Raw genomic sequence first — 57,671 nt, 5'->3', positions numbered from 1 at the left:
TTGCTGAATTATTTGTCTATACCGCCAAAGATATTGCCCGCGATTACCACGTTCCGCTTCTATACTCCTTTGAGTTTAGCGGAACAGACGAAGACGTGGAGACCTTTAAGAAAGTAGTGGAAGAAATTGAGTCTAAAAGAAATTAAAGATGTCAGCTATTTCAAACTGAATAACGAGATTAACCGTCCTGTTGATGGTCAAATCCCTTTAAATAAAGATAAAGAAGCACTCGCAGCCTTCTTTAAAGAAAATGTAGAACCGAATACACGTAAATTCAGCTCTGCTGAAGAAAAAATCAACTTTTTAATGAAAGAAGATTTTATTGAAACTGAATTCATCAAAAAATATTCAATGGACTTTATTGAAAAATTATATGCTTTCTTAGATGAACAACATTTCCAATTCAAGTCTTTCATGGCGGCTTATAAATTTTATTCTCAATACGCTTTAAAGAACAACGCCGGAACAGAGTATTTAGAAACATATGAAGATCGGGTTGCCTTTAATGCCTTGTATTTTGCGGATGGCGATGAAGAGTTGGCTTTAACATTGGCGGATGAAATGATCCATCAACGGTATCAACCAGCCACACCTTCTTTCTTAAACGCTGGGCGTAAACGTCGAGGTGAATTGGTTTCTTGTTTCTTAGTTCAAGTAACAGATGATATGAACAGCATTGGGCGTTCAATTAATTCTGCCCTTCAATTATCACGAATCGGCGGCGGCGTAGGAATTACTCTTTCCAACTTACGTGAAGCGGGCGCACCAATCAAAGGTTATGATGGCGCAGCAAGTGGTGTTGTCCCTGTTATGAAATTATTTGAAGATAGCTTTAGCTACTCTAACCAATTAGGTCAACGTCAAGGTGCTGGTGTGGTTTATCTAAACGTCTTCCATCCAGATATTGAAATGTTCTTATCTGCTAAAAAAGAAAACGCTGATGAAAAAATCCGTGTAAAAACGTTGTCTCTTGGTGTTATTGTTCCAGATAAATTTTACGAATTAACACGTAACAACGAAGATATGTATTTATTTAGTCCTTATAGTGTGGAACGTGAATATGGTGTGCCTTATTCCTATGTAGATATTACCAAAGAATATGATAACCTAGTGGCCAATCCAAACATACGTAAACGTAAAATTAAAGCCCGTGACTTAGAAAATGAAATTTCTAAATTACAACAAGAATCTGGCTATCCTTATATCATCAATATTGATACAGCTAACAAAAACAATCCGATTGATGGCAAGATTATCATGAGTAACTTATGTTCTGAAATTCTTCAAGTTCAAACGCCTTCTGTTATTAATGGGAAACAAGAATATGAAGTTTTAGGAACAGATATTAGTTGTAACTTAGGTTCAACTAACATTGTTAATTTAATGGAAAGTCCTGACTTTGGAAAATCTGTCCGCGCTATGACGCGTGCGTTAACTTTTGTAACAGATGCTTCTGAAATTGATGTCGTGCCAACTATCCAAAATGGAAATCGTTTAAGCCATACAATCGGACTAGGCGCAATGGGCTTACACACCTTCTTCGCTAAAAATCATATGGAATACGGCTCTGAAGAATCATTAGACTTTACAGACATTTATTTCATGTTATTAAATTACTGGACTTTAATGGAAAGTAACCAAATTGCGAAAGAACGTAACCAAGTCTTCCATAATTTTGAAAAATCAGATTATGCTTCTGGTGCTTACTTCGATAAATATATTGAAGGCAACTTTACACCAAAATTTGATAAAGTGAAAGAAATTTTTAAAGACATTCAGATTCCAACGGCTGAAGATTGGGCTGCGTTACGCGATGCTGTGAAAAAAGATGGTCTTTATCATCAAAATCGTTTAGCCGTAGCGCCAAATGGTTCAATTTCATATATTAATGATACTAGTGCCAGCATTCATCCAATTACTCGCATGATTGAAGAACGTCAAGAGAAGAAAATTGGTAAGATTTACTATCCAGCGCCTTATTTAGCTAATGATACAATCCCTTACTATACTTCTGCTTACGACATGGATATGCGCAAAGTGATTGATGTCTACGCAACAGCGCAACAACACGTTGATCAAGGAATGAGTTTAACCTTGTTTATGCGTTCAGAAATCCCTGAAGGCTTGTATGAATGGAAAGAAACACCAAAACAAACAACCCGTGACTTAAACATTTTACGTCATTATGCGTTCAACAAAGGGATTAAATCAATTTACTATATTCGTACATTTACAGATGATGCTGAAGAAATTGGCAGCAATCAATGTGAGTCTTGCGTGATTTAATGAAAAGCACTTAAATAAGGCGTTCTGCTTGAGCGTCTTATTTTTTAGGAATGTTCTCTTTTTAAACAGGACATTTTCAGATATACTGGACAAAGAAGAACGGCTGCATGCTCCTATTTGGACTCTGTAGAACGTTTTAAGCGAAGAAACGAGACAACTAGTCAAACAGACTGCTGTCCCAGCATACAGGAGGAATAACCATGGCAACGTATTATGAAGCAATTAACTGGAACGCCATTGAAGACGTCATTGATAAATCCACTTGGGAAAAATTAACCGAACAATTTTGGTTAGATACACGGATTCCGTTATCCAATGACTTAGATGATTGGCGGACTCTTTCCGATTTAGAAAAAACTACTGTCGGCTACGTTTTCGGCGGTTTAACTTTATTAGATACTGTTCAATCAGAAAGCGGCATGGATCAACTGAGAAATGATGTGCGGACGCCCCATGAAGAAGCCGTCTTAAATAACATCCAATTCATGGAATCTGTCCATGCCAAAAGTTATTCTTCTATCTTCAGTACATTAAATACAAAAAAAGAGATTGATGATATTTTTGAGTGGACAAATACCAACAAACATCTGCAATATAAAGCAGAACGGATTAACGAAATTTATAAAAACGGTACTCCGTTAGAGAAAAAAATTGCTAGTGTATTTTTAGAAACGTTTTTATTCTATTCTGGGTTTTACACTCCTCTTTACTATTTAGGCAACAATAAACTAGCGAACGTCGCTGAAATTATTAAATTGATTATCCGTGATGAATCAGTGCACGGCACGTATATTGGCTATAAATTCCAATTAGGATTTAATGAATTACCAGAAGATGAGCAAGATAAACTAAAAGACTGGATGTATAATTTACTTTACGAATTGTACGAAAACGAAGAACGTTATACAGAAGAATTATATGATGACTTAGGTTGGACCGAAGAAGTAAAAACCTTTTTACGTTACAACGCCAACAAAGCTTTAATGAACTTAGGTATGGATCCCTTATTTGCGGATACAGCCAATGATGTGAACCCGATTGTAATGAATGGTATTTCGACAGGAACTAGCAACCATGACTTCTTCTCCCAAGTAGGAAATGGCTATTTACTAGGAACAGTTGAAGCCATGAAAGATGATGACTATCTTTACGGTTTAGATAAATAGCAAAAAGCTAGAAACGATCAACGTTTCTAGCTTTTTATTTTACCAACTTCCTGAGGCACCGCCACCGCCGAATGAGCCGCCACCGAATGAACCACCACTGCCGCTACCAGAACTACTATGATTAGACGGATTGTATTGCGAGTTTAAATAAGCATACGTCAAAACACTACCATCATAACTATATAAAGTATCTCCTACTAATAAACGCCCAAAAGATTGTTTTTTTGCATTTGGATATATACTTAGTAAAGAACCACGCTTAGTGGCACGTCTTATTTTCCCTTTTGTGGCAAATAACGTTGCTCCATTAAGATATAAACAATAAAAAGAAGTCTTTTTCATCTTATTTAATACTTTCTTTGTCTGTTCTGAGTTATTTAGGACAACCTTTGTTGGTAAACAATTCAAATAATCTTGATACATTTTTTTAACAAGTTTTCTTGTTCTTAAAATTTGTAAAATATAAATAGCACAAATGAGCATCCCAGCAATACTTGCCATTAAAAGAACATTTCTTTTCGTTGTGTTAGTGTTTAACTCTGTTTGTATATTTGTTAATTCATTATCCACTTGTGCGGTTTTTGAATTGATTGCAGCCGATACTTGATCAATAATTTTATTGAGACCTGTATTATAATCCTCGTTTCTAAAAGCCTCTTTTACTTCTTCATTATTAATAATATCATCCGCATAGCTATCCGTTAAAATACTCTCTAAGCCATATCCAACTTCCAAGCGAGACTCGCGATCCTCAATTGCCATTAGAAAAACCACACCATTATTTTTTTCACGATCCCCTACACCTAATTGATTAGCAATCTTATTGCTGTAAGATTCAACAGATTCCCCACTAGGTAACGCAGGAACGGTAATAAGCATAAATTGTGCGCCATTCGCATTTTCCAACAATTGTTGATTCAATTGAAACATTTTCTGTTTAAGTTGATTTGAGACAATACCTGCATTATCTGAAACATAGATATTAGCATCATTAATGTTCAACTGCCCATTCGTTCCAGTAATTGTCACTAATTCATTTTCACCAGTTATTTCTTGTTTAGAAAAGTTATTTATTGTTGTCTGGGTTGACGCTTCAGTCATTTTCCCTGCTAAGATATCGTCTCTCTTTTTTTGTAAGGCATGTTGCTTCTCTCTCAGTGCAGTTTGTTTTGCTTCATAAGAGATTCCCTTTCCTTCATACCAAGCAGCCATTCCTAATATTAAAATCATACTTAAACTAATTACCACAACAATCGTTGTATTCCGCTGATGCTTTTTATAAAACAAACGAACTTTTTCTTGAATTTTTTCGACTTTTTTATCCAACCTTCCTCACTTCTTTCTTTTTAACCCAAATTTTCTATAAATTTTTATTTAAATTTTACTTGCGGCACTTCTTTTCCCTGCTCTGTCGCAACATAGTTAGTTTTCTTCTCAAATCCTAAAAGTTTTGCAATTATTTTATCAGGGAATTTTGAAATCTGTTGGTTATATGTTTCAACGGCTTGTATATAGTTACGGCGTTCAACAGAAATTCGATTTTCAGATCCTTCTAATTGAGTCATTAAGGTTTTGACATTTTCAGAAGAAGCTAACTTTGGGTAATCTTCATTCAATACTGTAACAAAATTACCTAATCCTTTTTCAATTTGCTCATTTGCTTGCCCTTTTTCAGAAGAAGATTTTGCTCCTGCGTATGCTTTACGTGCTTCCGTTATTTCTTTTAAAACTTCTTTTTCTTGAGTCATACTGCCTTGAACACTACTGACAAGATTAGGAATTAAATCAGCACGTCTTTGCATTACATTCTCTACTTGTGACCATTCTGCTTCGACTTTATTATCTAAAGTAATCAATTGATTATAAGCTTTCATCACAAATGCACCAATAATCACAATGACAACAACAATAATACTAAGAAATTTATTTTTTTTATTCATCTTACTTATCACCTTTCTTTCTAACTCGTAATACAATCATAACTCTTTTGTAATCTTTTTGAAATATTAAACTTAAAAAATCAGTCCTAGGTCCTAGAAGAAAACCGCCATAAGCATTTTAACTTATAGCGGTTGTCATTAATTATAAATAGATGTTTCTACACATTAATCAATCGTAATTTTGTTACATTATTTGAAACAGATAGATCTTCGATAACATCGGCATACGTTAGGCCTTTAGGCAAATCAATAGTATAGATATTCGTATAGATTTTTGTATCATCCACCCAAGAAACATTGAAATTCACATCATAAATTTCAATATGTTTTTCTTCAAAATACTGATTAATAAATTCTTTGGTTTCTTGTTTATGTTGATAGCGAATTTCTAATTTTTTGATTGTTGGTACGTGAATAATTCGTTTGACAATGGTTAAGGCAAATAATACACCGATAAAACTTGTTAAGGCAATCGTATAGTAGCCCATGCCCACCGCGATCCCTAAACCAGCAACGGTCCATAGTGACGCTGCTGTCGTCAATCCGGTGACACTTTGTTTCGTTACAATGATGGTTCCAGCACCTAAAAAGCCGATTCCACTTACAACTTGTGCAATCAACCTTGCTTGATCTGAACGAATGACCCCCGTCAAAGCCGGATTAGCTAACGCATCTTTCAATGCATTGATTGCAATTTGCGACTGAATTAACGCAATAATAGCCGCGCCCATACAAACTAAAATGTGAGTGCGCATCCCTGCTGGGCGATTCTTATATTGTCTTTCAAAACCAATTGCGCCACCCATCACCATCGCTAGGACTAACCGTAAAATAATTTCTGGAATTGTTAGCTGTAACATCCTTTTCACCTCTTCTTCTATTACTTCCAGTATAACAAAAAAAGAACTTGAAACATAAGGAAATCCTTATGTTTCAAGTTCTTTTTCATCAACGATTATAATTTACTTGCAGCTGCATCATCAATGATTACAACAACATCTTGATGGTTTTGTAATGCACTTGCGGGCATGTCTGTTGTTACTGGTCCGTCAATCATTCCTTTAATGGCTTCTGCTTTTGCTTCGCCATAAGCCATTAAAATCATTTTTTTACCTTTCATGATTGAGCCAATCCCCATAGAAACAGCACGTGTTGGGACATCTTCTACTTTGTCAAAATAACGTTTGTTTGCGTTGATTGTTGATTCAGTCAACTCAACGACATGTGTTAAGCTATCTAGAGGTGTGCCTGGTTCGTTGAAACCAATGTGTCCATTTTGACCAATACCTAAGATTTGGATATCTACTGGATGTGCATCGATAATTTTTTCATATTCTGCGGAAGCAGCATCTAAATCTTCTGCTTTACCATTTGGTACAAATGTTTCTTTAAATGGTTTTTTGTCGAATAAGTGTTTGTTCATGAAATAACGGTAACTTTGCTCATCTTCGCCACCTAAACCAACATATTCATCTAAGTTTACAGAAGTCATTTCTGTAAAGTCGACATCACTTGCAGTCATTTCTTTATATAATGTTTCTGGTGTACTACCTGTTGCTAAGCCTAAAACTTTCGCACCATTGTTCATACCTTCTTTAATTAATTCAAACGCTTTTTTGCCGCCTTCTTCTGCATTTGCTACACGGATAATTTGCATTTTGACACGCTCCTTACGGTTTATTTTGGTATAGTCCAATTATAACACCTTCTGAAAAAAATTTCTAGAATAAAAGAAAAAAACTTCTATTTCCCATCAGAAATAGAAGTTTTCGAGCTTGTTTAACAGATTAATATTGTGGTGCGTTGGGATCCACATACGTATTTGGATCAGCATAAGCGTTTGGATCTGTGTACGCATTTGGGTCAACGTACGTATTCGGATCGTAGGTTCCTTCTGCTGCTTGTTGCGTATTGCCGTTGTATTCTGTTTGTCCGGCTGTGGTGTCCGCTGTGCTACTCGAACTAGTAGAGCTATTGGCACTTGAATCACCAGATTCACCAATCAGTGCAGTATCTGTAACAGCATAGCTAAACTGATTATAAAAGGCTAAATCTTTTTCACGTTCAGAAGCATGTTCTTTTAAACCAAGTTGTTTTCTGAGTGTTGTTTGTGTTTTGTATAAGCTATTTGGATCTAGGACTTGATAATAAATATCATCAATGGTTGCACTGTATCCTTGTAATTGTTCAGAGTCAATTGTTTTAAAGGCAGACAAATATTTTGATTGGATGTCCATCATGTCATCCCAAGTTAAGTCTGTTTTTACATTGGCTTCAACAGCATCAAGAATTTTTCGATATTTTGAAACACCATCAAAACTCATGACTTTGCGCACGATTTTCTCAACAACTTCTCGTTGGCGGCGTTGACGACCCACATCTCCTTCAGGATCTTCGTGACGCATCCGCGCATAAGCCAAACCTGTCGTGCCATCTAACTTGATTTTACCTGCTGGAACAGTAATACCGTCCAACGTAAATTCACCAATCGTATTATCTACTTCAATACCGCCTACCGCATCAATCAGGTCTTTTAACCCTTTCATATTGATGGATACATAGTGATGGATGGGAATATCCAGTAATTCTTGGACTGTATTAATCGCCATTTCGGCGCCACCAAATGCATAGGCATGGTTCAATTTGTCTTGTGTGTCATTTCCAACAATATCTGTTAGAATATCTCTATCCAAACTGATCATTGTGGACTTGTTTTCTTTCGGGTTGATGGTTACAACCATTGTAGTATCTGAACGACCTTGTTCTGTTCGGCCTAAATCGCCTGTGTCAATCCCCATTAAAAGAACAGAGAATGGTTCTTGCGCATCAATATTGGCCGTGGCTCCTTTATTGGACTTACGGTTAACTGATTGATAGATCCCATTAATTGTTGAATTGGCATCTGAATACATCTTAATTCCGTAAGCACATACCCCAGCTACTACCACTAGCAAGACGCTCAAGAAGCCCAGTACTACTTTTTTCCATAGTTTCATAAGACACTTCCTCGTTTATCTAAGAATAATTCTTAATTCATGCCCTTTATTTTCTCATAGTTTGCTTATTCAAGCAATATTTTTTATTTTTTGGAACAAGAACTTAACACAATTGTAAAATAAAAGAGCGCTTTATCAAGGAACAATTGTTATTTTTGAGAAAGTGTTTGCAGAAATTCTTGATAATGTTTTTGTTCATTCGTTTCAGTGATAGTTATTTTCTCAAATGCACCATTTAGTAAATCAGTCAGTGATCCTTCAATCAAATGCGTAATCGTGGCATTCCCAATTAATTCCATCCAATAACTGCCATCAGACGTTTCGTGGACGACTGTTTTCACCATACCTCCAGCATTTTTGACGGTTATTTCTTCATAAAAAACACCATCTTTCAATAACGTATAAAGTAAACTACTTGCGCACATAGCTGTCCCACAAGCACTTGTAAAACCTACACCACGTTCATACGTTCGAACAAATAGTTGATTTTTGCCAAGAATTTCAACAAAACTCACATTTATCCCTTCTGGAAAATATGGATTTTCATTATTTACATAGGTAGCGATTCGTTCAAATTCTGGACCATTTAAGGTTTCGTGATCCACAAATGCTACAAGGTGCGGATTAGGCACTGCTACCGCTGTAAAGCGAATGGTTTTAGATAAGGCTGGTACGATTTCATCAATTAATGTTTGGACCCCTAAATGCATTGGGATAGTGACTGCTTCAAAACTTACTGGTGAAATTTCCACTTGGTAAGTCGCTACTTCTTCAGCTAAATTGGGGGCTTGACGTACTTTCAAATCTGCAAACATTGTTTCAACTGTAAATGATTTTTCTTGGTTTTTTTCAGCTAAATAACGGGCAACCGTACGCAAGCCGTTCCCGCACATGCTTGCTTCACTACCATCGCTGTTAATCACTCGCATTCTAGCATTGGACGTGCCGTGAGTCCCTTCTCCTACCAAAAGTAACCCATCAGCTCCCGCCAATAATCCTGTTTCCCGCGAACATAACTGGATGCGCAATTGCTCAATTTCCTCAGCGGTTAAAGAACGCTCAAACTGTGTTTCATCCAATAAAAAGAAATCATTTTCTGACCCGTGTACTTTTTGCATCATAACATTCATTTTTTTAGCTCCTTCTTTATGTATCCGTTATCTTTCCCTACTTACTTTAGTATGCCATAAACGAACAACTATTTCGACCCTGGATTTGTAAAAGGAAAGAGTCAAATGACAGCCGTCATTTGACTCTTTCCTTCACAATTGGCAAACTTATTTTGCTGCTGCAAAAAGTTCGTTTACTTTATCCCAGTTAACAACGTTCCAGAATGCTTCAATGTAATCTGGACGAACGTTTTTATATTTTAAGTAATACGCATGTTCCCAAACGTCAAGACCTAAAACAGGTGTTTGGCCATCCATTAATGGTGAATCTTGGTTTGGTGTTGAAGTGATTTCTAATTTACCGTTATTCACAACTAACCAAGCCCAACCTGAACCAAAGCGGCCAGTTGCAGCTGTTTTGAAAGCAGCTTTCATTTCATCAAAGCTACCAAATGTTTCATCGATTGCTTCTTTAATAGCGCCAGTTGGTTGTCCACCAGCATTTGGTGCCATAATTTCCCAGAAGAATGTATGGTTTGCGTGACCGCCACCATTGTTACGAACGGCAGTACGGATATCTTCAGGAATAGCATTCATATCTGAAATTAGGTCTTCTACAGATTTTTCGCCTAATTCTGGATGTTTTTCAATCGCTGCGTTTAAGTTAGTCACATAAGTGTTGTGGTGTTTATCATGGTGTAAGTGCATTGTTTCCACGTCAATGTAAGGTTCTAATGCATCATAAGCATATGGTAATTCTGGTAATGTGTAAGTCATTTTTTAAATCCCCCTATTTTTTAGTATGTAACATACGTCTTTCATACAACTATTATGATAACAGAGTGAACCGCTTTCTACAAAATAGTTTGCTTGCCAAAAGAAAAGTTTTACAAAAGAGGGAGATTACCTTGTGTTTCCCTCATAAATTCGCTAGAATGACCTGTAGAAGAATGATGTGAGGAGTAAATAAATGAATACATTGCAATTATTTAAGCAGGCCTTTTTTTCAGTTTCAGAATTACGGCATGCGAAAAAAATGGCGTTTTGGAAAGTAATTCTCTATGCTGTTTTTTTAAGTGCTATTTTAGCACTACCTATTACCAAACAAGTCTTTTCTGTGCTACAAGAGGTGCAACAAGATGGCCAAAAAATTGCAGAAAAGTTGCCTGACTTTTCTATTGAAAATGGCACGTTGCAAACAAAGGCTAAAGAATCTGGCTTTATTTATCAAACCGACTCGATTATTTTTACGTTTGATCCAGATGGAAAGCGTACAGCCGCTGATGTCCAAAAAGATTTAATTGGTAATGCGTTTGGTTTGGCTTTTTTACAAGATGAATTTGTAGTCGCCTTACCAAATTCAGGCGCAACTGAATCAATTCTAGGCACCGACCAATTTATCTTCCCCTATAGTAAAGGAACCTTAGATGGCGTTAACGCTCAGAGTATCAAGACTGCGCTAAGTGAAGCAGCGATCCCCTGGTGGACAAAACTTATTGTCTTTTTAGTGGCTATCTACCCTGTTCTAATCGGTTTAGTTTTAGACTTACTGATTGCCGCTATCGGTGCATCTCTCTATTCAAAATTACGTTTTTATTCTTTACGTTTGATTGATTGTTTAAAAATTATTACGTATTGTGCTACCGTGCCAGTCATCTTAAGTGCTATTTTAAACTTCGTAAATCCGATGTTTAACGATGGCATCCTAGTTATTTTACTAAGTCTGTTCTTTTTCTTTGTCACAACCAAAAACGAACCACGGAATATCCCTGGTTCTTAAAAAAAGAGCCTGGGACAAAAATCACTTTGGATTTTTGTTCCAGGCTCAAAACCTGATAAACGGCGGGAACAGAACCAACTCCTTCGGAAATAAGCCGAAATTCTCCAAAAATTAAAAAGCAATTTTCGGAAATTCCTTCTTATTTCTCGGAGCTAAACGGTTCCGTCCCGACCTCTTTCTATTCTTCAAATTCTTCTTCATCTGTTAATTCAGGTAAGTCAATCGTGGTCACCGCAGATTGGCCAATTTGCGTTAAATATGCAGCTAATTCATCCACATTTTCCACAGGTGAGACGGCTGCTTCAATTGCCATTGCTAAATTAAGTCCAGCGACTACTCGCAATTGCGGATAAGTGCCCATGGCCATCATAGCCACATTACAAGGTGTTCCTCCTTTTAAATCAGCTAATACAAGCGTCGGGACATTGCCAGCTTCTTTTAAGATTGCTGCCAGTTTTGCTTGCGTGCCGCTCAAGCCATCTTCTGCGGTCATTGACACAATCGCAGCATCTGCTAATTCCCCGACAATCATTTGAGTAGAAGCTAAGGTTTCTTCTGCCATCCGTCCATGGCTCATTAAAATTAATTTTGGTTTCATCATATCCTCCTAAAAATACTGCTGATAAATTTTTGTTCGTGCTTTCAGAAAACCACGTTCTTCACGAGTGGGATGAATCCGATTCGTCAGCAAAATTAGGGCTTCTTTGGTCTCTTTTTTCATACCAATCGCCGTTCCAGTAAAGCCAGTATGATACAAATAGTCTACCCCAGCTTGCGTCTTTTTCACTTCCCAACCAAATGTACGTCCCCCTTGATTCATAGACCAGAGAGCAGTGAACATTTTTTCAGAAAATAATGGTTTGCCAGACGGGTAGCGATTATTCATAAAACACTGAACAAAAGTGAGTAAATCTGGTAAAGTTGCAAATAAACCTGCACTGCCAATTGGCGCTTTTAGTTGATAGGCTTTCGAATCGTGGACCACTCCCTGAATAACGCCGCGTTGTTTTGTAATCTCTGTGGGCACTGCCTGGGCAAAATCGCTGACCGTAAAACTTGTATGCTGTAGGTTCATTGGTTGAAATACGTATGTTTGAAAGCTCTCTTCTAATGAGCAGCGATCCAATACTTGAATAATTTCTCCCAATAAGTAATACCCTAAATCAGAATAAGTGGTTTTCCCTCGTTCAGATAACGAATGCGTTAAAATGATTTCTTGCAAGCTTTTTTTTGTGACATTTTTCTTATCGACAACATCAGCTGGCAGTCCGCTCTGATGCAGTAGAAGCTCCCCAATCGAACAAGATAGTCCTTGATAATCAGGTAGGATTTCCCCCACAGTGGTTGAAAAAGTAAGCTGATTTGTATCGATTAATTGTAACATTCGATTTGTTGTCCCAATAACTTTCGTTAAGGACGCTAAATCATACAGGCTAGCTGATGAAATCTTTTGTCTTGCAAATGGACCAGTATTACCTAAAAAGCCCGTATACTGTTCTGATAAGCTATCTTCTGTGATCGTCCCCCAAGCGACACCCGGAACGACTTGCTGATTAATCAGTCTCTGAATTGTTTCTTGAATTGCGATTTGATTCATTGTTCACCACTTCTATGCTAAAACTTCTGAAATCCGTCCGTCATGTTCTGCTAATAGTTGTTTGGCTTTTTGAAAATCAACGTGGGCTTTCGCCATTACAATGGCTGGTGCCACTTCTAGCTGTGCTGCCTCCAAGTATTCTTTGGCTTGCGATTCCTCGATTTCTGCTGCTTCTTTAATGATATTCGTGGCACGTTGAATTAATTTTTCGTTCGTTGGTTGTACATTGACCATCAAATTTTGATAGATATTCCCTACTTTAACCATAATTCCTGTTGAAAACATATTTAACACCATTTTCTGTGCTGAACCCGCTTTCATTCTAGTTGACCCTGTAATGACTTCCGGTCCTACAATTGGCGCAATCCCAATTTCCGCCAATTGATTCATCGGACTTTGATTATTACAGGTAACTGAAATGGTTAGAGCACCCACTTTTTTTCCGTATTCAATTGCGGAAACAGCATATGGTGTCCGACCACTAGCAGCAATCGCAATTACGACATCTCGGGCGGTCAATTGATGTTGCGTTAAATCTTCGATAGCTAATTCTTTCGAGTCTTCAGCGCCTTCAATTGCTTGATACATTGCTTTTTCACCACCAGCTAAAATACCAAATGCGCGTTCTGGCGACACACTATATGTGGGCGTTAATTCAATCGCATCCAAAGCACCTAAACGTCCAGACGTTCCTGCACCACAATAGATTAAACGGCCCCCTTTTTTAAATCGTTCTGCCGCTGCATCAATTGCTGCAGCGATCTGCGGAAGCACCTTTTCAATTGCTTGTGCTACCTTTTGGTCTTCTTGATTTATTAAAGTTACCATTTCTAATGTTGACACTTGGTCAATCTTTTTAGTCGCTTCATTTCTGGCTTCTGTCGTTAATCCTTCTAAGTTCATTTGCTTGCACACCCCTACTTCTCTTTTAGACGGCTGACAAGTTGACTCGTTTCAATCATATTGCGTTCAATTTCTGTGTCTAAATCATCTTGAATTGAACCTAAATACAGAACATCGCCAATTGCCATTGACGAAGCAATCGATGAAATAGCCCCAACTCGAATGAGGTGCTCATTATTGGGGACTAAAAGAACTTCATCGCTCAATGATCGCACGTTTTCTCCATCGTTACTGGTAATAAAAATAACCGTTGCACCTCTATTTTTGGCAATTTCACAGGCGATTAAGGCTTCTTTTGTCAAACCACTATAGGAGACCGTGATCAAAATGTCTTGTGCCGTTGCATAATTTAAAAACTCCAACATCATGTGACTATCATAATTAAAAATTGCTTGGCGACCAGCGCGGTTAAACTTGTGATAAAGATTATAAGTCGTTAAAGAAGAGGCACCAATTCCAACCAAATGAATTTTTTCCGCTTTTTTAACATGCGCGATTGCTCGTTCCAAGGCTTGTTTATCCACTGTATAAAATAAATCCTCAATCGTAGCATTTAATAAAGATTCCACTTTCATACAAATGGTATCCACCGAATCATCTGCCGCTACAATTGGATCAATATCTTTTTTACCGTTACTGGCAGCTTGTACCGCTGCAATGGATAGTTTTAACTCTTCCCAGCTGTCAAACCCTAATTGTTTAGAAAAACGGGTAACTGACGCCGGAGAAGTTTCGCTATTGCTAGCAATTTCGTTTGCTGTTAATGAGAGAAGACGGGTCGGATCCTTCAGTATATAGTCTGCGATTCTCTTATTTACTTTGGAAAAGTCCTTATATTTTTGTCTGATTGAACGGATTGGCTCCATCTTCTCATCTCCATTTCTATTTTATGAAAGTTAAAATTGCTTCGTTTGGTTCAGAAGGGATCATCTGTGCGGTAATAGTCACCCCATTATCTGTTAAACGACGAACGGTTTGAATATCTTCATCGGTTAATGCAACAGATTTTTTAATTGCTCGACTGCCTTCTTTTTGAGAAATATTGCCGACATTGAAGCTCTGTAATGGGACACCGCCATCAATTAAAGCCGCCATGTCTGCAATGTCTTTCGTAATTAAAAAGACTTTTTCTTCATCATAATTGCCTGCTAAAATTTTTTCAATCGCTTTACGTTTTGATAAAATGGATAATTTAACTCCTGCAGGCTTAGCCATTTTTAAGGCACCAATTTGTAATTGATCTTTGACAGCGGCATCATTTACTACCATGATTCTTTGTGCTCCAACCGTATTCGTCCAAACGGTTGCAACTTGTCCGTGAATTAAACGCTCATCTACTCTTGCATGTACAATTGTCATAATAAATCTCTCCTATTATATACTATTTTTTTAAAATAAACCGCCAACCCAAGCCAACATTGGTTGTAAATTGCCTAAAACCATGCCAATTAAAATTAAAACAAAGATTAGCCGTGTTGAATTCATTTTCTTTTTCCCTAGTAACCAATAGGATAAAAGAACAATCCCTAAAGGAATTAATGCGGGTAAAATTTTATCCAACATTTCTTGAACAGATAATGTTACATCTCCCATTTTATAAGTTAAATCTAATTTGTAAGTAATTACCGAAGGAATCAAACCGCCGACCACCGTTAACCCTAAAATAGCCGCACCTTGCGTAAACAATTTCATTTTATCCGCAAATTCTGTCGCAATTTTTTTCCCTTGATGGTAACCAATCCAAGTAAATTTATAGCGAACCCATAGGACCACTGCTCCGGCAATTAACGGGATCATTAACCCAACAACCTGGCCCCCTTGCGCCATGTAAGCTGCAATCGAAAAAACAATCGCACGATAAATCGCGATAAAAATGGTATCACCAACACCAGCAAACGGACCCATTAGACCTGTTTTCAAGCCAGTAATGGCCGTTTCATCTTCAATGCCGACTTCTTCTTCCAAAGCCATATCAGCTCCGACAATTAAATGCGACATGGCTGGCGTTGTATTCATAAAGCCAAGATGTGTCTTCAAGGCTTTCTTCATAGCTACTGGATCTTCACTGTATAGTCGCTTTAATGCAGGCATCATCACCCAAGCGTAACCAAGTCCTTGCATTTTTTCATAGTTCCAGCCCCACTGATAGCCAAAAAGATTACGGACGTAAACTTTATTAATATCCTTTTTTGTTAATTTGTTAGTCATCAATCTCAACCTCCTCATCATCTTCGTAAATAACCGTGCCACTTGTTGTAGCTGCGCCGCCTTTGTTATGATTCATCACATAAATCGCTGCTAAAGCCAAGCCAACCAGTGCGACACCTAAAACTGAGAAGAATTGGGCCCCATAAGCAAGTAACACGAACCCAATAATAAAATAGGGCCAGTATGTTTTAATTGGCAAGTAACGCATTAAAATAGCAATCCCCATCGCTGGTAAAATAGCACCTGCTGCTTTTAACCCATTCATCACCCAAATAGGAATCCAATTATTGATAGCGTTTACAACTTGTTCACCAAAAGCTAGGCCAATAAAAACTGGGATGACACGAGAAATCGTCCAAGGAAAAATTCCTAAAACATTGCAACGCTCGACCCCTTTATAATTTCCTTCTTCCGCATAGCGATCTGCTTTGTGTTGGAAAAACGTATTAGCCATTCTGCCTAAAATATCTAGTTGTGTTAATAATAACCCAATCGGAACCGCAACTCCGATACCATACTCTGCCCCTTTCCCTGAAATGATTGCATAAGCCGTTCCCATAATGGCCCCCGAAAGAAAGTCTGGGACTGTTGCTCCTCCATAAGTCGCTACGCCTAATGTCATCAATTGAAGCGTTGCCCCAATCATCAAACCTGTTTGAACATCTCCTAAGACTAGGCCAGTAAACGTTGCAGCAAACAATGGTGTATATGGACCAATCTGAATAGAAATTTGGTCAAGTACACCAACAACTGTGTAAAGACATAAAATCAAAATAATACCAATCGATACTGTCATGCTTTCTCATCCTCCTTGAATGCGTTTTCTTTTTTGTATTTGTAGAATACCATTAAAGAAATATCATTTCAAGTTCTTTTTAAAAATATTTTTAAATGAAATTACATTTCTTATATAATTTTTGTGCTATACTAAAAGAAAACGGTTTAGGAGTGATTATGTGCGGTTTTTGCTGATTTATTTCATAACTATTTTTCTATCCAATACAGTTGGGGCGCTCTCTGGGATGGGTGGAGGCGTCATTATTAAGCCTGTTTTGGATTTTCTTGGGTTCCATTCGTTAAATAGTATTGCGTTCTATTCAAGTGTCGCTGTTTTTGTCATGTCCATTTCTTCGACTTATAAACAGTATCAAAATGGTGTCCAAATTGAATGGAAAAAAGCCGCGAGTATTTCGTTTGGTTCCTTAGTCGGCGGCATGTTAGGTGATTTACTTCTTAATCAGGCGATTGCACTAGCGCCAAATGAAGAAAAAGTACAACTAATCCAATATATCATCATGTTGCTGACCTTGGTTTTGGTTCTTCTCTACAATCAATTTTCCAACTGGCACTTACACCTCAACGGATTGAGCATTTTTCTGATTGTCGGATTAGGCTTAGGGATTCTATCAACCTTTTTAGGCATCGGTGGCGGTCCCATTAATGTAGCTTGCCTTATTCTCTTTTTTGGAATGGATATCAAATCAGCAACTGTTTATTCCATCATTACTATTTTTTTCTCCCAACTCGCCAAACTTGGCAATATCGGCTTGACCACAGGTTTTGCGGTTTTTGATTTGACAATGCTTTGGGCTATTATTCCTGCCGCTTTATTCGGTGGTTATGTCGGCGGTCTTTTCAGTAAAAAATTATCTCAACAACGGGTCGCCCAAATTTATAGTTTAGTTGTTTTTTTAGTTATTTTGTTAAATATGTATAATTTGTGGACTGTTATCTAAAAAAAAGAAGCGCTTTGTCTATACGACAAAGCGCTTCTTTTTTTAGTTAAATCACTGTTAATTTAACGTCTATATTATTTCTTGTTGCTTTAGAATATGGGCAAATTTCGTGGGCTTTTTTAACAAGTTCTTCTGCTTTAGCTTGATCTACCCCATCAATATGAACTTCTAATTCAGCACCAACGCTAAATCCATCTTCTCCTTGGAATAAGGAAACACGTGCAGTTACTGTACTTTTACCTTCGACTTTTTCTTGATCCATCACTAATTCTAATGCACCGTTAAAGCAAGAACTGTAAGCCGCTGCGAATAATTGTTCTGGATTTGTTGTATTTTCTTTCTTGACACCTGGCGAAGCAACCGCATAAGAAAATGATTTATCCGGTGAGTGAACTTCTCCTGCACGTCCACCTGTATTAATGATAGTTGTTTCATAGATTTTTTTCATGTAAATTCCTCTCCTTTGTAAAGTTTTACACTTCTGAGAACTTGTTACTTACATAATTATTGTAGGAAACTTTGCCAGATACAGCAAACGTTGTGCTTGTGAATAATAAAAAATAACATTTAACGTTGTATTTTTGACGTAGAAAAAGAACCCATTCTATGATAGGATAAAGTGAACTTGTACATTTGTACACAAACTATTTTACAAAGGAGACTTTCCCTTGACACACTTACTTGATTATCAACCATTAAACCTCTACACAAACTATCAAGAAGCCGCAGAAAAAACACCAACTGTTCCAATTATTTTTGATGAATCTTTGCCTGCTTTTCCTGCACTTGGCTTAGAAACAACTTATGGTGAAAGCCATCAAGAAATTTTGAAACGGGCATATCAATTAGCCGCTTTAGGTGTAAAAAAAGGCGACAAAATTATTATTTATAAAAGTCCTAAATTCGACACGTATTTACTAGCTGTTGCAGCCTCATATCTAGCAGCCGTTCCTGTAATGGTTTCATACCATTTACCTTTTGAAACAATTGAAGTATTCGTTGATCGTTTAGAAGATCCTTATATTTTATTTGATGATGTGACTGCTGAAAAAGTTCAAGCTGTTCGTAACAGCTCTGCCAATAAAAAACTTTCGGTTGCTTCTCTTTTAGAAGCTGATGCCACGGAAGTTCCTCAAGACGAACTGACTAAAGACGAAATTGCCTACATGACCCACACCTCTGGAACAACAGGTATTCCTAAACTTATCTGTCATTCCAATCACTCTATGGGTTGGCGTACAAAATGGCAAAAAACCATTTTTACAAAAATTGCTGAAAAGAAATTAGTTGGCTTTCATATTTCGCCAGTTCATTCTCGTTTTAACATTGGCGTGTCTTCTTTAATGGCCATGGGCTTCCCTATGATGCCTTTAGCAAACGCTTCGAGCGAAAAAGTCGCTGAAATGTTCAGCACCTATCAACCAATCGCTGTAGAAACACACCCCAATAACTTCGTTCAATGGGTTCGTTTGGCCAAAGAAAAACCTGAAGCTTTCGCTAGTGTCCATTATTATCATTCTACTTTTGATGCAATTAACAACGCTACAATGGTGGCTTTCTTAAAAGCATCTGCTGCCAATGAACCAATTTTCCTACAAGTTTATGGACAAAGTGAATGCGGGCCAATGATCTTACGAGCGCATACTTTAGAATCTCTAAAAGATTCAGATGCTCGTGACATGGGTGTTGGTTTAGAGGATTTAACACAAGCTCGAATTACTGATGAAAAAGGACAAGTTTTACCTGCGATGACGGACGGCCATATCCAATTCTTATCAAAAGGACGGGCCTTAACATATTACAAAGAAGATGCCCGCTTTGCAGAAAATGTCTACGGCGAATGGTGGGACAGCGGCGATTACGGAATGTTAGATGAACGCGGCCACTTATTCTTGAAAGATCGCCAAGTAGATCTAATTGAAAACATCGACAGTAATTTAGCTATTGAAGATCATTTATTGGATGCATTAGATTTCTTAGAAGAAGTGATTATTGTCCGTGGCAAAGAAAATGAACCTCAGCCAATTTTAGCGGTTGTCCCTGGGGAAGAAATGGATTGGGACGCTTGGTGGACACAAGTAGCCGATTTACCACATTTAAACGAACCTATCATTATGGCTTTTGATGAAATCCCTCACACAGCTACTATGAAAGTGCAACGTTTACAACTAGAAAAATGGTTAAAAGAACAATAAAATAAAATTCTTTGTTAAACAGTGTTGGTCAAAAGAACGTTTAGACCAGCGTTGGAGCAAGTGGAGCAGAAAGCTAAAAAGTTAACTCGTTGTAGGTTATCTTAAGCTTTAAAAAGAGGGGTAGTCGTCGTTTTGACGGCTGCTCCTCTTTCTTTTGCATACCGTTAATTAAATCCTTTTTGTGAAGAGCTTGACATGGGATGGTTCCCACAAATTATACTTAGCTTATTCAAAGAATGGAGTGAGCAAGTATGAAAATTTTAATTAAACAAGATTTCGACACGATGAGCGAATGGGCAAAAATGTTACTTCTAAGCACGATGAGTCAAGATAAACGAGTGAATTTATCAATTACCGCTGGCAAAACGCCAACACTTGTTTACCAAAAATTAGCCTCGATTGTGAAAAATTTATCTGACTTTGATAATGTTCATTATTATAACTTTGATGAAATCCCCGTTCCTCATCAAAAGGAAGGCATTACTCTGACAGATTTGCGGACGCTGTATTTGACACCTGCGGAAATATCCGAGCAAAACATCCATCCATTAACTGTTGAAAACTTTCAACAACAAGATCAACGGATTGCTGACGCAGGCGGCTTAGATTTGATGTTAATTGGCTTAGGAGCAGATGGTCATTTTTGTGGGAACATGCCCACTACCACTCATTTTAAAAATGAAACCTATCAAGTGACCGTCACTGGTTCAGAGCCTTGGTTTGTTCCTGAAATGATGCAGCCAGGCATGACCTTTGTTACGATGGGGCCAGCCAGCATCATGAAAGTTAAGCATCTTGTCCTAATTGTAAATGGTGAACAAAAAGCTCAGATGGTCAAACAAGTACTCCAAGGACCTGTCACAGAAACGTATCCTGCTTCTATTCTTCAACTCCATCCAAATTTAACGGTTCTCTTGGATGAAGCCGCAGCGAGTCAATTAGAAAAATAAAAAATTGCGCCTAGATTATGCTTCTCTGCATAGTCATAGGCGCAATTTTGTTATCATTACATGATTTTTTGATACTGACTGTATTTTAGCAAATTCGTCTGGGAAAGTGTAACACCAATACCAAGTCCCTGAGGCACGGCCATTGTCCCTTGCTCTAAAATAAAAGGTTCCGTGATGATATCTTCATAAAAATAGCGTTCCGTGGCTGAAATATCACCTGGAAAGGAAAAGGTAGGCTGTGACGCAAATTGCAAATTCAATGCGCGACCAACACCAGACTCAAACATACCACCTAACCAAACCAATAAATCATTTTCTTGGCAAAATGTGGTAATCTTCAACGCCTCGTGAATCCCACCTACACGAGGAATCTTCAAATTGATACTACGGCAACTGCCCAATGCTAACGCCACTTGGCAGTCTTTGAGACTACGAATATTTTCATCCAAACAAATTCTTGTCTTCAGTTCTCTTTGTAATTGTGCGTGATCTAAAAAATCATCTGCAGCAAAAGGCTGTTCAATCATCGCTAATTGATAGTGATCTAAACGTTGTAATTGAGGCAAATCAGCCAATGTATACGCTGAATTGGCATCGACCATTAAAGGCAAGTTAGGAAAATGCTGACGAATCAAAGCAACGGGTTCCACATCATAACCGGGACGAATTTTCAGCTTCACTCGTTGATACCCTTTTTCTACAGCTAACTGAACTTGTTTAAGTAATTGAGGTAAGTCTTCTTGAATCCCTAAACTAATCCCTACAGGAATTTTCCTCCGCGTTGGTCCAAAAAATTCAGTTAAACTCTTCTGTTGCCGTTTGGCATATAAATCCCAGATGGCAGTTTCTAACGCAGCTTTTCCCATCCAATGTCCTTTAACTTCTTCAAAAATTGTTGAAACCTCTTGCGGCTGTTCAATCGCTTCTGTTAAAAGTAACGGAATTAAATGCTGTTGGATGATGAAGCGTTCGGTTACCAACGTTTCTTGCACATAATCAGGTTGCTCAAAAGCCGCTAATTCGCCAAACCCTTGATTTCCTTGCTCATCCGTTATTACAAATAGATCAAACGCTTTTTCTTCCAAGCGACCATAGCTCGTGACAAACGGCGTTTTTAAAGGCAAACGAACCTGATAGGTTTCAATTGATTGAATGTTCATTCAGATGGCTCCTTCCAATAACGCTGTCACCTTTTCATAGAAAATCGTTGGTTGTTCTAAATGGATACAATGTCCTGCTTCAGGAAAAATTGTCAGCCTCAACAACGGTTGACGTGCCTGCATTTTTTTCGCAATTCCAATAAATTTTTGATCTTCGCCGCCTACCAATAAATCGGTAGGAATCGGCTGCAATTCTGCTAGACGTTCCCAGTAACTCTCTTGCGCTCCTGTGCCCATATACCACAAACTACTAGCCAATCCAAAGGCCGATTGGCTCAAACGTTCCTGACGAATGGCCATTTGCTGTGCCACAGACAAGGCTTTTTGCGTTTGAAATAACGGTAATTCTTGCCAAAAATCAATAAAATCCACCAGCGGTTCCTCTAAAAGACGTTCCGCCAAACGATGATCTTGACAGATACGAGCCTGACGTTCTGCGGCGGTGGCCAAACCTGGTGATCCACTTTCCAATAAAAGATGCTGTACCTTTTGTGGATAATGTAATGCAAAACCTAAAGCTGTTCGAGCGCCCATTGAATAGCCTAATAAACAAAAGCAAGGCAAATTTAGCGATTCGGTTAGTTCAGCAAGATCATGGCAAACCTGTTTCATGGTATAACGCTCTGGTGCTACCAAACTAGCAGTCGCGCCATGCCCAGGTAAATCAATGCCTAAAACGTTATAAGGTGTTTGACTGGGAAAAACGGCTGCAAACGTGGCTAACGTTCCTGTGAAACCGTGTAAACAGACTACTGTCGTTCGCTTTGCATCAAAAGGTGTTAACCATTGATAATGGTACTGCATCCCCCGAATTAACCGTTCCATGAAATCCCCTGTCTTTCTACTCGTCTACCAATTTCAGCTAAAATTGATTCGTACAAATGAACATTCTCTTGGCGATTTCCTTTGACTTCTATCACTTGAAATTGTGGTTCTTCAGCCGCTGCTTGTAAAATTTGCTTGAGCTCCGCGATTGTTTTGACTTCTTGGTACGAAGCACCGTAAAGTTCAGCAACTAACGAAAAATCTAAATCAAGCGGTGTTCCAAATAAAGGCTCGAAATCGTCCTCACGTAAAGTTCGTTGAGATAGAAAAGAGAAAATCCCGCCACCATTGTTATTTAATAAAACAATTGTTAACGGCAACTGATAACGTTTAGCCAAAAATAAACCATTCATATCATGATATAGCGCTAAATCACCAATCAGTAGAACGTTTTGCTGTGTCGGTGCTACGGCACTCATTCCTAAAGCAGTTGAAACAATCCCATCAATCCCGTTGATGCCGCGATTTCCAAACATCCGATAAGGGCGACTATCCATAAATCGATCTAAGTAGCGGATAGCCATACTATTAGATACAAATAACTGACCGTTCTCTTTCATTGTTTGGTGAACAGCTAAGCTGGCTGTTGTTTCATTTAATTCTGTCGCGTTCAGCGTTTCTAGAAGAACTTCAGAGACCGTTTTTTCCAGCAAGAGCCATTGTGCTAACCAAGTCGCTTCTTTTGGTTTGACAACCGTTAGCAGTTGTTCTACAAACGTGGTTTCCTTTGCCTGAATAACTGTTTGTGATTTTTTCAATTGCTCTTGCCATTGCCCATTTTCGTCCACAAAATAAAAAGCAGTCTCTGTCGTTGCTAAGCGTTTCAACCATAACATGATGTTTTTAGAAATTGGCAGCGAACCAAAACGCACTACCACTTCTGGTTCTTGTGGCAAGGTCGCCACATTTAGAAACAGATCACTGTGTGCAATAACAACTTCACTATTTTGCCCATGTGTCACAATGTTTGCTAAAGGATCCGCTAGTAACGGCCATTGCAAAGCTTCGGCTAATTGAATAAATAACGCCGCTTCTTCCTCTGTATGACTGCCACCGACAACCAAAACGCCGTTTTTCTGGTACCATTGATCCGCTAGCTGTTGCACTTGTTCTGTAGAAAGGATTGATTGACCAGCGAATAAAGCCGTTTGTTGAGAACTCTTTGTTTTTCTCTCTAAGTCAGGTAATAATGGTTCCCGCAAAGGAAAATTCAAATGAACAGGTGCTGCAGGCGTTTGTTGCGCGAATGCTGCTCCTTTAGCGCCTTGCCAATAGGCGTAATTCAACATCTCTTCTGTTGCTTCTGGCAAAGCCATTTCAACAAATAATTTCACATGATTTTGATACATTTGTAATTGGTCCATGGCTTGAGGAGCACCAACTTGACGTAACTCATGCGGCCGATCCGTTGTTAAAACGACTAAAGGCACATGGCTAATATTGGCTTCACAAATTGCTGGATAATAGTTTGCAGCTGCTGTTCCAGAGGTACAAAGTAAGACCACTGGTTTTTGACTCGCTTTACTTAATCCTAAAGCAAAAAAAGCAGCGGAACGTTCATCGACATCGACAAAAGTTTGGATTGCGGTTTCCCGATGAAGTAATAAAGCCAGTGGTGTGGAACGGGACCCTGGACTAATGACTGCTTGTTCAACCCCACTATTTTTTAAGCCTTCAATAAAGGCCGTTAAATAATCGGTCATTGTTTCTTGATGATTCATTAAACCTGCCCTCCAATTCCTCGTAACATCGGTTGAAATTTTATTTTCGTTTCTTCTCTTTCTAGCTCTGCTTGGGAATCCGCAACAATACCACAACCTGCATAAAGAACGCCTTGCTGACCAGCAAAGACACCTGAACGCAAGGCCACAGCAAACTCGCCACTATCATCATTCCCTGAAATCCAACCGATTGGCGCACCATATAACCCACGACTCCCTGGCTCATATTGTCGAATCCATTCGACTGCCAACTCTTTGGGCTCACCGCCTAAAGCTGGCGTTGGGTGTAGTTGCATCACACTTTCCAAGAACGAAATTCCCGGCTTACGTTGACCCGAGATTGGCACATAAAGATGTTGTACATCTCGATTTTCCAAAATAATGGGTGCTTGAATACTGTTTTCAGAAGTCGTCATCTTCGCCAACTCTTTCGCTAAACGTTCCACCACAATTTGGTGTTCTCCGGTATTTTTGCGGTCTTGTAAAAGTTGTGCTCCTAAAGCTTTCGTTTCTTCTGATGTTTGACCCGTTTTAATGGTTCCTGCAATACAAGCGGTCGCAAACGTTTCTTTAGTACCCAACAGAAGTCGTTCTGGTGTTGCACCAATGAAACTTGTGTCTTTGGCTTCTAAAGCAAACAAATACGTATTTTGTTGTTGTGCCATTAAATTAACGAGCACTTGGTTACTTCGAATTTTTTCAGGACTGCTCACAGCAAGTTGTCGAGCCAAAACCACTTTTTTTAAAGGGCCATCTTCTCTTAAGACTGCTACTGTTTCGTTGACAGCTTGTAGCCATTCAGTCACGGCAACTTCTTCCTTGTCAATCTTTGTTTCCGCTACAGCTGGCAATTCCTCACAGGTAGCTAACAAGCGATCAAACTGAGCCACCAAAGTCGACCAACGTTCCTCGACTTCTTGTTCACTAGAACCTGAAAAGTTCAGCGTTCCATAAATACGTGAACCTGAAAAAGTAAATAGAATACTTGGTAGATAAAACCAACCTTCCCCTAACTCTCCCCAGGCCTCAGTAGGCGTTTGTTCTGTATCAAAAGGCAAACCGCCAAACAGAAGAGCCCCCGTACCAGAAATAGACATATTTTGAAAACGAGTTGCCGCCTCTTTTTTTAAAAAGTTATTCAATTGATGCGTTTCTGTTTCTGCGCCTTTTAAGATAGTTTCATATCCGAAGCCAACCAAAGCAAAATCTTTTTTCGGCGTTTGCCAAAAAAAACGTTCTCCTTGGTATGCCTTTTCACCAGCGGCAAAAATTGCCAAGGCTGTTTGTTCTGTTTCTAATGGAAAAACCCAACTGAACTGACGGGCATTCTTCTGATAGGCTTGTCGTAATTCATCAGGCAATTTCATCTGATTAAAAACGCCTCTCTTTCTTCTGTCATGAAACGATGTTTGGCAATCTTTCCACTTGCTGTTTGCGGGAAAGAATGACAAAAATAAATGCGTTTCGGTCGTTTATATTTTGCCAGTTTTCGTGAACACTGGTCTTGAATTTGCGCTAAGGTGATTTCTTGGTCACTAATCACATATGCAACTGGGACGGCTCCCCATTGCGCATCTGGTTCTCCTACAACTGCCGCTGCTTTAATTCCTGTTATCGCCTGTAACACCTGTTCAACCTCAGTGGGGTAAATATTTTCACCACCAGAGATAATGAGTTCACTTAAACGACTAACCAAATACAGGTAACCTTGTGCATCTAAATAGCCCATGTCGCCTGTTTTAAACCAACCATCTGCTGTCCATTTTTCAGGTTGACGCTGGTTAAGGTAACCTGAAACAACGTTTGGTCCCTTAAGTAAAATTTCCCCGACTTGCTTTTCTGGCTGTTCTTGTCCTAGTTCATCAACAATTTTGATCTGCATATCTTTTAACGGTTGCCCAGCAGAGCCGATTTTCAGCGCCGCATCTTCAAATTTCAAGGCAACAACTTGCGAACACGTTTCCGTCATCCCATAAGATTGAATAACTGGAATCCCTTTTTCCTCACACTGCGCTAATTTATCCGGTGCAATCGGTCCGCCGCCCAATAGCATTCCTTTAAAGCTGGCGCTGTAGCCAGCTTCAGGATAGACAAACAATAATTGTTGCAACATTGTCGCAACCACTGAAATGACGGTTCCACGGCCTTCTTGTAAATCTTGTGTCACTTGCTGTTCATCAAATTTATCGTAAAGGCGAATACTACAACCTAAGACGAGTTGTCGAACAACAATCGACAATCCGCTAATGTGAAATAATGGGACTGCACACAACCAACAATCTTCAGCAGTAATCCCCATATTTTCTTGAGTGCCTCTAGCACTGGCCAAATGATTTTTAAACCGTTGCAAGACCCCTTTAGGCTGTCCTGTAGTTCCAGATGTATACATAATAGAAGCCACCGACTCTAAGTCACTTGGCTGTTGAAACTCCTGATGTGAAAGACTATGCTGTTTTTTAACCATTGGCTGAACGTCGACAAAAGAAATCTCCTCTAACAAAGCCTGCGTTTCAGGCGCACCAATAATCGTTTTAACTTGCGCATCTTTTAACTGAAAAGTCAGTTCAGCAAGTGTCAAATGCGTATTTAAAAATAATAACTCTTTCCCCAATTCCCATAAGGCTAGAATTGAAAAATACAACTCTTTGCTGTTCTTACTGAATAAAGCCACACGTTTTTCTTCTGGTGCAAGCACCTGTTGATATGTGGCTACCCAATGGCTGACTTCTTGTTGCACTTCTAAAAACGTCCAAGATTCATCCTGAAAATAAAAAGCAGGATGATCGGGACGTTTTTGTACTTGTTTATTTAACCAAGTCATTGGTTTATGGGAATTTAGGGAATTGATCGAAATCTGGTGTCCGTTTTTCTTTAAATGCATCTCGGCCTTCTTGTGCTTCAGCCATTGTATAGTAAAGAAGTGTCGCATCACCAGCTAATTGTTGCACACCAGCCAAGCCATCTGTATCGGCATTTAAAGAGGCTTTAATCATCCGTAAAGCAATCGGGCTTTTGGTTAACATTTCTTCTGCCCACTCCATTGTCACATCTTCTACTTGTTCCAATGGAACAACTGTATTAATCCAGCCCATATCTAAAGCTTCTTGAGCAGAATACTGTTTACACATAAACCAAACTTCTTTCGCTTTTTTATGGCCGATAACGCGCGCCAAGTAACCTGAGCCGTATCCACCATCAAAGCTACCGACATTTGGTCCTGTTTGCCCAAACTTAGCATTTTCAGCCGCAATTGTTAAATCACAAACTAATTGTAAAACATTGCCGCCGCCAATGGACCAGCCTTTCACCATTGCGATGACTGGTTTGGGAATGACACGGATTAACCGTTGTAAATCTAACACATTTAAACGTGGAATATTGTCTTCGCCAACGTAACCACCATTACCTCGAACTTTTTGATCGCCACCAGAACAGAATGCTTGGTCACCTGCGCCTGTTAAAATAATAACCCCGACATCTTCTTTATCACGACTAATGTTGAATGCATCAATCATTTCCATGACTGTTTTTGGTGTGAATGCGTTGTGAACATGCGGGCGGTTGATAGTAATTTTTGCTACTTTGCCTGCTTGTTCAAATAAAATTTCATCATATTCTTTAATTGTTGTCCAGTTTCTCATTAGGAAACCTCCTTCATTAATCTCATCTTTTCTATTATACACAAGAATCGGCACTTTAGAGAAAAAGTCGCTTGAATTTTAAGAAAAAACATGGCTATTTCAAATTTTCTTCATTCCTGTATAATAAATAAAAAACCTTTTATTCTCTCTTTTATTAGAAAGGACTGATTACTATTCATCTTTTAGAGTATTTAGGCATCACGATTCAACACGTTTCTGCTGAGAAATGTCAGCTTACTTTAACGGTAAAAGACGTGCATAAACAACCCTATGGCCTTGTCCACGGGGGCTTAAACGGCGTCTTAATTGAAACTGCCTGTAGTTTAGGTGCGAACGAAAACGTTCCTGAAAACACTTTTGCTGTCGGCATAGACTTACAAGTAAATCATCTTCGTAGTGTCCCTGATGGTATCCTTACCGTGATTGCGACACCCAATCACTCGGGAAAGACCCTTCAAGTTTGGGAAGCAAAAATTTATAACGCAGACCACCAATTGACGAGCGTGGGGCGTTGTACCTTAACAAATCGACAAAAAAAACAGTAATCTTTACAGGTTACTGTTTTTTTGTTTATGGTTTTTAATAAGTAATTAGATTACTTCGTTTATTTAATTTTAGTACCAACCATTTGCTAACCAGAATGATTTAGCTGCATCCCATGAACCATAGCGACCTGCTACGTACTGATCTGCCACGCGTTCTTGGTTGGCAGGTGAATAGTCACCATTTAAATAAGAGGCAGATAATTGGTAACGACCGATATACTGACCGTTTGTTGCATCGTAAGAACCACTAGATTCACGTTGTGCGATCCACTCTTTTGCATCACTGCTTGCGGCAGGTGCTGCTGGTTGCGCTACTTCTTGAGCAACAGGTTGTTGTACTTCTTGTTGTACTGGTTGTGCAACAGGTTGTTCAACTACTTGTTGAACTGGTGCAACTTCTACAGCTGGTGCTGGAGTATTAGCAACTTCTTTTTCTGAACGAATAACTAATTGTTCTCCTTCAAAAATTAAATCAAGGTTTGGCAATTTGTTATCAGAAGCAATTTTTTGAATTAAGCTATTGTCTCCTGCAAATTGATGAGAAATTGTTGATAAAGTATCTCCTGCTTTAACTGTATATAAGCTTTCTGCGTTTGCGTCTGTTCCTAAGAATAATCCTAAACCTGCGGCCAAAGTTGTTCCAAGTAAAATCGTTTTGATTGATTTCATGTATGTTTCTCCTTTGTAATTAAAAATATTTGATTGTTGCTCTTAGCTCTCGGCAACAACCACGTCTGCTTCGCTTTATCGAAACGACTTCACATACTTTATCATCGAATGGCCGGCCGTAGGTGAATATCTCGTGACAATTTATTACTAGAATGTCGGTTTTGTTACATTTTGTAATAAAAAGCTGCCGGAAGCTTGATATTATCCTGTTTATATTTTGCAAAAAAAAGTTAAAAAAACAGAATTTTATTTTTGAGAAACCGTTTTCTAACCCTTGATTAGCCATTAAATGTCGGTTTTTTTACATTCGTTTCAGTCAAAAAGTAACAAAATGTTAAAGATACTAGACATGAGAATGTTTTTTTTAAAAACTCACGCCTAAAAAGAACAGGTGTTTTCTTTGAATTTTTTTATCATTCACTATATTTATTTTTCCTTCTATTATATAGATAAATTTTTTGTCCTATTCATTTTTCGATTCTGAAAAAACACTAAGCACTTCCTATTGAAACAAAAAGAGTTAAACAAAAAAATCTTATATTTTGCTTGTTATTTATTCATTTTAATCTTATTCAAAAAAAGAACAGCTAAAACGACTGTGAAAACAAATTATTGAAAGTAAAGCAGAATAAATATTCATTTTTATCATAATTCACGAATAAAAAACAAACAACCGCTCGAACGCTTGTTATTTAAAAACATAATCAGTTTTTTCTCTTTCTATTTTCCAATCTATGAGTAATAAAATATATGAATCTACATTTAAGTCATTTTATTATCAAATATTCTGAATATTATAAGAATTGGAGTTTTATCTATGAGTGACAAAGAACAACTTGAGAAATTAGACAAATCCTTTCTGGGACAACCGAAAGGACTAGCAACACTGTTCTTCACAGAAATGTGGGAACGTTTCAGTTACTACGGCATGCGTGCTATTCTAATGTATTACATTTACGATACCGTAGCCAATGGCGGTTTAGGTCTCCCCAAAGCAACTGCCTTAGCCATCATGTCCATTTATGGATCAATGGTTTTCATGTCCAGTATCATTGGCGGTTGGGTCTCTGACCGTGTCTTAGGTTCAAGGAAAACTGTTTTTATTGGTGGTTTGTTAATCATTGCTGGACATATTGTTCTCGCTACCCCATTTGGTGTCCCCGCCTTATTCGTTTCTATTATGTTAATTGTATTTGGGACTGGGATGTTAAAACCAAACGTTTCAGGGATGGTTGGCCATCTTTATTCAAAAACTGACTTACGTAGAGATGCAGGCTTCTCCATTTTTTACATGGGGATTAATATCGGAGCCTTAATCGCTCCCCTTGTTGTCGGAACTTTAGGACAAGAATATAATTATCATTTAGGCTTTTCAGTTGCCGCAGTAGGGATGTTCTTCGGGCTACTACAATATTATTTCCAAGGACGTAAATCTCTGGCTGGAATTGGTCAGGCCCCAACTAATCCAATGTCTAAAGAAGAGCAAAAGAAATTTGCTAAAGCATTTATGTTGGCAATTGTCGTTGCTTTACTTATTTTTGGTGGCGCCTATGTCACAGGACATTTAACAATTGATTTCTTTATTAATACCATCAGCGTGTTAGGAATCCTGTTACCAGTTTATTATTTCAGCAAAATGTTAACGTCTAAAGATGTCACTGCTGAAGAAAAACCAAAAGTTCTGGCTTACTTGCCATTATTCTTAGCAGCAATTGTTTTCTGGTCATTGGAAGAACAAGGTTCGTCTATTCTTGCTCTATTTGCAAATGAACGGACGCAAACGAGTTTGTTTGGCTTCCCGATTGCCGCTAGCTGGTTCCAATCATTAAATCCTGTATTCGTAGTTATTTTGACCCCTATTTTTGTTACATTATGGACAAAACTAGGTAAACGTCAACCATCAACAGTTGTGAAGTTTTCACTAGGGCTAGTCTTTGCTGGTCTTTCCTTCGTCTTATTAATGTTGCCAGGTCTACTTTATGGTACCGAAGGACGGGTGAGTCCACTTTGGTTATTCTTTAGTTTCTTCATTATGATTGTCGGAGAAATGTGTTTATCTCCCGTTGGCTTATCGATTACTACAAAATTAGCACCGAAAGCTTTCGAAGCTCAAACCGTTGCTATTTGGTTATTAGCAGATGCCGCTTCACAAGCCATTAACGCTCAAATTGCTCGTTTCTATACACCTGGAACAGAGTCAGCATATTTTGGGATTGTCGGACTTGTAGCTGTCGTTGCTGGGATTCTCTTATTCATTGTGAAAAAACCAATCCAAAACTTAATGGGTGACATCCGTTAAACCGTCAAAAAGTTGCCTTTCTCTTTTTTGAAAGGCAACTTTTTTATACAGCGTTTTGATAACGTTTTCATAAAGTGGTATACTAAATAGAAGGAGGACGAGGACATGCGTTACTTAATTGGCGGTATTTTTTTATTGATTAGTATCTGGCAATTCATTGTTACTGGACGGACATTTTCCTACTTAAAGAAAGAGGGCGGCAAAAGAACCTCACCATTTATTCTGTTAGGACTATGGAGTAGTTTAGTGTTTGCTATTATTTCATTTGCTGTGGCGATTGCTTCTTTCTTTTATGTGAGTTTTTAGTAGAAGGCTAGCCATAAGTAAAAGGAGCGAGATTGCTAGTCTCGCTCCTTTACTTATTTATTATGGTTGTTTTCCAATATAAGCTAAAATTCCACCATCGACATATAAGATATGTCCATTAACAAAGTCAGAAGCGTTAGATGCTAAGAAAACTGCTGGGCCAGCTAAGTCTGCTGGTGTGCCCCACCGATTAGCAGGTGTTCGTCCCAAGATGAATTCGTTAAATGGATGCCCTGGTTCTCTTAATGGCGCCGTCTGTGGCGTTTCAATGTAGCCAGGTCCAATCCCATTACATTGAATATTATATTGTCCATATTCAGAAGCAATATTTTTCGTTAACATTTTTAGTCCGCCTTTTGCTGCCGCGTACGCACTAACTGTTTCACGACCTAGTTCACTCATCATTGAACAGATATTGATAATTTTGCCATGACCCTTTTCAATCATATCTGGAATAACCGCTTTTGCCATAATAAATGGCGCATTCAAGTCAACATCAATCACTTGACGGAACTCTTCTGCTGACATATCCACCATTGGAATTCGTTTAATAATTCCCGCATTATTGACTAAAATATCAATAGAGCCGACTTCTTCTTTAATCTGAGCAACCATCGCTTGAACTTGCTCTTCATCAGTGACATCACACACATAACCACGTGCTTCAATCCCTGCGGCCCGATAATTTTCCAAGCCTTGTTCAACTGATTCAGGAGATAAGTTATTAAAAACAATTGTTGCTCCTGCTTCAGCTAGGGATTTCGCAATCTCAAAGCCAATCCCATAGACAGCACCTGTAATTAACGCTACTTTTCCATCTAATTGAAAATCATTCATTTTAAATTCCATGTTTTCTCCTCTTTCTTTGGTTTATTTTAATTGATCCATTGCAACCATATCCATGTCTGTGTACGTAATATTTTCTCCGCACATGGCCCAAATAAAGGAATAATTACTTGTACCAACCCCAGAATGAATTGACCAGCTTGGTGAAATGGCTGCTTGTTCATTACTCATTACTAAATGTTTCGTTTCGTCTGGTTTACCCATCATGTGGAAAATCCGCGTATCTTCTTCCATATCAAAATAAACATACGCTTCCATACGACGTTCATGTGTATGACAAGGCATTGTATTCCAAGCGCTACCTGGTTCTAAAATGGTGTAGCCCATTTGTAACTGGCAACTTTCACAAACGTTCGGATGAATGTATTGGTAAATTTTACGTTGGTTCAATGTTAATGGATCACCCGTTTCCATTGGGGTAATTTCATCAATACTAATTTTTACGTTGGGATATTTATGATGTGCTGGCACACAACTAATGTAAAATTTCGCTGGATTATCAGGGTTTTCTGAAGAAAAACGAACATGTTTTGTTTCTTTCCCAATATAATAGCCATCTTGTTTTTTCATTGTTTCTTTGGCGCCATCAATTTCAATAAAGCCTGGTCCCCCAATATTAATAACCCCTAGTTCACGGCGTTCTAAGAAATAGTCAACCCCTAATTCTTTGTCCAAAATAATTTCTAATTCTTCTGTGGTCGGTGTCACACCACCAAAAATCATCCGATCATTATGTGTGTAGGTTAAGCTGATTGCACCTGGAATAAAAACTTTCTCTACTAAAAATTCATCTCTCAATTGTTCTGTTGAATAGTGACGGATATCCGCCGGACTATGTGTATAACGTGTTTCCATATTTTGCATAACTAAAATCTCCTATCTATTTATTTTTCCTGAGCCCGTTGCCAAAAAAGCAAGGACTTCTTTTTGACTAAATTGATTACAATCACCATGGACAGTATGTTTTAACGCACTAGCCGCTGTCGCAAAATCAATGCAGGTTTGTGGATCATAGGCAGCTAATATGCCATGTAAAACCCCACCAGCAAACGCATCACCGGCACCGACACGGTCAACAATCGGTTGTAATCGATGACATTTGGACGTATAATACGCACCTTTGTACCATAGCGTTCCGATTAATTCATTATCTGTCGCTGAATGAACTTGACGTTTGGTTGAATAAAATACTTGAATGTTGGGATAACGTTCTTGCATTTTTCGGTAGTACCACGTTAATGCGTCTTCAAGTTCTTCCTCTGGTTCTGGAATCTCCAATAAATAACGAGCATCTAATACCCCAGCTGAACAAATATCAACAAATGGAAGAATGGACTTCAATGCCACGCTCGCTTCTTTCTGGGACCAAAGTTTCCCTCGATAATTAATGTCAAAACTTACTTGGCACCCTTCTTGCTTCGCTGCTTTAACTAGCGCAACCGTCATACTTTGCCAATTTTTTGATAACGCCGCTGTAATCCCTGAAATATGAAAGATCTCTACTCCTGAAAACAGCTCATGTAAGTCCCATTCCATTTCTTCGATTTGAGCAAAGCTTGAATAGGCGCGATCATAGACAACACTGGCTGCTCGTTCTCCTGTACCAGTTTCCAAGTAATACGTTCCTAGACGTGTTCCGCCAGTTCGTACAAATTCCGTTGAAACCCCATAACGACTTAAATGCTTTTTGGCGGCTTCTCCTAATGAATTATCGGGCACTTTACTAGCAAAATTCACTTGGTGGCCATAGTTCGCTAACGAAATCGCTACATTCGCTTCACCACCGCCGTAATGTACAGCGAAATTTTCTGTTTGTGCTACGCGTATTCCGACAGGCGTGGACAAACGCAACATGATTTCTCCCAATGTTACGACTTTCCCCATGTGCCTACACCCCTTTGATTGCTTGGAATTTTTCCATATAGGCTTGGGCAACCTCACGAACTTTTTCAAAATCCCCAGTTGCTGCTGGCGCTAACAGATTACCGCCAACACCGACGGCCGTCACACCTGCAGCGAACCACTCGGCCATATTTTCCAAACTGACACCACCCGTTGGCATAATATTTAACTGAGGCAATGGCGCTTTAAATGCCGAAATAACACTCGGTCCATAAACACTTCCCGGAAATAGTTTAATAATATCTGCTCCGCTTTTCAGTGCTTCTTTCATTTCTGTGATGGTCATACAGCCTGGCAAATAGGGAACTTGATATAAATTGCAAATTTTAGCGGTTTCTTCATCGAAGCTTGGACTCACAATATATTCAGCCCCTGCTACAATAGCTAAACGAGCAGTCGTAGCATCCAAAACTGTCCCCGCACCAATGACTACGTCAGGATTCTCTTGGTATAACGCAACTAATTCCTGAATCACTTCTGTTGCTTGAGGAACAGTAAAGGTTAACTCAATCCCCCGCATACCGCCTACTACAATGGCTTGACTAGCTTTTAGTGCTTCCTCTTTTGTCTTTCCGCGAACCACAGCAATCACGCCAGCATTTTCTAATTTTTGTAAAATTGATACTCGCTTCAATAGACTCCCTCATTTCTTATTTAGAAATATATATTTATTATAAAGAAATTCACAACTTCATTATACAGATAAAAAAAGAAAATGCAAACGTTTTTACAAAAATAAAAAAAGAAAGCCAAACAAAAATCCCAATCGACTTTTGTTTGGCTTTCTTTTTCTACTATAATTTCGCTTCAATCGCTGCTTTTGTTGCTAAAAGGGCTTGATTAATCGTCGTTTTATTTTCCTCTGTCAAACGATATTTCGGCATGCTCACACTAAAAGCACCCGCAATTTCGCCATCTTTCATTAAAGATACTCCGCTACAGAAAATATCTTGTTCAATTTCTTCATCATCGTAAGCAACCCCCGTTTGTTGCACTTGTTTTAATTCTTTTTTCAAACGCAAGGGATTGGTAATCGTATTTTCGGTATAGGGAATTAATGTCTGCGTGTCTAAATATTGTTGCACTTGTTCTTCCGAAAATTCTGCTAAAACGGCTTTACCCATGGCCGAATTATACAAAGGTCGAGTAATTCCCACTTTCGAGGACATGCGAATCGTTTGATTTTTCGGTTCTAATTTATTGATATACAGAATTTCATTATTATTTAAAATCCCTAAATGAATGGTTTCATCGACCGTATTTTGAAGGTTTTCTAAATAAGGTACCGCAATTTCAGCTAAATCGATTTGCTCCACACTTTGATTCGCATAGCGAATCAATTTTGTTCCTAAGCGGTACGTCTTGTTCGTGTCTTTTTGAACATAGCCAATTAATGTTAAGGTTTCTAAAATTTTGATTGCCGTTGATGCCGTCATTTCGGTATTCTTTGCAATTTCCTGTAAGGTTTGATCGGGTTGTAAACTTAGACAGTCCATGATTTTAGCCGCTTTTAACAAGACTGTTCCGTAAGGTTTTGTTTCTTTCATCGAAACCCTCCTTTTCCATATAAGAAATTATATAGAAAAATAAAGAAATTGCAAGAAAAAAAGAACTCGAAGATTCATTCAGTAACGTTTTACTTTCACTTCAGGTCTTTCTCCCAGTCCTATTTCATTCTTATTTTCTTTTCTTTAACTCATCAGAAACATCTGCATCCTTAGGAATTAAAAGATACTCACTGACTTCTGTGGTTTCATTAAATACAACATATAATTTTTGTTCTTCATCGAAATCGCCCAAATCAATCGCTACGTAATTGGGACAAACTTCTGAGATACCATGAAACATTTGACTAAAGATTTTTTTCGTCATCCCCACATTACGATGCTGCTCTTCCGCTTTTTCCACCGCACTTTGTAACGTATATCCTTCATCTAAAAAACGCTTGATCCAATGTACTTTGACGACTGTATGTAACCGATATTTCCGTGGACCGTTTGCGTCTTTCGCAATGGAAGAAATATACCCTTTTTCTTCCCAATAACGAAGTTGACGTGGCGAAACTTCAGCAATTTCACTTAGTTCACTAATTCCTATCAACAAATTTTCTTCATTTAACAAACGCTGAATCATTTTTGACCACATTAGTTTAACTTCCTTTCCCTTATCCTTTCCTTAATTGTAGTTTTTTTTACACCTTTGTCAAGTAAGTTGACAAAGATTCTAATTAGTTGTAAAGTAGTTAATGCAATTTAATTTGAAACTTACAGAAAAAGGAGCGATATATGTGACTTCACAACAACCTGTGGATATTCACGGAAAACCTTATAACCGGTCGTTACTAGTCGGTGTTTTACTAATCGGAACATTTTGTACGATTTTAAACCAAACACTTTTAACGACGGCCTTACCTACATTAATGAAAGAATTTGATATCTCAGCTTCAAGTGTACAGTGGCTAACCACTGGATTCCTACTTGTGAACGGCATTATGATTCCCATCAGTGCTTGGTTGATTAACAAATTTAGTTCAAAAAAATTATACATAACAGCGATGTCAACGTTCTTAATCGGAACCATCATCTGTTTTGTAGCGCAAGACTTCGGCATGTTATTGACTGGACGTCTTGTTCAAGCCGCAGGGGTCGGCGTATCTATGCCTCTTTTACAAACAATTATGCTTTCAATTTTCCCGCCTGAAAAACGTGGCGCTGCCATGGGCACAACGGGAATTGTTATCGGATTAGCACCCGCTTTAGGTCCAACATTGTCTGGTTGGATTATTGATTCTTATACATGGCGTGACCTTTTTGGGATGGTCATTCCAATTGTCGTTTTAGTCCTAATTTTAGCTTCATTTTTAATGAAAAATGTCATCCAATTATCTAATCCAAGTATCGATGTCTTATCGGTCATTCTTTCTACTCTCGGCTTTGGTAGCTTACTTTACGGTTTCTCAAGCGTTGGTGATAAGGGTTGGGGTAGCCCACAAGTCTATGGATTCTTAATTGTTGGTGCGATTGTTTTATGTCTTTTTACATATCGACAATTGCATTTAGAACAACCTTTCTTAGAATTACGCGTTTTTAAATCAAAAGTCTTTACTGTCGCAGCCATTTTATCTGGCGTAACCAACATGGCAATGATTGGTGCCGAAATGGTTTTACCTTTGTATATCCAAAATATTCGTGGCGAATCTGCCTTCCATTCAGGGTTAATGCTTTTACCAGGAGCGTTAGTCATGGGACTTATGATGCCAGTAACTGGTCGCATTTTTGATAAAATTGGTGCCCGTCGTCTTGCGATTACTGGGATGTTTATTTTAACAGCTGCAACGTTACCGTTTGCTTTCTTAACAAAAGCAACACCTATTATTTATATCATTGTCCTATATGCGATTCGGATGTTTGGTATTTCGATGGTCATGATGCCTGTGACAACTTCTGGCATGAATGCTTTACCAATGAATTTATTAAGTCACGGAACTGCTGTAAACAACACCTTCCGACAAGTAGCTAGCTCAATTGGAACAGCTGTTTTGATTAGTGTTTTAACAAATGTTACCAAAGACGGCTTACCTGCATCAGACTTATTAAAAACAGCCCCACTCGCTTATCGCGACCAAGCAACAAACGCAACACTAAACGGTTATCACGCAGCCTTCTTCGTGGCAACAATCTTTGGCGTTCTCGGCTTGGCGATTACTTTCTTCTTAAATAAAAAAGAAGCGATGCCTGTTAAGGAAGTAGGTGCAATGAAATAATGATTATTTTCCTTTTAATCCTTTGCGTGTTAGGCTTTGCCTACACAAATGTATTTGGCCGAAAAGTTTGGCATAAATGCTGTATGGTTATTTTTGGTTTAGGGTTCTTAGCTTCGTTAAGTCTTATCGTTTTAAACGATAAAGATCATTTTGGTATGACCGAAGTTACTCAGGACAAAACGTTTGAACTAAAAAGCAGTAGTTCAAGCAAAGATGGCCCCAACATGTTATTGTACCAGCCGTTGGGCGATGGTTCCGAAAAAGTTTATTTATATAACACACCAGATAAAAAGAAACTACAAAAAACAGGAACGGAAAACGTCACAAACACAGTTCAAAAAGATGCTCAAAAAGCCACATTAGTCCAAAAAACGACGAAATGGTCCTATCAAGAGTCTTGGGCCAAAACACTATTTGGCCTTGCTGACAACGATAACCAATTTGCAAAACAAGAAAACACCTTCAACGTTGCTAGTGACTGGCTAGTTTTAAGTGCTGATCAAGCCAAAAAATTAGGCGAATATATGGAACAACATGCCGCTGATATCAAAAAAGAAGGGACCGAAACAGTTGGCAAAAAAATGATGGCTGCTATGATGGCGAATCCATCAATGTCCCAAGAAGAACAAGCGAAACTCACCGAACAATATACCAAAGAGTTTCAACAAGAATTGATTCAGAAAATTCTTAGTGACATGAAATAAAAAAGCGAGCTTGATAGGATCATCAAACAAGATGTGACTACCAAGCTCTTCTTTTTAATTATAAATCGCTTTAATCGGATCCATCCTCGAGGCACCAATTGCTGGAATAATCCCGAAAAAGATACCTGTGAAGACAGAAACCAATGTTGAAATGGCAAAGATGGACGGCGTAATAATTGGCGTAATCGAAATATATCCACCGACCACAGTTGCCAATAAGTAGCCGCAGCCGACACCAATCAAACCACCAATCAATGTGATAAACGCTGCTTCCATTAAAAATTGGAATAAAATGACTCGTGGTTTAGCACCAATGGCCCGACGAATCCCGATTTCTCGTTTCCGTTCCGTGACAGACACATACATGATGTTCATGACGCCAATTCCCCCGACTAATAGGGAGATTGCAGTAATTGCCATCAGAAACATCGTCATACCCGTGACCATTTCTTCCATTTGTTGTTGGAGTTGTTGGTCTTGGTCATTTTCTTTAAACGTTCCTTTCACTTCAGGATGATTTTCACTTAAAATGGTGATTGCCTGTCCTAAAATTGCTTCACGGTCCGCTCCCTCACGAACCTTAATATTGATGCCACTAATTGCTTTTGTTTTCGCTAATTTATTATATGATTCTCGAGAAACAAAACTGCTCATAGCAGTTGCCCAATCATCATTCATACCCAAACTATCTAAATCTTTTGGTGCTAAAATACCAATCACCTTGTACATATAACCACCAATTGAAACAGCTTTTCCAATGAGTTGGCTAGGATCATCAAGCCGAATTTGCGCTTCAAAGATATCATGATTTAAGACAATCGCATCTGTATTTGCATCGCTCGGTTGAAAATCACGACCATATAAAATATCATTCTGCCCTTTAGTCGACGTAATGGATAAATTCGCCTGCGCCCCAAAATAATCCATTGGTACAAACAAATTGTCTCCGCCCCCCATCATTGATTCACCATATTGAGGATAAATACTTTCAATTCCTTGAATGTCTTGTAATTTTTTCAAGTCCACTCGGCTAAACGTATAATCTGGCTCTTCATAGGACATAAAATTGTCACTGCTACCATCCGACATTGTATAATGAATCTTCAAAACATCCGCGTTCACTGCACTGGATGCCTTCACAACTTGACGCTTCATCCCTTCACCTAGCGCAGAAATCGTTACGACTGATGTAATCCCAATAATAATCCCGACCATCGTTAAAAATACCCGCAACTTATGTGCCTTTAAGCTTAAAAAAGTACTAACAAATAAATTAGCAATCATCTAATCACCTCTTCTTCCAAAAAGCGACCATCTTTCATATGAATCACTCGTGAGGCATATTTTTTCATATCTTCATCATGTGTCACCATGACAATTGTTTTGCCCTGTTCATTCAATTCTTTCAATAATTCCATAATTTCTGTACCCGTTTCACTATCCAATGCCCCAGTCGGTTCATCAGCCATAATCAATAATGGATCATTCACCAAGGAACGAGCAATGGCTACTCTTTGTTGCTGTCCTCCAGAAAGTTCAGTAACTTTTGATTTGGCTTTTGTTTCCAAACCGACAATTTTTAGGTACTTCTCAGCAATCGCTTTTTTCTCAGCGCGGCTTTTTTTTCCTTCATAAACACAGGGCAATTGAACATTTTGACTAACATTTAAAGAATTAATCAAGAAAAATTGTTGAAAAATAAATCCTAGATATTCATTGCGAAAGGCTGATTTTTTATTTTCAGACAATTTTGAAACATCTGTTCCTGAGAAATGATAACTTCCGTCTGTTAAGCGATCCAAGAAACCAATAATGTTCATCAGCGTTGTCTTACCGCTACCGGACTTCCCCATGATTAAAATGAACTCTCCTTGATGGATGGTCAAGTTCAATTCTTTTAAAACATGTAGTTTTTCCTTACCTACTGGATAGAACTTGTTAATGTCCCGCAATTCAATGAGGGGTTGATTTGTATTGTTTGCTTCCACCATCAAGCCCTCCTATTTCGACGCATCTGTCATTGATTCGTTGGTTGCTGATTCATCAGAAGCAATCGCTGCATCTGATTCAACAATATCACCGACTTTTACTGGTTTTTTTGAAGAAATAACCACTCGGTCGGCTGATTCTAAGCCAGATTCAATCGCCATTTTGTCGCCATTTTCTTGCCCGACTTGGACATCACGACGAATGATGGTTCCAAAATCATTCACTAAAACGTAGGCCTGTTCACCCTCTTTTTGAATCGCTTTTTTCGGTAACTCAATCGCCCCTAAATCGCCTAAATCAATGGTTGCTTGCATATGGTAGCCATTTTTGACTTTGTCTAAATTGGCCAACGCAATTTTGACGCTATAACTAGACATCGTCGTGCCTCCCTCTGGATTGCCACTCGCGGCATCGCTGTTGCCTTCAGGAGGATTATCATCGATATAAGAAATTGAGCCATCCACAACCACATTGTTGGAAACAGAAGTTAGTTTAGCTTTTTGCCCAACACTAATTTTAGTCAAGTCCTTTTCATTCACTTTTCCAGCTAAATAAAGATCTTCTGAAGTTAACCGTAAAATCGGTGAATTGGCATCTTTTACTTCTGGAATTGATACGCGACCTTTGAAATTAGCCTTTGTGGAAATATATTGCTTCGCTCCTAAATCCGCTAAGGTTTCATTGGTGAAGGTAATCTCTTCATCTACTACATCGACTTCTGTTTGATATTGTTCATTTAAATCATCCCCAGACATCGTGCGGTCTTCTTCTTTAGTTTTATTAAATTTATCAATGGCTCGATTCCACTTATTATAGATATTCGCCCGCTTCGTTTCTAATTTGGCTAAGCTATTTTGTTGTGCCTCAATTTCTTTTGTGACCGCCTCATCTTCGTAAGTAAATAATTCTGTGCCTGCATCTACGACATCGCCGTTTTTCACCTTAATCTCTGGATCCTTTGTTATTTTTTGATCGCGCGCAAAGGCTTCCATTTGTTCTGGTTGGATGACACCGTTAATATAAATTTGTTGCAAGTCGGGAACGTCAAAATAGTCAATTCCCCAGTCATCTTTAGGCGCTTGCTTGACAGCTACTTGTTGTGCATTTTTATTTAACGCATTTACAGTTACGATGCCCCCAACCGCAATTACCGCAACTGACCCCAATATAATTATCGTTTTCTTCTTCATTTTCTTCGTTTCATCTCCTCATTCTGTCTATTTTCCCCAACAAACTAAATTGCTCGGTCGTTCACTTATAACTATTTAACCATGCTTGAATTCAAGAAACAAGGGCATTTCTCTAGGCCTTTAGTCTGATTTATTTCATTTTTGTTCATTTTTTTATTTATTTTACGACAATAAATAACCATTGTTGGGTCTTTGTGTTTCAACAATCTAAAAAGGTTATTTTTATGTTATTTATAACTAAACTATGCGCAATCGAGATTTTTTGCTTCTTTTTTTATTTAAGGTACACTAGAAGAAACAATTGAAAGTGAGGGCTTGCCATGAAAGTCATTATTTTTGGCGGTAGCGGTTTTTTAGGTCAACAAATCGCGAAAATTTTAGTCCAACGCCAACATCAAGTCATCAGTGTTTCACGTCATGGAAAGCCTGCCACGCTCTCCGCATCTTGGAGCCACCAAGTGCAGTGGGTATGCTCCGATGTTACTCGTGACACGAATTGGCAAGAACAAGTCCAGCGTGCTGACTGGGTCATTGATACAGTAGGTATTTTATTTGAAAATCCACGAAAAAAGAAAACCTATCAACGGCTAATTCTGACGCCCGTGAAAAAAATCAGCTCTTTTTTAGCACAACAAAAAAAGCCAGCTAAGTTTTTATTTATTTCAGCCAATACTGTTCCTTTCCCTTTGAGAAAATATATGGAGGCCAAATTGGCAGCGGAGGAACTAATCCACCAAGAAGTCGCCGAAGCAGTAATTTTTTATCCTAGTTTACTTGTAGGTCAAGAACGTATCGGCACCATACTTTTTAGTAAATGTATTTATTTTTTTAAGAAAATCCCCTTTTTAAAGAACTTATTTATTGGCTATGATCCCGTACCTGTGGCAGAAATGGCACAAGAAATTGTTCACGTTTTAGAAGGCGGCAATTCTATTTACACACACAGAAGGACCCGTTAACAAGGTATCTCCCAATCGTCTCTGTCTAGAGGCGGTTTTTTTGTGTTACAATACAACTGTTCGAAGGAGAGAAGAAGCATGAAAAAAATTGCCATTATTGGCGGCGGCATTATCGGAATGACGTTAGCTAATTATTTAGATCCACAAAAATTTGACATTACCGTTTATGATGAAGGGCTCGGCCAAGCGACTAAAGCGAGCGCTGGGATTATTTCCCCTTGGCTATCCAAACGTCGGAATAAGAAATGGTACCAATTAGCGCGAGAGGGCGCTGCCCTATTTCCAAAGCTAGTCAAAGATTTTCAGCTGACGGAGGATATTTATCGTCAATCAGGGACAGTCATTTTGCGCCCGGCAGCCGCTTTGGCAGACTTAGCCCATTTGGCAGAAGAGCGTAAGCAAACTGCACCTGAAATTGGAGAAATCACGATGTTGTCAGCGGTTCAAACAGCGAAGTTCTTACCGCTACTTAAGGAAACTCCCTCACTTTTTATTTCTGGCGGCGGTCGCCTAGATGGACCAGCTTATCTAAACCATCTTCAGAAACGCGCCGAAGCCAAAGGGGTCACTTTTTGTTCACAACGGGCGCACTTTCGACAACTGAATCAAGGGTGGGAAATTGTCACAAATTCAGAAAAAAAGAGCGTTGATTTTCTCGCTTTAACACCTGGTCCTCATTTAAAGGAATTACTCGCTACTTTAAATTTATCTGTGGACATTCGTCCCCAAAAAGGACAATTATTAGTTTTCGAGACCCCTTTTACAAACAGTCAGCAATGGCCTGTTGCTATGTTAGATGGCGAAGCCGATTTAATTCCTTTTAATCAAGGAAAAATTTTATTAGGTGCCACCCACGAAAATGAACAAGCCTGGGATTTAAAAGAGACTGCTAGCGCTTTTCAACAACTAACTTCTGGGACTGCGCCATTTCTAAAAGAAGCAGAGCAGCTTTTTAAGCAACCCATGCATTACCGTGTCGGTACACGTGCTTATACATCTGATTTCGCTCCGTTTTTTGGCCCTTTGCCAGAAATGCCCCACCTTGTGGTTGCTAGCGGACTTGGTTCATCAGGACTCACTACTGGCCCATTCATTGGTTACCAATTAGCTGAATACTTCAATACAGGTGCCTTCAAAGGAGAGCTTTATCAAAAACCACTTAGTCAATATGTAAAAAACAACCCCTCACTTTAATCAGTGAGCGGTTGTTTTTTCCCTTTAATTAAGAAATGTGAAGTATCTTGATAGAAGGATTTTGTTATTATGCTACTTGTGGTCGCGCATAGCGTTCTACGTTTTGTTTAATATTTTTAACCGTTTCTGGATCTTCAATGCCCGTTACTTCAGCGATCACTGTATCAACGCTTTCTTGGTCAAGCATTTCCTGTAATTGACGGCTTTGTTCATCTTCTGGATCATGATAATTAAAGACAATACCAATCATTGCTAATAAATGCGGCGACACTAGATTGCGTTCCTGTAATTCACGGATTGGTCGAATAAACCGTTCTTGCGCACCTAATTTTCTGATTGGTGTCCGTGCTACACGTGTAATAGCATCTGAAATATATTTATTTTGGAAACGTTGAATAATTTTTTCAATATAGGCTGCATGTTCTTGTTCATCAAAATTCCATTTAGCCACTAAAAGTTTACCAGTTTCCTGCAAAACTGATTTGAGTTGTGCTACCACTAAGGCGTCCTGCATCGCTTCGTCAATGGTTTGATAGCCTAACAACGCCCCTGTATAGGCAACTGTAGCATGGCCAGTGTTTACACTAAATAATTTTCGTTCAATATACGGCTCTAAATCAGCAACGTAATGAACGCCTTCTAACTGAATCTCTTTGGCTTTTCGGTTGGTATCATCAATGACCCATTCACAAAAAGGCTCAACTTGAACAAAAAGTGGATCTTCATGTTTTTGTAATGGAACAATCCGATCAACTGCCGCATCAGGAAAACCAATCCATTGTTCAGCATAAGCTGGGTTTTTCAAATATTTGGCCACTTCTTCTGCTAAAAAGGTTGAACCACCAATCATATTTTCACAAGCGATAATATCCAGCGGCTTTTGACAATTTGCTTCGGCACGTGCATCAATTCCTTGGGCAATTAATTCAGCAATTCTTGGTAAAATATTGGGACCAATCGCCGTCGTGACTAAATCGGCTTCCGCAATTGCTTCTACTACTTTTTCTGGTTCTGCCATGTTATTTAATCCGGTCACATTTTCAACGTTAATTTGTTGATGTGAGGCATCGGCCAATTCAATTGTATAACTTTTACGTTCTTTTAACGCTTGAATGATGGTTTCATTAACATCCACAAACGTAATATGAAACCCGTTTTTAGCTAAAATTTCGCCGATAAAGCCGCGTCCAATATTTCCTGCTCCAAAATGTACTGCGTTCATTCTTATTCTCTCCTTTAAGCAATGGCTAAATTTTCTGTTATTTCTTCTTTACTTAATGCATCGGCAAGTTGCACTACGTTATCCATATCACTACAATAAAGTGCAATTTGTTGGACTAATTGCAAATGTTCTTCACCGACTCCGGCAATCCCAAATAATACGGTAGCAATTTTTTCATCTTCTTCGGTGCCAAAATTAACGCCCTCTGGGACTTGCACTACACAGATTCCTGATTTTTTCACTAATTTTTTGGCTTCTTCTGTTCCATGAGGAATGGCAATAAAATTCCCCATATAAACAGATAGCAATTGGTCTCTTTCAATCATTGCTTCGATATAAGCGGGCTCAACACAGCCTGCCTCGACTAGTTTTTCGCCGCAAAAGCGAATAGCTTCTTCTTTTGTATTAAACTGTTGATTTAATTCAATTGAAATATTCGTAAGATTTTCCATTGTTTTCTTCCTCTCTAGGCACTTTCTTTTAAGAGCGAAACCACTGTTTCATATTTTTGGGGATTAACCATACTTTTTACTGATAAGTGTGTCGCTTTCGGTGCTTTTTTACGGGCTTGTTCCGTTAGTTCAGCTTTTGTGACAATTAAAGCCTGTGTTTGTTGAGTTAATTCATTAATATTAATTTTTCGAATCGGCATTGAAATTTTCTCTTTATCTAAAATTTCTTCTAAGACTTTCATTCCCATCGTCGCTGACCCGACACGATCATCGTGAACCAAAAGAATCTCATTGACATTTGCTAAATCTCCCTCAATTTCAGAAGCAGGTGTTGCTTTGGAGACTGTTGGTTGTGCGTCGTTTTTTTCTTTGGTACCTGATAGTTCAGCCACAATTTCATCATAACGTGGTGAGTTCAAGAAGTTTTCAACTGCTACAAAGGTTGCATTAGGTGCTTTCTGTTTGGCCCGTTCTTGCAATTCCACTTGTGTGACAATCAATGTATTTCCCTCATCGGTCAAATTATTAATGGCCCGATTCGTCACAGTTTGTACTAAACCAGCCTCTTGGACCTTTTTCCGTAAGATAGACGCACCCATTGCACTAGAGCCCATCCCAGCATCACAAGCAAAAATAATTTGTTGAATTCCTGACAATGAAGCACTACCATTTGCGACAGTTAATCCTTTTGATGCTGCTTTAGCAGCTTGGGTTTCTTTCACTTTTTGGGCAAATTCATCACTTTCTTCTTTCGCATCTGCTTTTAAAATGACTGCGGATACTGCAAAGGAAACAGCAGTTGCTGCCAAAACACCTAAAATAACTGGTAAGTAAGAACCCATTGGTGTCATCGCTAAAATAGCTATAATGGAGCCTGGTGAAGCGGGCGCACGTAAACCAGCATCTAACGTTTGGAAAACCAAACTACCTGTCGCGCCACCTGCAATAACCGATAAGAATAATAACGGTTTCATCATTACATATGGGAAGTAAATTTCGTGGATACCACCAAGGAAATGAATAATTATTGCTCCCGGCGCAGAAGATTTTGCCGCACCTTTTCCAAAAAACATAAATGCTAATAAGACACCTAACCCAGGACCAGGGTTTGCTTCTAATAGGAAAAGAATTGATTTGCCAGCCGATAAGACTTGTTCTGTCCCTAAGGGTGTTAAAATGCCATGATTAATCGCATTGTTTAAAAAGAGCACTTTTGCCGGTTCAATAAAAATACTCGTTAATGGAATCAAATGAGCATTTAAAATGATTTCCACACCACGTGCCATTGCAGCAGTCAGCGCATCGACAATTGGGCCAATCGCTGAAAAACCAAGTAAAGCTAATGCAAAACCAATCAATCCAGCTGAAAAATTGTTTACTAACATTTCAAAACCAGCTTTAATCTGATGTTGGAAATACTGATCAAATTTCTTAATTGTAAAGCCACCAAGTGGACCCATAATCATGGCACCTAGCATCATCGGAATATCGGTTCCCACAATCACGCCCATTGTCGCAATTGCGCCAACTACGGCACCGCGATCACCTGCAATTACTTTCCCACCAGTGTAGCCAATTAATAATGGAATTAAATAGGTCAACATTGGGCCAACCATCGTGGCAAAAGCTTTATTTGGCAGATATCCATCTGGGATAAATAGCGCTGTCAAAACGCCCCACGCAATCAACGCCCCGATATTGGGCATCACCATGCTAGATAAGGTACTGCCAAGTCTTTGGACTTTCGCTTTAATTGATACTTTATTTTTTTCTGGTACTTGTTCCATTTTTATTCCCCTTCTCTCAAGTAACTTTTCTTGTTGACTAAATTGTATCCGCTTTCCGAATCTGGAAAAAGTCGTACTTTGGCACAAACCATTGTGCCAAAAGTTGAAAGAAAAAAGCACGTGTTCTCTAGTTACGAAAACCAGAAAACACGTGCTTATTCCATTTCTAATAATTTCAATAATAAATGAACGACTTTTTATGCTATACTCAAATTGGTGACTTGCCTCGAAAGGAGGTGCATCACATGTACGAGATTGTCACAAAAATTCTTGTGCCGATTTTTGTCGGGATTGTCCTGAAACTTGTAACCATTTGGTTGGAAAAACAGAACGAGGAATAAACAAGTTGCTTCCAACCGCTGCTGTCTAAACAGCAAAAAAAGACACCCTACCGCAATAGGGTGTCTTTTTAGTGCATCCATGCACGACTTTGTCACAAGTTACCTTAAATTTATCATAGGGCCTATTTTTTGTCAAGGAATCTTCTTATCTTTTTTGTTTAACCTCTTAAATAAAAATATTTTAATTTTTATTATAAAATTATTTCAATAATTATTGAACATTTCAGAATGAATTGATTTTTTACTACCAATTTTTTTCAGACGTAACTTTAGGCTTGAGCCAGAATTTTTTGCGCTTCATCTATTGTTCGACAATCACTGAGCCGCTGAATGTTTTCGAGATCTGAACAGAAAAAAGCTAATTCTTGAAGCATGCTTAGTTGCCGTTGACTTTTTAGAGCAACGACAAATAACAAAGTAGCTATTTTTCGATCTGCTTCCGTACCAAAGTTGACCCCATCAGGCACTTGAATAAAGCAAATCCCTTCTTTTAAAACTTGTTCATCTTGTCCTTCCGCATGAGGCAATGCCACGAAGTTACCGATATACACGCTGACTTTTTGTTGACGTTGATACATTGCTTTGACATAGTCAGGCGTGACCAACTGATTTTTTAGCAGTAATTCACCAGAAGCTGCAAGTGCTTCCTCCCAACTAGCATACGATTGATTCAACATTATTTGCTCCGCTGTAATTTCAAACATCTCTCAACACCTAGCCTTTCATTTCTTCAATTAATAATGACGAAAGCAACTGATAAACAATGGCTTCATTTCCTGAATGAAAAATTTCTGTATTTAAATCATTCATAATAATCGCACCACTGATTTTCCCTAAAATTTTCCCGATTGTTTCATCAATCGGCATCGGCGCTAGCATGAGTAACATACGTTGTAACTGCATCGGCTTTTTATCCATACCTTCAATCATAAGTGGCTGGGCCAGATTAAAAATACAAAAAACAGGCTGTGTCACTGCTGTACTTGAGGTATGGAATAAGGCCATTTCCGTCTGAGGAATCCCAATAGGAGCTTGCTCGTAACGTTTCATCAATTGCTGACAGACGATTGCACTATCGGTGATTAAATCTGCGGAAAGTTGCGCGAGAGCTTGTTGAACGGTTTCAGCTAAATCCGCTTGATTATTTAAATCTGCTATGAAAAATGTTTCTAATAGTTTACTAATTTCTTCCATGAAAGCGACCACTGTTTCGTAGCTTTCTTCGCCACCTATTTTTTTCACAGGCGCTTTCCTAAGCGAGCGTTTTTCGTGACTAATCCGCTTAAACTCTTCTTTCAATTGGCGGATTTCATCGTCTAAAAGTAACGGTGAGATCAATTTATATTTACCATTGTATCCTGGTAATAACGAAGTGGAAATCACTAAGTCATAGTTTTCCTCAACATTCACCTTACCTAAATCCGCAATCCGAAAAAAATGAATCTGGTTGATAAAAGGAAAGTAGCGCCGTAATCGCATTTCCAGCATACTTGTCGAAGCCAAACCGCTAGGAGAAAAACCAGCAATATCAACTTCCATAATTTTGGGACTCCGCTCTAAAGAATTGGCAAAATGAAGTACCATGTAGGCAATTTCCTCTTCCGATAAATTCTTTTGCGGAAAAATTTGCGGCAACGCTTGGCGTAAAGCCGCAGCTATTTCTTGATATTGATTCATAATCCGTTCTAAAATGGGATTCGTTAAATCTTCTTCTTGTAAAACCGCCCGAGAAAAAACACCTGATAAATGCGTCAACAACATTTTATACAAATTGGTATCTTCGAAAAAATTAACTTCCGTTTCTTGACTTACTGCTTCAATCAGTTGTTTCACTTCATAAGCCAGCTGAGTGTCAAAATGTTCATCAAAAAAATCTTCATCAAAAGAATTAGAAAAATCACTTAATAAGCTAGCAAAAAAAACAATCTCACTGACAGCGTATAGTTGTTTCGTTTCAGCAGCGACTTTTGAAAAAAGTCGTTTAGAACAATTTAGAAAGGCCTTATTCATCTGCCCAGTATAGGTCTCATCAGCTAAATAAAAACCTGCAGTGACCCGATCCATCGCAATTGTTAACATTAAAATCAAATGTTGTAATTTGCGATCACTTAATGCTGGAAATAAAGTTTCTACTTCTGGCTGAACAATTTTTTGTGCAAATGCTAAATGTTCTGCATGAATAAACTGAAAGAAAAAATGGTCGTTTGTTGTTAATTCGGTAAAATGAAAAAATTGGTACTCATTAATTTCCATACTTAGAATATTCGCCATTAGAAGACGGCGATATTTTTCAGAACCAGTCACTTCATAGCCTTGATTCCGAGAAATCGTCAACGGAATCCGAGCAATCCGTGTTTCTAATTGTTTAATATCGGCATAAAAAGTCGTATTACTAATACAATACGTTTCCAGAAAATAATGCATAGAGACTGGCTCTTTTGTTTGAAGTAATGTCAATAAAATCGCATGTTGCCGCGCCAAAGTAGAAAGTTCCTGTGTCTCTTCTCCTAAAATAGCAGCCTGAATTTCCGTCATCGCTGCTTCATCTGCTTGAATCGAAAAGCGCCCACGAGCTACTTTTTCCAACGTCGCGCCCATCGATGCTAGCGAGGTTTCTAAATTTTCTAATTCACGATATACCGTCCGGCGGCTAACCTTTAACAAATTCATCATGCGGTTTACTGAAACGGGGGTAGGACTATTCACTAATTCCGTTAATAGAACAGTTTCTCTTGTCGTTAAAAACATCTATCAGCTCCTCCTTCCATCCATTCTTGATACTCTTTCTTATTCAAAAAACTAGTAACTACGTATAAATTTTGTTGCGTTAGATCTAAATGATAGGCTTGCGCCAGTTCACGAGTCACTACGTAGGTTGTCTCCTTGGTAAAAAAGACTGTTTCCAGTGGTTCTTTAGATACTTCAATCGCGACTCCTTGTTTCGCCGCTTGTTGCCGCAATAATTCCATTCCCATTGTTTGCGATCCTCGAACATTCTCGGCATATAAAAAAACAAGCTTCTGTATTTGTTTTATCGGGTTCGTTTCAGTAGACTCTGAACCAAGTAAAGATTGCTCTTGAGAAGAAGCAGTCAGTTTGGCTAAAACTTGCGGGTAATAGGATTTAATTTCTAAAAAATTTTGAACACTCACCATATCCTTTTCTGGGACGTACTTTTGTGCTAACTGTTTCAATTCTGCTTGAATGACCACTAATGTCTTAGGCTGCCACTTCATCTGATGAACGGACTGGTAAGTCACAGGTATCTCCAAGTCCACAGCTTTTAATTGTCGGCTTAGCAAACTAGCCCCCATGGCACTTGAGCCCATTCCTGCATCACAAACAAATAAAATTTGCTGATAGTTAGGTGTGACTGTTTCCACTTGGTCTTCCTCCTTCTCCTTCATCTTTATCATTGAAACTGGTTCAATTCCTCGTTGACGTTTTAATAACAAGCTTGCTATTGCAAAAGAGCACAGAAAGCTAACAAAAATTCCGCTAAAAACCGCCAGCCTCGCATCAGTCGGGGCATTGGCTAAAATCGCAACCAATGAACCTGGCGAAGCTGGAGCACTTAGCCCCACATTAAATATTTGAAAAACAAGCGTACCACTCATTCCTCCAGCAATTACTGCTAAAAATAAGCGCGGGTCCATCAAAACAAACGGAAAATAAATTTCATGAATGCCCCCAATCAGTTGAATCATGGTGGCACCTCCTGCTGTTTTTCGTTGTCCTACAGGACCAAACAGCAGAAAAGCAACCAAAACGCCCACGCCTGGTCCAGGATTTGTTTCCAATAGAAATAAAATGGACTGACCTGTTTGACTAGCACCTTCTAAACCTAGAGGCGTTAATAAGCCATGGTTAATCGCATTATTAAAAAATAACACTTTTAAGGGCTCTAAGAAAACGTGAACCAATGGTAAAAGATTGGCTTCAATTAACCAAGAAGAAAATTGATACAGCCAAAAACTAGCACTTTCAACAGCCGGAGCTACAACCAGAATACCAAAACAGCAAAGCAGTCCTCCCACAATTCCTGCTAAAAAGTTTTTAGTCAGCATCTCATAGCCTTCTTTAACTTTCGGTAAGAGAATTTGTTCAATTTTGGCGAAAGTATATCCTGCTAAAGGGCCAATAAACATAGCACCAAACAACTGTGGAACATCTGTGGAAACAATCACGCCCACTGTCGCGATAGCAGCAACAACGCCGCCACGTTGTTCCTCGAACATTTTTCCGCCTGTAAAACCAATTAAAATCGGTAAAACAACTCGAATCATTATCGTTTCGACTTCAGAAAGAGCTAGCCGTAGATTCCCTGTCGTATAGCCAGCCATCAAAGACAATAAGCTCCACGCAATAAAAATACTCAAATTTGGCATAATCATCCCACTCAAACGATGACCAAAACGACGTAAATAGGGAGTTACTTTCACAAACTTATGTTTAAAAAAGAGCGAATGCATTTCTTTTTCCTTCATATTCCTTGTCCCTCGCTCTCTATGTAGATAATTAGAATACTTCTATTATATGAAATTTCACAAAAAAATAGTATAGATTTTTGTAAAATAATTCTTTTATACACCTCACAAGAGAATCCGTTTACATTAATAGAAAAAACTTTTATACTAAAAGAAAGAAACTCTTCGGATTGGAGGCCAATTATGGCAATCAAAGCAATTGTAATGGATATTGATGGCACCTTATTAACTTCAGAAAAAAAGATTTCACCAAAAACGCGACAAGCATTAGTAGCTGCACAAAAACAAGGCCTCTCACTGATTTTGGCTTCTGGCCGCCCGACTAACGGTATGCGGCCCTTAGCAGATGAATTGGAGATGGCTCATTATAATGGACACTTACTTTCCTATAACGGCGCTTGTGTCACCCATCATGGCAGTCAGCAACAACTATTTAACCAGACAATTTCAAAATCATTGAGTCAACAAATTTTAGAACATTTGAAACAATTTGACGTAATTCCAATGATTAATGATGAAACATTTATGTACGTCAATGATGTTTTTCATAACACCTTACATTTAGAGACTGGTGATTTTAATATTATTGAATATGAATCACGGGGCGGCAACTTTCAATTATGTGAGTGGCATGATTTAGCCGCCAGACTAAACTTTCCCTTGAACAAAATTTTAATTGCTGGTGAACCCGCCTATTTACAAAAATATCATGAGGCCATCTACGCGCCTTTCAAAGAAACCGTCACCGCTGCTTTTTCCGCTCCTTTCTATTTTGAATTTACCGCTAAAAATATTGATAAAGCGCGTTCTTTAGAAAAACTAACCCTACAGTTAGGCATAACTGCTGAAGAAGTAATTGCTTTTGGTGATGGTCACAACGATTATACAATGTTGGAATGGGCCGGCACGGGGATTGCTATGGAAAACGCCGTTGACGAGCTTAAAAGCATCGCAACGGAAGTCACTTTATCCAACGACAATGACGGCATCGCTGTTGCATTAGCCAACTTTCTTTAAGATCGTTGGTTGATGCAAGCGTACGCCGTCATTTTTTATTGCCTATTCAAATGTCGTGATTTTTTCTGGTGCTAAACGAACAGATTCATAACCAGTTTCCATGCCCTTACCCACAGATAAAATCATTACTGGGACATAGCGCTCTTGATCTAAACCAAATGTTTCGGCTAATTTTTCCGCTTCAAAACCACCGATTGGATTTGTTTCATATCCGTGAGCTCGGGCCACTAACATAAATTGCATAGCTGCTAAACTCGCATCAATTTTTACGATGTCATTCATTTGTTCTCTACTTAAACTTTCATAATGGGGAATAATGGCTGCTAATTGTTGGTCCCGCACTTCCTTAGGCATTTTACCACTAGCATAGGCTTGATTGTAAATTTCCTCTCCTCGCTCATGGCAGTTTAGATCACCAAAAATTAAGAGCATTGCAGAAGATGTTTCATTTTGACGCGTATTAAAGCGAATTAAGGGTTTTAATTTTTCTTTGCCTGCTTCACTTTCCACTACGACAAAACGCCATGGCTGCATGTTAACAGAAGAAGGGGCAGTGGTCGCTTCTTGAATCATTGTTAACATTTCTTCATGAGAAATTTTATGGGTTTCATCGTACACCCGAACCGATTTGCGGCCAAAAACAATCTCTGAAAAATCATTCGTTGTATATGTTGTCATTCTATCATACCTCTTTCGTTGTAATGCTTTGATCTAGTTTTGTCAAAAGTTCTTTTAACTGGCGACAGTCGTCCTTTGTAAATGTACTGGGAATAATTTCTGTTACCGTTTGTTGCTTGGCTGTACATTGCTGTAGTTCTTGTTGTGCTTTTTCTGTTAAATGCACTAGCACTTCCCGATTATTTTCTGGATTTCGCTGTCGCGTCACATACTGTTTCTCTTCTAAAATTTTCAAATGGCGAGTGACCGCACCACTATCGATTTTTAAGTGTTCTTGAATCTCCGTTTGAAGACACGGCTGACGTTCTTTTAAAATCATCAGCAACTCATAACGAGTCAAACTCAAGCCAACTTGCTCTTCAAAAACTTTGGTAATTTTTTGATCTAATACCTTTAACTGACATAATAATTGGCTGACTTCCCGTAATGATAACGACATAGTTTCCTCCTTAAAAAGATGACTCGTCAACAATTGACTAGTCAACTATAACTGTTTCTTTCTAAAAATGCAACCTTTTTTACAAGAAAAATAGAACAATTGACAGGGAGAAACTACAGTATTCCCCATCAACTGTTCTATTTTAATCAATCTATTTTTCGGTAACAGGTTCTGCTGATAACCGCTTAATTCCTAAACCAGTAAATGCACTGACCATTGAGAAGACAGGCGATAATAAGCTAAAGAAAACAAATGGTAAGTAAGTCAACGTTGGTACGCCAAAGGTCCCCGCTACGAAGCTACCTGCAATCCCCCAAGGAATGAGGTAGTTAATAACCGTCCCACCATCCTCCAAGGTTCTGCCTAAAACAGTCGGATCCAAACCTTCTTTTTTGTAAACTTCTTTAAAGGCATTCCCTGGTAAAATAACCGATAGGAATTGTTCACCAATAAAAATATTTACGCCAATTCCTGTTAATAACGTTGATAAAATCAATTTCGGTGTACTGCTCATTTTCTGCGAAACAACTTCCATGACCGCAGAAATCAATCCTAATTCCATTAATAAGCCACCTAGAGACAACGTTAGAATAATAAGTGCCACAGTCGGCATCATACTCATAATCCCGCCACGACTTAATAATTGATCAATTTGTGCGTTCCCCGTTTGAGAAACAAACCCATTTTCCAACGTGTTTCCTAATGCCTGCAACGATACTTTCGGATTTTGAATAATAATCATAATTACTGCCACAATAATGTTCAACAAAATCGTGATAATCGCTGGAATTTTGCGCCAGGCACAGATTAACATTAAGGCTAATGGTAACAATGACCAAATGGAAATGGTAAAGTGGTCTTCCAATACTTGAATAACTTGAACTACTTCTGTCAGACTAGTGTTCGCGTACGTTTGTCCTAAAATCATAAACAAGATTAAAGAGACGATAAATGCTGGTACAGTCGACCACATCAAGTTTTTTATATGTTTAAACAAATCCGCTTCAACAATCGCTGCGGCTAAGTTTGTTGATTCTGATAAAGGTGACATTTTATCACCAAAAACTGAACCAGAAACAATCGCCCCCACAACTAAAGCAGGATTTAACCCTAAGGTACTGCCAATACCGAAAAAGGCAATTCCAATTGTTGACATCACTGTAAAAGCACTACCTACTGCACTGCCGACAATCGCACAGACAATAAAAACTGACGGCACAAACCATTTAACACTAATCATTTTAAAACCAAAAACCATAATCGTTGGAATAATTCCTGCTTGAATCCAAACGGCAATCAATGCACCCACTAAAATGAAAATAAAAATTGGAATAATCCCTGGCTTCAAGCCATCAACAATCCCTTTATGCATTTGATCAAATGGTACTTTACGAAACATTGCGTAGCCTAAAATCAATGCAATCACAAACAAAATAGTAATATTTGGCGATATCTTTAAGCCAATTACTCCTGTTGCAATAGCTGCCACAATAATTAATAAAACGATACTTGCTTCTCGAACACTCACGGTCTTCTTTTTCTGTTTTTCTTTCATTTCGTTACTCTCCTCTAATCTTTTTTCTGAATACTCTGACATTAAAGGATCTTATGATAACGAATAACCCCTCCACAACTCATTGAAAACGCCTCCTAAAGCTACATAAAAAGAGAGATTCATCCTTAAAGAATAAGGACGAATCTCTCCGCGGTACCACCTTAATTAGAAGCTTACTTGCTTCTCGCTTATGTATTATGTAATTGTTACTACTTATTAGTGTAATTCACAAATAGACTTGATCGATTCGCAGCAACCATCGACTTTCTGAACAAAACATCTATTTCCTACTGGGCTAATAATTTATGAATCTCAATATACCAAGAAGAAACCGACTTGTCAACGAAAATAGTATAAAAAATTTTTTCACACGCCAACAAAAATTACTTTTTCTTTTTGTAAAAATAGAAAAGCGCCTCCGTTCTCACGAAAGCGCCTGTTAATTAATGGGTTGTGCCACCTTGTAGTTGAATATCTTCTTGCGTTTTTACTGCTGCTTCAATCATATAGAACAAAGAATCTGTGATTGCTTCTAATGACATAGAAGCAAACGTTGGTTTATCAATTGTTTGTTCTGGTAGGAACGGAACATGAATAAATCCGCCACGAATAGTTGGATATTTAGTGTTAATTAAGTGTAGTAAGTGATACATAATATCATTACATACAAAGGTTCCTGCTGTATAAGAAATCGCTGCAGGTAATTGATGGTCATGACAATTTTTTACCATCGCTTTAATCGGTAAATTTGTAAAATAGGCTGTTGCTCCATCTTCAACCAACGGCACATCGCTTGGTTGTTGTCCTGCATTATCCGGGATACGCGCTTCCGCTAAATTAATCGCCACTTTTTCAACAGTGACTGTTTGGCGGCCGCCTGCTTGTCCAACACAAATCACCATATCTGGTTGATGGGTTTCAATTGCTTCAGCCACTTTTTCACCACTAGTGCCAAAAACAGTTGGCACCTCAACTTTAATAATTTCAGCTCCTGCAATTTCAGCAGGTAATTTTTTGACTGCTTCAAAGGCAGGATTGATTGCTTCTCCTCCAAATGGATCAAAGCCAGTAACGACAACTTTCATTTCGATCATCCTTTCTTATTTGAATAGAA

58 protein-coding genes and 1 other annotated feature (2 of these 59 cut by a window edge) are annotated in these 57,671 nt (G+C 38.5%); of the genes, 16 read left to right on the top strand and 42 right to left on the bottom strand.

What is annotated here, in order from left to right; translation table 11 throughout:
* The 3 genes from nrdI to nrdF all read left to right on the top strand — a co-directional run.
* Positions 1-146, top strand: the final stretch of a protein-coding gene (gene nrdI, locus IGL23_RS02130) for a class Ib ribonucleoside-diphosphate reductase assembly flavoprotein NrdI (protein WP_002355359.1). 232 nt of this gene lie to the left of the window's left edge; the window shows 146 of its 378 coding nt (coding positions 233-378); the start codon falls outside the window, past its left edge; its stop codon occupies positions 144-146.
* Positions 127-2,286, top strand: a complete 2,160-nt coding sequence (nrdE, locus tag IGL23_RS02125; protein ID WP_002358443.1) for a class 1b ribonucleoside-diphosphate reductase subunit alpha — start codon at positions 127-129, stop codon at positions 2,284-2,286. Before nrdI ends, nrdE begins: the two co-directional genes overlap by 20 nt.
* A gap of 200 nt (positions 2,287-2,486) precedes the next feature.
* Positions 2,487-3,452: a class 1b ribonucleoside-diphosphate reductase subunit beta gene (gene nrdF / locus IGL23_RS02120; protein ID WP_002355357.1), complete on the top strand. Its 966-nt coding sequence runs from the start codon at positions 2,487-2,489 to the stop codon at positions 3,450-3,452.
* Between the two features lie 39 nt (positions 3,453-3,491).
* On the opposite strand, the gene IGL23_RS02115 is transcribed toward nrdF, so the two are convergent.
* From IGL23_RS02115 to IGL23_RS02085, 7 genes are all read right to left on the bottom strand, one after another.
* Positions 3,492-4,778, bottom strand: a complete 1,287-nt coding sequence (locus IGL23_RS02115) for a TPM domain-containing protein (protein ID WP_033594534.1) — start codon at positions 4,776-4,778, stop codon at positions 3,492-3,494.
* A 44-nt stretch (positions 4,779-4,822) separates the two neighbouring features.
* The gene (locus tag IGL23_RS02110; RefSeq protein WP_002390470.1) at positions 4,823-5,392 is read right to left on the bottom strand and encodes a LemA family protein; all 570 of its coding nucleotides are present in this window, start codon (positions 5,390-5,392) and stop codon (positions 4,823-4,825) included.
* 158 nt (positions 5,393-5,550) lie between these two features.
* Positions 5,551-6,252 (bottom strand): MgtC/SapB family protein, encoded by a 702-nt coding sequence (locus tag IGL23_RS02105; RefSeq protein WP_002355354.1) that lies wholly within the window; start codon positions 6,250-6,252, stop codon positions 5,551-5,553.
* A gap of 95 nt (positions 6,253-6,347) precedes the next feature.
* Positions 6,348-7,049 (bottom strand): glucosamine-6-phosphate deaminase, encoded by a 702-nt coding sequence (gene nagB, locus IGL23_RS02100; protein ID WP_002355352.1) that lies wholly within the window; start codon positions 7,047-7,049, stop codon positions 6,348-6,350.
* Between the two features lie 130 nt (positions 7,050-7,179).
* Positions 7,180-8,388 carry an LCP family protein gene (locus tag IGL23_RS02095; protein WP_002394662.1) on the bottom strand — a complete coding sequence of 403 codons (1,209 nt, stop codon included), beginning with the start codon at positions 8,386-8,388 and terminating at the stop codon, positions 7,180-7,182.
* 149 nt (positions 8,389-8,537) lie between these two features.
* Complete coding sequence (gene dapF, locus IGL23_RS02090) at positions 8,538-9,518, bottom strand: diaminopimelate epimerase (protein WP_002370226.1); 981 nt, start codon at positions 9,516-9,518, stop codon at positions 8,538-8,540.
* A 147-nt stretch (positions 9,519-9,665) separates the two neighbouring features.
* Positions 9,666-10,274, bottom strand: coding sequence for a superoxide dismutase (locus IGL23_RS02085; RefSeq protein ID WP_002361201.1), 609 nt, complete (start codon positions 10,272-10,274; stop codon positions 9,666-9,668).
* Between the two features lie 193 nt (positions 10,275-10,467).
* Here IGL23_RS02085 and IGL23_RS02080 point away from each other — a divergent pair, with 193 nt between their 5' ends.
* Complete coding sequence (locus tag IGL23_RS02080; RefSeq protein ID WP_002355344.1) at positions 10,468-11,277, top strand: DUF1189 domain-containing protein; 810 nt, start codon at positions 10,468-10,470, stop codon at positions 11,275-11,277.
* 178 nt (positions 11,278-11,455) lie between these two features.
* Here the strand turns inward: IGL23_RS02080 and IGL23_RS02075 are convergent, their stop codons facing one another.
* From IGL23_RS02075 to IGL23_RS02045, 7 genes are read right to left on the bottom strand one after another with little or no spacing between them, the layout of a single operon-like run.
* Positions 11,456-11,875, bottom strand: coding sequence for a PTS sugar transporter subunit IIA (locus IGL23_RS02075; protein WP_002363016.1), 420 nt, complete (start codon positions 11,873-11,875; stop codon positions 11,456-11,458).
* 9 nt (positions 11,876-11,884) lie between these two features.
* Positions 11,885-12,874, bottom strand: a complete 990-nt coding sequence (locus IGL23_RS02070) for a serine hydrolase domain-containing protein (protein WP_002379079.1) — start codon at positions 12,872-12,874, stop codon at positions 11,885-11,887.
* A gap of 12 nt (positions 12,875-12,886) precedes the next feature.
* Positions 12,887-13,777: an N-acetylmuramic acid 6-phosphate etherase gene (gene murQ / locus IGL23_RS02065; RefSeq protein WP_002355340.1), complete on the bottom strand. Its 891-nt coding sequence runs from the start codon at positions 13,775-13,777 to the stop codon at positions 12,887-12,889.
* A 14-nt stretch (positions 13,778-13,791) separates the two neighbouring features.
* On the bottom strand, positions 13,792-14,643 hold the full coding sequence (locus IGL23_RS02060; protein WP_002355339.1) for a MurR/RpiR family transcriptional regulator: 852 nt from the start codon (positions 14,641-14,643) through the stop codon (positions 13,792-13,794).
* 16 nt (positions 14,644-14,659) lie between these two features.
* Entirely contained in the window at positions 14,660-15,136 is a 477-nt protein-coding gene (locus IGL23_RS02055) for a PTS system mannose/fructose/N-acetylgalactosamine-transporter subunit IIB (protein WP_002355337.1), read from the bottom strand.
* A gap of 30 nt (positions 15,137-15,166) precedes the next feature.
* Positions 15,167-15,985 carry a PTS system mannose/fructose/sorbose family transporter subunit IID gene (locus tag IGL23_RS02050; protein ID WP_010777381.1) on the bottom strand — a complete coding sequence of 273 codons (819 nt, stop codon included), beginning with the start codon at positions 15,983-15,985 and terminating at the stop codon, positions 15,167-15,169.
* On the bottom strand, positions 15,978-16,781 hold the full coding sequence (locus tag IGL23_RS02045; RefSeq protein WP_002358431.1) for a PTS mannose/fructose/sorbose/N-acetylgalactosamine transporter subunit IIC: 804 nt from the start codon (positions 16,779-16,781) through the stop codon (positions 15,978-15,980). Before IGL23_RS02045 ends, IGL23_RS02050 begins: the two co-directional genes overlap by 8 nt.
* 169 nt (positions 16,782-16,950) lie before the next feature.
* Here IGL23_RS02045 and IGL23_RS02040 point away from each other — a divergent pair, with 169 nt between their 5' ends.
* Entirely contained in the window at positions 16,951-17,721 is a 771-nt protein-coding gene (locus tag IGL23_RS02040) for a sulfite exporter TauE/SafE family protein (protein ID WP_225581367.1), read from the top strand.
* A gap of 46 nt (positions 17,722-17,767) precedes the next feature.
* Here IGL23_RS02040 and IGL23_RS02035 read toward each other — a convergent pair whose 3' ends face one another.
* A complete protein-coding gene (locus tag IGL23_RS02035) occupies positions 17,768-18,169 on the bottom strand; it encodes an organic hydroperoxide resistance protein (protein WP_033594259.1) in 402 nt (133 codons plus the stop codon).
* A 220-nt stretch (positions 18,170-18,389) separates the two neighbouring features.
* Between IGL23_RS02035 and IGL23_RS02030 the strand changes: the two genes are divergently transcribed.
* The gene (locus tag IGL23_RS02030; RefSeq protein WP_002361196.1) at positions 18,390-19,916 is read left to right on the top strand and encodes an AMP-binding protein; all 1,527 of its coding nucleotides are present in this window, start codon (positions 18,390-18,392) and stop codon (positions 19,914-19,916) included.
* A gap of 251 nt (positions 19,917-20,167) precedes the next feature.
* The gene (locus tag IGL23_RS02025; protein ID WP_023894895.1) at positions 20,168-20,866 is read left to right on the top strand and encodes a glucosamine-6-phosphate deaminase; all 699 of its coding nucleotides are present in this window, start codon (positions 20,168-20,170) and stop codon (positions 20,864-20,866) included.
* A gap of 56 nt (positions 20,867-20,922) precedes the next feature.
* Here the strand turns inward: IGL23_RS02025 and menC are convergent, their stop codons facing one another.
* The 6 genes from menC to menB are packed head-to-tail and all read right to left on the bottom strand — an operon-like array spanning position 20,923 to position 28,267.
* On the bottom strand, positions 20,923-22,026 hold the full coding sequence (menC, locus tag IGL23_RS02020) for an o-succinylbenzoate synthase (RefSeq protein WP_002361194.1): 1,104 nt from the start codon (positions 22,024-22,026) through the stop codon (positions 20,923-20,925).
* The gene (gene menH / locus IGL23_RS02015; RefSeq protein WP_002364943.1) at positions 22,027-22,851 is read right to left on the bottom strand and encodes a 2-succinyl-6-hydroxy-2,4-cyclohexadiene-1-carboxylate synthase; all 825 of its coding nucleotides are present in this window, start codon (positions 22,849-22,851) and stop codon (positions 22,027-22,029) included.
* Complete coding sequence (gene menD / locus IGL23_RS02010) at positions 22,839-24,572, bottom strand: 2-succinyl-5-enolpyruvyl-6-hydroxy-3-cyclohexene-1-carboxylic-acid synthase (RefSeq protein ID WP_033594260.1); 1,734 nt, start codon at positions 24,570-24,572, stop codon at positions 22,839-22,841. The genes menH and menD overlap by 13 nt, the downstream gene beginning before the upstream one ends.
* Entirely contained in the window at positions 24,572-25,939 is a 1,368-nt protein-coding gene (locus IGL23_RS02005; RefSeq protein ID WP_033594261.1) for an isochorismate synthase, read from the bottom strand. The genes menD and IGL23_RS02005 overlap by 1 nt, the downstream gene beginning before the upstream one ends.
* Entirely contained in the window at positions 25,936-27,393 is a 1,458-nt protein-coding gene (locus IGL23_RS02000) for an o-succinylbenzoate--CoA ligase (protein ID WP_033594282.1), read from the bottom strand. The genes IGL23_RS02005 and IGL23_RS02000 overlap by 4 nt, the downstream gene beginning before the upstream one ends.
* Positions 27,394-27,397: 4 nt before the next feature.
* Positions 27,398-28,267: a 1,4-dihydroxy-2-naphthoyl-CoA synthase gene (menB, locus tag IGL23_RS01995; protein ID WP_002385329.1), complete on the bottom strand. Its 870-nt coding sequence runs from the start codon at positions 28,265-28,267 to the stop codon at positions 27,398-27,400.
* A gap of 110 nt (positions 28,268-28,377) precedes the next feature.
* On the opposite strand from menB, the gene IGL23_RS01990 reads away from it, so the two are divergent.
* Positions 28,378-28,758: a PaaI family thioesterase gene (locus IGL23_RS01990; RefSeq protein WP_181036290.1), complete on the top strand. Its 381-nt coding sequence runs from the start codon at positions 28,378-28,380 to the stop codon at positions 28,756-28,758.
* 69 nt (positions 28,759-28,827) lie between these two features.
* Here the strand turns inward: IGL23_RS01990 and IGL23_RS01985 are convergent, their stop codons facing one another.
* Positions 28,828-29,427: a LysM peptidoglycan-binding domain-containing protein gene (locus IGL23_RS01985; RefSeq protein WP_002355317.1), complete on the bottom strand. Its 600-nt coding sequence runs from the start codon at positions 29,425-29,427 to the stop codon at positions 28,828-28,830.
* Positions 29,428-30,244: 817 nt separating this feature from the next.
* On the opposite strand from IGL23_RS01985, the gene IGL23_RS01980 reads away from it, so the two are divergent.
* Together IGL23_RS01980 and IGL23_RS01975 are read left to right on the top strand one after the other, a co-directional pair.
* Complete coding sequence (locus IGL23_RS01980) at positions 30,245-31,726, top strand: peptide MFS transporter (protein WP_002395419.1); 1,482 nt, start codon at positions 30,245-30,247, stop codon at positions 31,724-31,726.
* A gap of 105 nt (positions 31,727-31,831) precedes the next feature.
* Positions 31,832-32,032 (top strand): hypothetical protein, encoded by a 201-nt coding sequence (locus tag IGL23_RS01975; protein WP_002355314.1) that lies wholly within the window; start codon positions 31,832-31,834, stop codon positions 32,030-32,032.
* 60 nt (positions 32,033-32,092) lie between these two features.
* Here the strand turns inward: IGL23_RS01975 and IGL23_RS01970 are convergent, their stop codons facing one another.
* From IGL23_RS01970 to IGL23_RS01945, 6 genes are all read right to left on the bottom strand, one after another.
* A complete protein-coding gene (locus IGL23_RS01970; protein ID WP_002362994.1) occupies positions 32,093-32,881 on the bottom strand; it encodes a gluconate 5-dehydrogenase in 789 nt (262 codons plus the stop codon).
* Between the two features lie 21 nt (positions 32,882-32,902).
* The gene (gene kduI, locus IGL23_RS01965; protein ID WP_002355301.1) at positions 32,903-33,742 is read right to left on the bottom strand and encodes a 5-dehydro-4-deoxy-D-glucuronate isomerase; all 840 of its coding nucleotides are present in this window, start codon (positions 33,740-33,742) and stop codon (positions 32,903-32,905) included.
* Between the two features lie 12 nt (positions 33,743-33,754).
* Positions 33,755-34,762: a sugar kinase gene (locus IGL23_RS01960; RefSeq protein ID WP_033594263.1), complete on the bottom strand. Its 1,008-nt coding sequence runs from the start codon at positions 34,760-34,762 to the stop codon at positions 33,755-33,757.
* Between the two features lie 4 nt (positions 34,763-34,766).
* On the bottom strand, positions 34,767-35,414 hold the full coding sequence (locus IGL23_RS01955; protein WP_033594264.1) for a bifunctional 4-hydroxy-2-oxoglutarate aldolase/2-dehydro-3-deoxy-phosphogluconate aldolase: 648 nt from the start codon (positions 35,412-35,414) through the stop codon (positions 34,767-34,769).
* A 160-nt stretch (positions 35,415-35,574) separates the two neighbouring features.
* A complete protein-coding gene (locus IGL23_RS01950) occupies positions 35,575-36,327 on the bottom strand; it encodes an IclR family transcriptional regulator (protein ID WP_002355294.1) in 753 nt (250 codons plus the stop codon).
* Positions 36,328-36,457: 130 nt separating this feature from the next.
* Positions 36,458-36,925 (bottom strand): MerR family transcriptional regulator, encoded by a 468-nt coding sequence (locus IGL23_RS01945; protein ID WP_002383688.1) that lies wholly within the window; start codon positions 36,923-36,925, stop codon positions 36,458-36,460.
* Between the two features lie 100 nt (positions 36,926-37,025).
* Here IGL23_RS01945 and IGL23_RS01940 point away from each other — a divergent pair, with 100 nt between their 5' ends.
* Together IGL23_RS01940 and IGL23_RS01935 are read left to right on the top strand one after the other, a co-directional pair.
* Positions 37,026-38,543: an MDR family MFS transporter gene (locus IGL23_RS01940; protein ID WP_002389910.1), complete on the top strand. Its 1,518-nt coding sequence runs from the start codon at positions 37,026-37,028 to the stop codon at positions 38,541-38,543.
* Positions 38,543-39,247, top strand: coding sequence for a DUF4811 domain-containing protein (locus IGL23_RS01935; protein ID WP_002364955.1), 705 nt, complete (start codon positions 38,543-38,545; stop codon positions 39,245-39,247). The genes IGL23_RS01940 and IGL23_RS01935 overlap by 1 nt, the downstream gene beginning before the upstream one ends.
* 54 nt (positions 39,248-39,301) lie before the next feature.
* Here the strand turns inward: IGL23_RS01935 and IGL23_RS01930 are convergent, their stop codons facing one another.
* From IGL23_RS01930 to IGL23_RS01920, 3 genes are read right to left on the bottom strand one after another with little or no spacing between them, the layout of a single operon-like run.
* Positions 39,302-40,531, bottom strand: coding sequence for an ABC transporter permease (locus IGL23_RS01930; RefSeq protein WP_002355288.1), 1,230 nt, complete (start codon positions 40,529-40,531; stop codon positions 39,302-39,304).
* Positions 40,528-41,238: an ABC transporter ATP-binding protein gene (locus IGL23_RS01925; RefSeq protein ID WP_002383683.1), complete on the bottom strand. Its 711-nt coding sequence runs from the start codon at positions 41,236-41,238 to the stop codon at positions 40,528-40,530. The genes IGL23_RS01930 and IGL23_RS01925 overlap by 4 nt, the downstream gene beginning before the upstream one ends.
* A gap of 9 nt (positions 41,239-41,247) precedes the next feature.
* Positions 41,248-42,426, bottom strand: coding sequence for an efflux RND transporter periplasmic adaptor subunit (locus IGL23_RS01920; protein WP_033594265.1), 1,179 nt, complete (start codon positions 42,424-42,426; stop codon positions 41,248-41,250).
* 320 nt (positions 42,427-42,746) lie between these two features.
* Here IGL23_RS01920 and IGL23_RS01915 point away from each other — a divergent pair, with 320 nt between their 5' ends.
* Entirely contained in the window at positions 42,747-43,385 is a 639-nt protein-coding gene (locus tag IGL23_RS01915) for an NAD(P)H-binding protein (protein ID WP_033594266.1), read from the top strand.
* 78 nt (positions 43,386-43,463) lie between these two features.
* Complete coding sequence (locus tag IGL23_RS01910) at positions 43,464-44,579, top strand: NAD(P)/FAD-dependent oxidoreductase (RefSeq protein ID WP_033594267.1); 1,116 nt, start codon at positions 43,464-43,466, stop codon at positions 44,577-44,579.
* Positions 44,580-44,646: 67 nt separating this feature from the next.
* Here the strand turns inward: IGL23_RS01910 and IGL23_RS01905 are convergent, their stop codons facing one another.
* From IGL23_RS01905 to IGL23_RS01895, 3 genes are read right to left on the bottom strand one after another with little or no spacing between them, the layout of a single operon-like run.
* Positions 44,647-45,801, bottom strand: coding sequence for a mannitol-1-phosphate 5-dehydrogenase (locus IGL23_RS01905; RefSeq protein WP_002386082.1), 1,155 nt, complete (start codon positions 45,799-45,801; stop codon positions 44,647-44,649).
* 14 nt (positions 45,802-45,815) lie between these two features.
* The gene (locus tag IGL23_RS01900) at positions 45,816-46,253 is read right to left on the bottom strand and encodes a PTS sugar transporter subunit IIA (RefSeq protein WP_002355279.1); all 438 of its coding nucleotides are present in this window, start codon (positions 46,251-46,253) and stop codon (positions 45,816-45,818) included.
* A gap of 14 nt (positions 46,254-46,267) precedes the next feature.
* Positions 46,268-48,040: a PTS mannitol-specific transporter subunit IIBC gene (locus IGL23_RS01895; RefSeq protein ID WP_033594268.1), complete on the bottom strand. Its 1,773-nt coding sequence runs from the start codon at positions 48,038-48,040 to the stop codon at positions 46,268-46,270.
* Between the two features lie 245 nt (positions 48,041-48,285).
* Here IGL23_RS01895 and IGL23_RS01890 point away from each other — a divergent pair, with 245 nt between their 5' ends.
* Positions 48,286-48,381, top strand: coding sequence for a type I toxin-antitoxin system Fst family toxin (locus tag IGL23_RS01890; protein WP_015543884.1), 96 nt, complete (start codon positions 48,286-48,288; stop codon positions 48,379-48,381).
* A 269-nt stretch (positions 48,382-48,650) separates the two neighbouring features.
* Here IGL23_RS01890 and IGL23_RS01885 read toward each other — a convergent pair whose 3' ends face one another.
* The 3 genes from IGL23_RS01885 to IGL23_RS01875 are packed head-to-tail and all read right to left on the bottom strand — an operon-like array spanning position 48,651 to position 52,868.
* On the bottom strand, positions 48,651-49,085 hold the full coding sequence (locus tag IGL23_RS01885; protein ID WP_002358391.1) for a PTS sugar transporter subunit IIA: 435 nt from the start codon (positions 49,083-49,085) through the stop codon (positions 48,651-48,653).
* Positions 49,086-49,095: 10 nt separating this feature from the next.
* Positions 49,096-51,129 carry a BglG family transcription antiterminator gene (locus IGL23_RS01880; RefSeq protein WP_002361171.1) on the bottom strand — a complete coding sequence of 678 codons (2,034 nt, stop codon included), beginning with the start codon at positions 51,127-51,129 and terminating at the stop codon, positions 49,096-49,098.
* Positions 51,120-52,868: a PTS transporter subunit EIIC gene (locus IGL23_RS01875; protein ID WP_033594270.1), complete on the bottom strand. Its 1,749-nt coding sequence runs from the start codon at positions 52,866-52,868 to the stop codon at positions 51,120-51,122. The genes IGL23_RS01880 and IGL23_RS01875 overlap by 10 nt, the downstream gene beginning before the upstream one ends.
* Positions 52,869-53,051: 183 nt before the next feature.
* Here IGL23_RS01875 and IGL23_RS01870 point away from each other — a divergent pair, with 183 nt between their 5' ends.
* On the top strand, positions 53,052-53,885 hold the full coding sequence (locus tag IGL23_RS01870) for a Cof-type HAD-IIB family hydrolase (protein WP_002355273.1): 834 nt from the start codon (positions 53,052-53,054) through the stop codon (positions 53,883-53,885).
* 42 nt (positions 53,886-53,927) lie between these two features.
* Here the strand turns inward: IGL23_RS01870 and IGL23_RS01865 are convergent, their stop codons facing one another.
* The 5 genes from IGL23_RS01865 to IGL23_RS01845 form a co-directional block, all read right to left on the bottom strand.
* Positions 53,928-54,563, bottom strand: coding sequence for a nitroreductase family protein (locus IGL23_RS01865; RefSeq protein ID WP_002358386.1), 636 nt, complete (start codon positions 54,561-54,563; stop codon positions 53,928-53,930).
* 4 nt (positions 54,564-54,567) lie between these two features.
* The gene (locus IGL23_RS01860; RefSeq protein WP_002362972.1) at positions 54,568-55,002 is read right to left on the bottom strand and encodes a MarR family winged helix-turn-helix transcriptional regulator; all 435 of its coding nucleotides are present in this window, start codon (positions 55,000-55,002) and stop codon (positions 54,568-54,570) included.
* A 151-nt stretch (positions 55,003-55,153) separates the two neighbouring features.
* Positions 55,154-56,599 carry a Na+/H+ antiporter NhaC gene (gene nhaC / locus IGL23_RS01855; protein WP_002383673.1) on the bottom strand — a complete coding sequence of 482 codons (1,446 nt, stop codon included), beginning with the start codon at positions 56,597-56,599 and terminating at the stop codon, positions 55,154-55,156.
* 89 nt (positions 56,600-56,688) lie between these two features.
* Positions 56,689-56,864 (bottom strand) — a binding site (T-box leader).
* Positions 56,865-57,000: 136 nt separating this feature from the next.
* Positions 57,001-57,642 carry a pyroglutamyl-peptidase I gene (gene pcp / locus IGL23_RS01850; RefSeq protein ID WP_002355269.1) on the bottom strand — a complete coding sequence of 214 codons (642 nt, stop codon included), beginning with the start codon at positions 57,640-57,642 and terminating at the stop codon, positions 57,001-57,003.
* Positions 57,643-57,657: 15 nt separating this feature from the next.
* Positions 57,658-57,671, bottom strand: the final stretch of a protein-coding gene (locus IGL23_RS01845; RefSeq protein ID WP_002355267.1) for a DUF979 domain-containing protein. It continues 931 nt past the right edge of the window; only the last 14 of its 945 coding nucleotides appear in the window; its start codon lies beyond the right edge, outside the window; its stop codon occupies positions 57,658-57,660.

The sequence above is a fragment of the Enterococcus sp. MSG3299 genome (assembly GCF_050555765.1).
Lineage (GTDB): Bacteria > Bacillota > Bacilli > Lactobacillales > Enterococcaceae > Enterococcus > Enterococcus faecalis.
This window is presented reverse-complemented; position numbering and strand designations above follow the sequence as displayed.

Bases quoted from the DNA above. Each gene is read 5' to 3' on its own strand.
- nrdF (WP_002355357.1), top strand. From the start codon at position 2,487: ATGGCAACGTATTATGAAGCAATTAACTGGAACGCCATTGAAGACGTC.
- IGL23_RS02110 (WP_002390470.1), bottom strand. From the start codon at position 5,392: ATGAATAAAAAAAATAAATTTCTTAGTATTATTGTTGTTGTCATTGTG.
- IGL23_RS02105 (WP_002355354.1), bottom strand. From the start codon at position 6,252: ATGTTACAGCTAACAATTCCAGAAATTATTTTACGGTTAGTCCTAGCG.
- nagB (WP_002355352.1), bottom strand. From the start codon at position 7,049: ATGCAAATTATCCGTGTAGCAAATGCAGAAGAAGGCGGCAAAAAAGCG.
- IGL23_RS02095 (WP_002394662.1), bottom strand. From the start codon at position 8,388: ATGAAACTATGGAAAAAAGTAGTACTGGGCTTCTTGAGCGTCTTGCTA.
- dapF (WP_002370226.1), bottom strand. From the start codon at position 9,518: ATGAATGTTATGATGCAAAAAGTACACGGGTCAGAAAATGATTTCTTT.
- IGL23_RS02085 (WP_002361201.1), bottom strand. From the start codon at position 10,274: ATGACTTACACATTACCAGAATTACCATATGCTTATGATGCATTAGAA.
- IGL23_RS02080 (WP_002355344.1), top strand. From the start codon at position 10,468: ATGAATACATTGCAATTATTTAAGCAGGCCTTTTTTTCAGTTTCAGAA.
- IGL23_RS02075 (WP_002363016.1), bottom strand. From the start codon at position 11,875: ATGAAACCAAAATTAATTTTAATGAGCCATGGACGGATGGCAGAAGAA.
- IGL23_RS02070 (WP_002379079.1), bottom strand. From the start codon at position 12,874: ATGAATCAAATCGCAATTCAAGAAACAATTCAGAGACTGATTAATCAG.
- murQ (WP_002355340.1), bottom strand. From the start codon at position 13,777: ATGAACTTAGAAGGATTAACGACAGAAGCCAGAAATGAAGCGACTAAA.
- IGL23_RS02060 (WP_002355339.1), bottom strand. From the start codon at position 14,643: ATGGAGCCAATCCGTTCAATCAGACAAAAATATAAGGACTTTTCCAAA.
- IGL23_RS02055 (WP_002355337.1), bottom strand. From the start codon at position 15,136: ATGACAATTGTACATGCAAGAGTAGATGAGCGTTTAATTCACGGACAA.
- IGL23_RS02050 (WP_010777381.1), bottom strand. From the start codon at position 15,985: ATGACTAACAAATTAACAAAAAAGGATATTAATAAAGTTTACGTCCGT.
- IGL23_RS02045 (WP_002358431.1), bottom strand. From the start codon at position 16,781: ATGACAGTATCGATTGGTATTATTTTGATTTTATGTCTTTACACAGTT.
- IGL23_RS02035 (WP_033594259.1), bottom strand. From the start codon at position 18,169: ATGAAAAAAATCTATGAAACAACTATCATTAATACAGGTGGACGTGCA.
- IGL23_RS02025 (WP_023894895.1), top strand. From the start codon at position 20,168: ATGAAAATTTTAATTAAACAAGATTTCGACACGATGAGCGAATGGGCA.
- menC (WP_002361194.1), bottom strand. From the start codon at position 22,026: ATGAACATTCAATCAATTGAAACCTATCAGGTTCGTTTGCCTTTAAAA.
- menH (WP_002364943.1), bottom strand. From the start codon at position 22,851: ATGGAACGGTTAATTCGGGGGATGCAGTACCATTATCAATGGTTAACA.
- menD (WP_033594260.1), bottom strand. From the start codon at position 24,572: ATGAATCATCAAGAAACAATGACCGATTATTTAACGGCCTTTATTGAA.
- IGL23_RS02005 (WP_033594261.1), bottom strand. From the start codon at position 25,939: ATGAAATTGCCTGATGAATTACGACAAGCCTATCAGAAGAATGCCCGT.
- IGL23_RS02000 (WP_033594282.1), bottom strand. From the start codon at position 27,393: ATGACTTGGTTAAATAAACAAGTACAAAAACGTCCCGATCATCCTGCT.
- IGL23_RS01985 (WP_002355317.1), bottom strand. From the start codon at position 29,427: ATGAAATCAATCAAAACGATTTTACTTGGAACAACTTTGGCCGCAGGT.
- IGL23_RS01980 (WP_002395419.1), top strand. From the start codon at position 30,245: ATGAGTGACAAAGAACAACTTGAGAAATTAGACAAATCCTTTCTGGGA.
- IGL23_RS01975 (WP_002355314.1), top strand. From the start codon at position 31,832: ATGCGTTACTTAATTGGCGGTATTTTTTTATTGATTAGTATCTGGCAA.
- IGL23_RS01970 (WP_002362994.1), bottom strand. From the start codon at position 32,881: ATGGAATTTAAAATGAATGATTTTCAATTAGATGGAAAAGTAGCGTTA.
- kduI (WP_002355301.1), bottom strand. From the start codon at position 33,742: ATGCAAAATATGGAAACACGTTATACACATAGTCCGGCGGATATCCGT.
- IGL23_RS01960 (WP_033594263.1), bottom strand. From the start codon at position 34,762: ATGGGGAAAGTCGTAACATTGGGAGAAATCATGTTGCGTTTGTCCACG.
- IGL23_RS01950 (WP_002355294.1), bottom strand. From the start codon at position 36,327: ATGAAAGAAACAAAACCTTACGGAACAGTCTTGTTAAAAGCGGCTAAA.
- IGL23_RS01945 (WP_002383688.1), bottom strand. From the start codon at position 36,925: ATGTGGTCAAAAATGATTCAGCGTTTGTTAAATGAAGAAAATTTGTTG.
- IGL23_RS01940 (WP_002389910.1), top strand. From the start codon at position 37,026: ATGCAATTTAATTTGAAACTTACAGAAAAAGGAGCGATATATGTGACT.
- IGL23_RS01935 (WP_002364955.1), top strand. From the start codon at position 38,543: ATGATTATTTTCCTTTTAATCCTTTGCGTGTTAGGCTTTGCCTACACA.
- IGL23_RS01930 (WP_002355288.1), bottom strand. From the start codon at position 40,531: ATGATTGCTAATTTATTTGTTAGTACTTTTTTAAGCTTAAAGGCACAT.
- IGL23_RS01925 (WP_002383683.1), bottom strand. From the start codon at position 41,238: ATGGTGGAAGCAAACAATACAAATCAACCCCTCATTGAATTGCGGGAC.
- IGL23_RS01920 (WP_033594265.1), bottom strand. From the start codon at position 42,426: ATGAAGAAGAAAACGATAATTATATTGGGGTCAGTTGCGGTAATTGCG.
- IGL23_RS01915 (WP_033594266.1), top strand. From the start codon at position 42,747: ATGAAAGTCATTATTTTTGGCGGTAGCGGTTTTTTAGGTCAACAAATC.
- IGL23_RS01910 (WP_033594267.1), top strand. From the start codon at position 43,464: ATGAAAAAAATTGCCATTATTGGCGGCGGCATTATCGGAATGACGTTA.
- IGL23_RS01905 (WP_002386082.1), bottom strand. From the start codon at position 45,801: ATGAACGCAGTACATTTTGGAGCAGGAAATATTGGACGCGGCTTTATC.
- IGL23_RS01900 (WP_002355279.1), bottom strand. From the start codon at position 46,253: ATGGAAAATCTTACGAATATTTCAATTGAATTAAATCAACAGTTTAAT.
- IGL23_RS01895 (WP_033594268.1), bottom strand. From the start codon at position 48,040: ATGGAACAAGTACCAGAAAAAAATAAAGTATCAATTAAAGCGAAAGTC.
- IGL23_RS01890 (WP_015543884.1), top strand. From the start codon at position 48,286: ATGTACGAGATTGTCACAAAAATTCTTGTGCCGATTTTTGTCGGGATT.
- IGL23_RS01885 (WP_002358391.1), bottom strand. From the start codon at position 49,085: ATGTTTGAAATTACAGCGGAGCAAATAATGTTGAATCAATCGTATGCT.
- IGL23_RS01880 (WP_002361171.1), bottom strand. From the start codon at position 51,129: ATGTTTTTAACGACAAGAGAAACTGTTCTATTAACGGAATTAGTGAAT.
- IGL23_RS01875 (WP_033594270.1), bottom strand. From the start codon at position 52,868: ATGAAGGAAAAAGAAATGCATTCGCTCTTTTTTAAACATAAGTTTGTG.
- IGL23_RS01870 (WP_002355273.1), top strand. From the start codon at position 53,052: ATGGCAATCAAAGCAATTGTAATGGATATTGATGGCACCTTATTAACT.
- IGL23_RS01865 (WP_002358386.1), bottom strand. From the start codon at position 54,563: ATGACAACATATACAACGAATGATTTTTCAGAGATTGTTTTTGGCCGC.
- IGL23_RS01860 (WP_002362972.1), bottom strand. From the start codon at position 55,002: ATGTCGTTATCATTACGGGAAGTCAGCCAATTATTATGTCAGTTAAAG.
- nhaC (WP_002383673.1), bottom strand. From the start codon at position 56,599: ATGTCAGAGTATTCAGAAAAAAGATTAGAGGAGAGTAACGAAATGAAA.
- pcp (WP_002355269.1), bottom strand. From the start codon at position 57,642: ATGAAAGTTGTCGTTACTGGCTTTGATCCATTTGGAGGAGAAGCAATC.